Below are 57671 nucleotides of genomic sequence, written 5' to 3' on the forward strand. Positions count from 1 at the left end.
AACTTCCAGGCGACAGACGACTGTTCGGTCGTGCTGAAGTACCTGCCGGACGTTCCGATCTACGTCGTCGCGGGCGACGAGTACAACATGAAGGTCACGCAGCCGGTCGACGTCTTCATCGCCGACAAGCTGTTCCAGCTGGCCTCCACCGCCGCTCCCGCACAGGCCGACGAGGCCGCCTACCGCGAGCTGCTGGCGGGCAAGACCCTGGTCGTCTTCGGCGGCTCCTACGGCATCGGCGCGGACATCGCCAAGCTGGCGGAGTCCTACGGCGCCAAGGTCTACGCGCTCGGCCGCTCGACCACCGGCACCCACGTCGAGAACCCGGAGCACGTCGACGACGCGCTGTCCACGGCCTACGCCGAGACCGGTCGCATCGACTACGTCATCAACACCGCGGGCGTGCTGCGCATCGGCAAGCTGGCCGAGACGGACAACACGACCATCCAGGAAGCGCTGAACGTCAACTACCTGGCCCCGGTGCAGATCGCGCGCGCCTCGCACAAGTACCTCGCCGAGACCAAGGGTCAACTGCTGCTGTACACCTCCAGCAGCTACACCCGCGGCCGCGCCGAGTACAGCCTCTACTCCTCCACCAAGGCCGCCATGGTGAATCTCACCCAGGCCCTGGCCGACGAGTGGGCCGCCGACGGCATCCGCGTCAACTGCGTGAACCCGGAGCGCACCGCCACCCCGATGCGCACCAAGGCGTTCGGCACCGAGCCGGCCGGTTCGCTGCTGTCGTCCGAGGCCGTGGCCCGAACCTCGCTCGACGTGCTGCTGTCCGCGCTGACCGGTCATGTCATCGACGTGCGGCAGCAGGATCCGACCCGCGGCGCCTCCGAGGCATCCGGGTTCGAGCAGGCCCTGGCGTCCGTCCTGGACCGTCAGGAAGATGTGTAATACTTCTGGACATTCGAACATTCGGGCCTCTGTAGTCGCCGTACAGCGCACTGCGGGGGCCCGAGTCTGTGGAGCCGGTCCTTCACACCTCCTCCGCAGAGCGGTTTCGCAAGGAAAACAGTCGGCACCCCCTGGAGCAGGTTCTTCGTGATTTCGAAAGCCATTCGCATGGCTCGCGTGGGCAGCGGATCGGAGCTGGCCGCCGCAATTCTCCTGATGCTCGGATTCCCGTGCGTCATGCTCGCGGCGATAATCCCCAGTCTCTGGTTCTTCACGGCTGCCGTCGCCGTGACCTACCTCGCCGACCAGTACCTGCACCAGCGGTCCAGCTATCTGGTCAACCGGCTGGCCAAGGTCCGTGCGGGCCTGTCGATCCGCTTCCTCGTGCGCCAGCTGCTGCTCGTGCTGCTGCTGGCCCGCATGGGGTACGCGGAGGAGGCCCTCTTCTACGTGACGGTCGCCTGCCTTCTCGGCTTCTACGGTCTCCAGGCGCCGCACGGCGCGATGGTCACGCTGATCCGGCTGCGCCGGAAGCTGCCGGTGGTCACCCGCAACATCGACCTCTCGCACGTGCGCATTCCCGACGCCCCGAGGCCCGGCCTGATCAACCGTTCGGCCGAGAAGATGCTGCATCTCGACGTCTTCTCCTTCGTCGGCGTGATCGTCGCGATCGAGACCGGCGCCAATGCGTTCGCATACGCGGGTCTGGGCCTGACGGTGCTGCTCGCCGTCGGTTATCTCGCTGTACTGCTGCCCGGTCTCCGTCCCGCCCGGCTGCCGGCCTCGCCGGAGAAGGTGCTCGAGGGCATCGACGCCTGGCTGCGCGAGTACAAGCCGACCGTGATGCTGTACTTCTCCGGCTCCAAGGACTCGGCGTACCAGGTCAACATGTGGCTGGAGACGATGGCGCAGCTCGGCGGCCGGCCGCTGATCTTCCTGCGCGAGCGCAATATCGTGCCGCAGCTCGGCAACACCTCGGTCCCGGTGCTCTGCGTGCCGGGAGGTGTGCACCTGATGAACCTGGACCTGTCGTCCGTGCGCGTCGCGCTGTACGCGGCCAATGTCGGCAAGAACATCCACATGCTCCGCGTGCCGACCATGAAGCACGTCTTCATCGGTCACGGCGACAGCGACAAGCTCGCCAGCGTCAACCCGTTCAGCAAGGCGTACGACGAGGTGTGGACCGCGGGCCGCGCGGGCCGCGACCGTTACGCGCTGGCCGACGTCGGTGTGCTCAGCGAGGACATCGTCGAGGTCGGCCGTCCGCAGCTCGCCCCCATCGAGCACTGGACGGGCAAGCCGCGGGGCCCGATCCCCACCGTGCTCTACGCCCCCACCTGGGAGGGCTGGGACGACAACCCCGGCAACACCTCCCTGCTGCTGGCCGGCGAGAACATCGTCAAGCGGCTGCTGAACTCCGAGAAGCCGGTGCGCCTGATCTACAAGCCGCACCCGTTCACCGGCACCCGCGACCCCAAGGCCAGGGCCGTGCACCTGCGGATCACCGCCATGGTCGAGCAGGCCGCCGCGGCGCGCGCGAGCGAGCCGAGGTGGGTCGAGGAGGCCGCGGCGCACGCCGAGGAGCACGCCGCCGCCCGCGCCGAGCTCCAGCGCATCGAGGCACGGCTCGCCGAGCTGTCGGGCCAGACCCGGGTCGGCCGGGACGAGGCCGAGGAGTCGCGCGACTCCGTGGCGGACCCGGCGCGCGAGGCGGAGACCGCGAAGCTGGCCGAGGAGTGGAACGCCGCGTACTGGCGCTCCTTCGGCTGGTGGGAGCACAAGGTCATCACCGGTCCGCAGCCGCGTCTGTACGACTGCTTCAACCAGTCGGACGGCATGGTCTCGGACATCTCCAGCGTGGTATCGGACTTCATCGCGAGCGGCAAGCCGTACGCGGTCACGGACTCCGCCGGGCTGGGCGAGGCCGAGTTCAAGCGGCAGAACACCGCGGTGCGCGCCGCGGTGATCCTCTCCAACAGCGCGGTCGAGCTCGACGAGCTGCTCACCGCCGTCGCCGACCGGGACGCCGACCCGCGTGCCGCGGCGCGGCAGGAGCTCAAGGAGTACCTGCTCGGCCCGGACGAGCCGACCTCCATCGAGCAGTTCGACGCGGCGGTGCAGGCCCTGGCGGCCAAGGCCGAGGCCCGCAACGCCGGTGTGCTGCAGCGTCTGTCGGAGGCGGAGCAGTCGCCCGGCCTGGACGACACGCCGGTCGGCTGACCCGCCCGCGCGAGCGGCCCGGTGGCATCCCCGGAAGGGGGCGCCACCGGGCCGTTCCCGTTCCCGGCGCCCATGCGGGCGAGGTGCACCTTTTTGCCCGGTGGGTCATGAAGGGCAACCAATAGGTGTTTCCGGTTGTCTTGTGTGCGTGAATGACAATCTCGTACCCGACGTCACGGTTGTCGTCGGCGCCTACGAAGCCATGCCCTACCTTGTCCGCTGCCTGGAGTCGGTGGAGTCCCAGACGCTGGGTGCCGACCGCATCGAGCTCGTCGCGGTCGACGACGGGTCGACCGACGGCACGGGGGAGTACCTGGAGGAGTTCGCCGCCCGGTCCAAGGTCCGCACCACGCTGATCAGGCAGCCCAACTCCGGTGGCCCGAGCGGCCCGCGGAACGTCGGTCTCTCCCACGCCCGGGGCCGCTACGTCTTCTTCCTCGACGCCGACGACTTCTTCGGGGACGAGGCGCTGGAGCGGATGGTCGCCATGGCCGACCGGGCGGGGACGGACGTCGTGCTCGGACGGATGGCGGGATGCGGGCGGGGCGTGCCGCGGTCGATGTTCGTGAAGACGCTGGAGCACGCGGACGTCTACACCTCCCGCGTCATCTACGCGCTCAGCGCGCAGAAGCTGTTCCGCCGTGAACTGCTGTGCCGGCTGGGCCTTCGGTTCGACGAGACCCTCCTGACCGGGGAGGACTCGCTGTTCACCATGGAGGCGTATCTCAGCGGCAACGGGGTGTCGGTCGTCGCCGATTACGACTGCTACTACCTGGTCGGGCGGGAGGACGGCAAACACGCGACGAGGCGCGGCGGTTACCAGCCCCGCTTCGAGGCGCTGACCGCCCTGGCCCGGCTGATCGCCCGGCTCGAACCGCCCGGTCACGGGCGGGACCTGCTGATGGTCCGGCCCTTCACGGTCGGGCTGCTGCAGCAGTTCGGGCCGGCCCTGCTGCGCGCGCCGGAGTCCGAGCAGCGCGACCGGCTGCGGCTGGCGGCGGCGATGACGGATCCGTACTGGACCAGGGGCGTCGCCCGGCACGTGAAGGTGGGGGAGCGGCTGGTGCTGGAGTGCGTGGCCCGGGGGCGGCTCGATCTGCTGAAGGACGTACTGGAGTTCACCGCCGCCAAGAAAGCGCCGGAGGTCGTCCGCCGGGGCCGCGCGGGCCGGACCTACCTCGCGTACCCGCACTTCGGCGACCGCCGCAGCGGCCTGCCCCGGTCCGTCTACGAGGTGACCGTGCCCGACTGGTCGGGCAGCCGGCGCGTCCTTCCGCCGAAGGTCCGGAGCCTCCCGCGCAGGGTTCTCGGCAGGATTCGCAGGAGTGCTGCGCGCGCCCGCCGGGCACGCGTTTTGCGAGGCGGGAAAGCAAAGGGTGAGACATAGGTAACATCGAAGTGCCGGAGCGGTATCCCCTCGGGGAACGCTCTTCCGACTTCTTAGGGCAGGGATAGTGAAGGCACTCGTACTCGCCGGAGGAGCCGGGACGCGACTCCGGCCCATTACGCACACATCCGCCAAGCAATTGGTGCCGGTCGCCAACAAGCCGGTGCTCTTCTACGGTCTGGAGGCGATTGCGGAAGCCGGGATCACCGAGGTCGGCGTCATCGTCGGGGAAACGGCTCCGGAGATCGAGGAAGCGGTCGGCGACGGATCCCGGTTCGGCGTCAAGGTCACCTACATTCCGCAGGAGCGGCCGCTCGGACTCGCGCACGCGGTGGTCATTTCCCGGGAGTTTCTGGGAGAAGACGATTTTGTTATGTATCTCGGTGACAACTTCATCGTCGGCGGCATCAGCGGACTCGTCGACGAATTCCGCGCCGAGCGCCCGGACGCGCAGATCCTGCTCACCAGGGTCCAGGACCCGACCTCCTTCGGCGTCGCCGAACTCGACGGCCAGGGCCGCGTCGTGGGCCTGGAGGAGAAGCCGCAGCAGCCCAAGAGCGATCTCGCGCTCGTCGGCGTCTACCTCTTCACCCCCGTCGTGCACGAGGCCGTGCGCGCCATCGAGCCGTCCTGGCGCGGCGAGTTGGAGATCACGCACGCCATCCAGTGGCTGATCGACCAGCAGCGGGACGTGCGGTCGACGACGATCGCCGGCTACTGGAAGGACACCGGCAACGTCACCGACATGCTGGAGGTCAACCGCTCGGTGCTGGAGACCGTGGAGCCCCTGGTGGACGGCGTGGTCGACGGCGACAGCGAGATCATCGGCCGGGTCCGCGTCGAGGAGGGCGCCCGGATCACCGACAGTCGCATCGTCGGCCCCGCGGTGATCGGCGGCGGCACGGTGATCAGCGGCTCGTACGTCGGCCCGTTCACGTCCGTCGCCGAAGGGTGCCGGATCGAGGACAGCGAGATCGAGTACTCCATCGTCCTGCGCGGCGCCTCCATCACCGGTGTGCGGCGCGTGGAGGCGTCACTGATCGGCCGGGACGTCGAGGTCACCCCCGCGCCCCGTACCCCCTCCTCCCACCGACTCGTGCTCGGCGACCACAGCAAGGTGCAGATCTCCTCATGACCACAAAGATCCTGGTGACGGGCGGCGCCGGATTCATCGGCTCCCACTACGTGCGCACGCTGCTCGGCCCCGGCGGGCCCGGCGGCGTCGCCGTCACCGTCCTCGACAAGCTCACCTACGCGGGCAACCCCGCGAACCTCGACGAGGTGCGCGACCGCCCCGGCTTCGACTTCGTGCACGGCGACATCTGCGACGCCGGACTCGTCGCCAAGCTGATGGCCGAGCACGACCAGGTCGTGCACTTCGCCGCCGAGTCGCATGTGGACCGCTCCATCGACGGGGGTGCCGAGTTCGTCCGTACGAACGTCGTCGGCACGCACACGCTCGTGGACGCCGCGCACCGGGCCGGTGTCGGGACGTTCGTGCACATCTCCACCGACGAGGTCTACGGTTCCATCGACGAGGGCTCCTGGCCCGAGACGCACCCGCTGCAGCCCAACTCGCCCTACTCGTCGGCCAAGGCGTCCAGCGACCTGATCGCCCTGTCGTACCACCGCACCCACGGCCTGGACGTGCGGGTGACCCGCTGCTCCAACAACTACGGGCACCACCACTTCCCCGAGAAGGTCATCCCGCTGTTCATCACGAACCTGCTGGACGGCCGGAAGGTCCCGCTCTACGGCGACGGCGGCAACGTCCGCGACTGGCTCCACATCGACGACCACGTCCAGGGCGTCGAACTGGTCCGCACGAAGGGCCGTCCCGGCGAGGTCTACAACATCGGCGGCGGCACCGAGCTGTCCAACAAGGAGCTCACCCGCCTGCTGCTCGACGCCTGCGGCGCCGACTGGGACACCAGCGTCGAGTACGTCACCGACCGCAAGGGCCACGACCGCCGCTACTCGGTCGACTGCACCAAGATCCGCGAGGAGCTCGGCTACGAGCCGCGCAAGGACTTCGCCACCGGCCTCGCCGAGACCGTGCGGTGGTACCGCGACAACCGCGCCTGGTGGGAGCCGCTGAAGGAGCGTGCGGCACTGTGAGCACATGGCTCGTCACCGGTGCCGGCGGCATGCTGGGCCGCGACGTCCTCGGCCGGCTGGCGGCGGCCGGCGTCGCCGCCGCGGGGCTTGCCCGCCGCGACCTGGACATCACCGGCCCCGACGCGGTGCGCGCCGCCCTGGAGGCGCACCGGCCGGACGTGGTGGTCAACTGCGCCGCCTGGACGGACGTCGACGGCGCCGAGGAGCACGAGGAGGCCGCGCTCGCCGTCAACGGCACCGGCCCCCGGGTGCTCGCCGAGGCGTGCAAGGAGAGCGGCGCCGTCCTGCTGCACGTCTCCACCGACTACGTCTTCGCCGGTGACGCCCGCGAGCCGTACGCCGAGGACGCCCCCACCGGCCCGCGCAGCGCCTACGGGCGCACCAAGCTGGCCGGGGAGCGCGCCGTGCTGGACCTGCTCCCGGACACCGGCCACGTCGTGCGCACGGCCTGGCTCTACGGCGCGGGCGGTCCGAACTTCGTGCGCACCATGATCCGGCTGGAGGCCGCCCGGGACACCGTGGACGTCGTCGACGACCAGCGCGGCCAGCCCACCTGGAGCGCCGACCTCGCGGACCTGCTGGTGCGGCTCGGACGCGGCGCACTGGCCGGCACCGTGCCCGCCGGGATCCACCACGGCACCAGCGCGGGGGAGACGAGCTGGTACGGATTCACCCGCGAGATCTTCCGGCTGCTGGGCGCCGACCCGGATCGCGTACGCCCGACGACCAGCGCCGCCTTCGTGCGGCCCGCGCCCCGCCCCGCGTACAGCGTGCTGGGACATCAGGGGCTGCGGAGCAGCGGTGTCGAACCGATTCGCGACTGGCGGGAAGCGCTCGCAGAAGCGTTCCCGGATGTCGTCGCCGCAGAGCGCGGAATGGGTGCTACCGGCCGGTAGACGTTTACGTCCAGGCCGCGTACACGCTAACTTCGCTGGGAATCAATCCATTTGATTCCCAGCGAAGGGCTCCATCAGTGGACCGCCATGGCTTCCTGCGCCAGCTGCACCGCATCTACAAACCTCGCAACTATCTCGAAATCGGGGTCAACGACGGGCGCAGCCTGGCGCTTTCCCGGGTTCCCTCGGTAGCGGTCGACCCGGCATTCCGGGTCGTGACGAGCATCAGTTGTGATGTGCACCTGGTCAGAGCCACGAGTGACGATTTCTTCGCCCGCAAGGACCCCTTGGTCCATCTGCGCACCGGTCGCAATCCGTTTCGCGCGCTCGCCCGCAAGGACCCGATGAACGTCCTCGGCGGCGAACCCCGGCTCGAGCTGTCGTTCATCGACGGAATGCACCTGTTCGAGTACGCGCTGCGCGATTTCATGAACGTCGAACGGCATTCGCGCTGGTCCAGCGTGATCGTTCTCGACGACATGCTCCCGAGGAGCGTGGACGAGGCCGCCCGCGACCGGCACACCAAGTTCTGGGCGGGCGACGTCTACAAGGTCGTCCAGGTGCTGCGGAAGTACCGCCCGGACCTGGTCGTCGTCGAGGTGGACACCGCGCCCACCGGTGTCGTCGCCGTCTTCGGCGCCGACCCGGAGAGCACCGTCCTCAAGAACGCGTACGACAAGATCATCGAGGAGTACGTCGTCCCCGACCCCCAGGACGTCCCGGAGGAGGTGCTGGTACGGAAGAACGCCGTGCAGCCAGAGACGCTGCTCGGCGCAGACTTCTGGCCGGGGCTGATCCGGGCCCGCACGCTGCGCAGGTCGCGCGCCTCGTTCGCGCCGGTGCGCCGCAGCATCGAGAAGATCACCGGCTGACCCTGCCCAGGTGGCGCGGAAAGGCCCCCGGGTCCTGACCCGGGGGCCTTTCCGCGCGTGTGCTCAGCCGACGGGCGCGTCCGCGGCCCTCAGCTTCAGGTAGTACGCCTCGCACTCCTCGTACGACGGCAGCAGCCCCTGCCGCTCCGCCTCGGCCAGCGTCGGCGCGGCGGCGTCCTTCTCGGACAGCAGCGGAGTGACACCTTCGGGCCACTCGATGCCGAGGTCCGGGTCGAGCGGGTGGATGCCGTGCTCGCGCTCGGGGGCGTACCCCTCCGAGCACAGATAGATCACGGTCGCGTCGTCGGTGAGGGCCATGAAGGCGTGGCCGAGGCCCTCGGCGAGGTAGACGGCGTGGTGGTCGGCGTCGTCGAGGCGCACGGCCTCCCAGCGGCGGTACGTCGGCGAGCCGACGCGGATGTCCACGATCACGTCGAGGACCGCGCCGCGCACGCACTTCACGTACTTGGCCTGGCCCGGCGGCACATCGGCGAAATGGACGCCGCGCAGCGTGCCCCGGGCCGAGACCGAGCAGTTGGCCTGCTCCAGGCGGAGCCGGTGCCCTGCCGCCTCGGCGAGGTCCGGTGCCCTGAACCACTCGTGGAAGCTCCCGCGGCTGTCGGGGAAGACCTTCGGCTCGTTCACCCAGGCTCCGCCGATCGAGAGCTCACGCATCTGTTCCACTCCTCGCTGTCGTGATCGTTCCGTGAAGCCGTGTGCCCGCCGGCCGTCCGTCAGCCCAGCACCCGGGCCGCCAGCCGGCGCACCTTCTTGCGGCCCGCCGACGGCAGCCGGCGCACCACCGGACCGGCCACGGCCCGGGCCGCCCGACGCAGCGCCGACCGTCTGCGGTGGGCGGCCAGCTTCCGCAGCAGCATGGGGTCGGCCACGGGGAGGCCGTCGTCGGGCCGGAGCCGTCCGGCGCCGTCCACCCCCACCCCGCACAGCGGCAGCAGCGGTCCCTTCGCCCCGTCCAGCCGTACCCAGAGCTGCCAGTCCCCCTCCGGCGCACCGGGGACACGCCGGGGAACATCCAGGTGGGCCCGCCCCAGCTCGGGCCGCAGCGCCCCGGAGAAGGTGTGCACGGGCTCGGGCGTCTCCTCGGACTCCGTGGGCTTGGCGAGCACGAGCTCCGGCGCACCTGTGCCCACGCCCGTTCCCGGGCCGGTGCCGTCCGTCGTGAACAGGTCCAGCCGCAGCTGGATCCCGGCCCCCGGCATGCGCAGCACCGTGCGGCCCGCGAGGTAGGGGGCCACCTTCTTGCCGCGCCGGGCCACGTCGAGCGTGAGATTGCTGTGCGGGTCGGTGAAGTACGGGATCACCGAGCGGGGCGGGGACGACAGCAGCGCCGGCAGACAGCGGCCGTCGACCTTCGGGTCACGGTCGGCGCCCAGGCGCGCCTTGCGCACCAGCCCCAGGCCACGCACGGTCACCCAGGCGTCCCAGAAGCCGCGCGGGAGGCTGCCCCGGCCCTTCTTGCCGCCCTCGGACGCCAGCCGGCCCGTGCCGCGCAGCACGACCTCGCAGCTCCCGTCCTCGCGGTCCTCGACCTGCGCCGTGAACGTGGCGGGGCACAGCCATTCGACGGCCGTCTCGCGGTCGCGCAGCGAGAGCTCGGCGGTGAAGCCGCCCAGGTCGTCGGTGACGTCGACGAGCTCGTCGGCGGGCAGGAAGCGGCCGGTGATGTCCGGGTGCAGATACAGCCGGCCGTCACGGCGCAGCAGCGTCAGCGGCTCGCGGTCGTCGCCGTGCACCAGACGCGCGGCGATGCCGATCGCGATGCGGCCGTCGTCCTGCCAGGCGAGGTCCTCCAGCCGCACCGTGCCCTTGACGGTGGATGCGAACCTGGCCAGTCGTACGAGCCCCTCCGCGTCGTCGTTGCGCAGCAGGGTCGAGCGCAGCCGCAGCAGCGGGCCGAGGCCGTCGTGCACGGAGTCGGTCATGAAGTCGAGCGCGAGGGGGCGCACCGCCTCGGTCATCTCGCGCAGGTACGTCTCGTCGTACTTCAGGACGGCGGGCTCGCTGAGCCTGCTGAGCATCTCGACCCGGTAGAAGCGGCGCAGCACCCGGTCCCGCAGCGGCCCCGGCTCGGTGCCCGCCACGACCACGTCGAGGACCTCGCGGAGATTGCCGTAGTAGCCGGACGGCACGAGCTTCGCCGACCCGGCGTTCTTGCCGTCGTCGCGCTTCGAGTAGTAGTAGCAGGTGTACGTGCCGAGGATCGAGACGACCTTGGCGGGGATGTACGCCTTCATCATGTACAGCTGGTCCTCGAGGCGGCGCTTGCCCTCCGGGTAGGCGATGCCGTGCTCGCGCAGGAACTGCGTACGGAACATCTTGTGCGGCGTGAGGCTGTCGTACAGCGGGGCGTTGCGCAAGGTGCACTTCTCGCGGTTGTTGCGGAACACGCCCTGCGGGACGCCCCGGAAGTTGCTGGCGACCTTGCCGATGACGATGTCCGAGCCGTTGCGGCGGCCCATGTCGTAGAGCCGGCGCAGGGCGTCGGTGCCGAGGTGGTCGTCCTGGTCGAGGAACTGGACGTACTCGCCTTTCGCCTCCGCGACGCCGATGTTGCGCGGCTTGCCTGGCCAGCCGGAGTTCGGGATGTGGATCACCCGGAAGTGGGAGTGCTCGGCCGCCAGCTCGTCCAGGCGCGCGGGGGTGTCGTCGGTCGACCCGTCGTCGACGAACAGGACCTCGAACTCCTCGGCGGGCAGGGTCTGCCCGAGCAGCGATTCGATGCACGGATCGATGTACTTTCCGGGGTTGTACACCGGGATGACGACACTCACTTTGACCGACACTATGTGCCCCGTCTCTTGTGGGAACCCGAGTCGAAGGTGGGGGCCGGAGGCAGGGCGATGCGGGCGCGCGCCACCGCCCACCAGCACCCTAGCGGTTGTCCGGATTCTGTATCAGCAACCCGCTCAGGCTCGTGTTATGGGAAAGCGTTTACGGCGTGGCGCGCGGGACGGGGCGTCCGGCCCGGACGGCCGGAACCGGTCGGTGCGAGTCGGCCGGACGCGGCTGTCCAGCGGACGGAATGCGCGCGCACCCGGCAGGCGCCCTGGCATAGATTCGGCGTGTGACAGTGGCAAGACAGCAGGTGACCCAGGCCAGCAGGATCGTCGTCAAGGTCGGTTCGTCGTCGTTGACGACCGCCGCGGGCGGCCTCGACGCCGACCGGGTGGACGCCCTCGTCGACGTCCTCGCCAAGAGCCGCAGCGGCGGCGAGAAGGAGATAGTCCTCGTCTCCTCCGGAGCCATCGCCGCGGGACTCGCCCCGCTCGGCCTGACCCGGCGCCCCAAGGACCTGGCCCGCCAGCAGGCCGCCGCCAGCGTCGGCCAGGGACTGCTCGTCGCCCGCTACACCGCCTCCTTCGCCCGGTACGGCGTCCGCGTCGGCCAAGTGCTCCTGACCAGCGACGACACGAGCCGCCGCGCCCACTACCGCAACGCCTACCGCACCCTCGACCAGCTGCTCGCCATGGGCGCCGTCCCGGTCGTCAACGAGAACGACACGGTCGCCACCGACGAGATCCGCTTCGGCGACAACGACCGGCTCGCCGCCATCGTCGCCCACCTCGTCCGTGCCGACCTGCTGGTCCTGCTCTCCGACGTCGACGGTCTCTACGACGGCGACCCCGCGCGGCCGGGCGCCTCGCGCATCGACGAGGTGCGTGGTCCCGAGGACATCGCCCACGTGCAGATCGGCAGTGCCGGCAAGGCGGGGGTCGGCACCGGCGGCATGGTCACCAAGGTCGAGGCCGCCCGGATCGCGGCCGCCGCCGGCGTGCCCGTCGTCCTCACCTCCGCGACCCGCGCGGCCGACGCCCTCGCGGGCCGCGCCACCGGCACCTTCTTCCACGCCACCGGACGCCGCTCGGCCGACCGCCTGCTGTGGCTCGCGCACGCCTCCACCCCGCAGGGCTCGCTCACCCTCGACGAGGGCGCGGTGCGAGCCGTGGTCAAGGGCCGCAAGTCGCTGCTGCCGGCGGGGATCGCCGCGGTGGACGGCGAGTTCAGCGCCGGTGACCCCGTCGAACTGCGCGACACCGGCGGCCGCGCCGTCGCCCGCGGTCTCGTCAACTTCGACGCCAAGGAGATCCCGCAGCTGCTCGGCCGCTCCACACGCGAGCTGGCGCGGGAGCTGGGCCCGGCGTACGAACGGGAAGTCGTACACAGGGACGATCTCGTCGTTCTGGAGCCCTGACCGGGCCCTGAAAGGGCGGAAAGTCCCGGCATCTGGCAGAGACCTTTACCAAAACGGCCCCACACCCCGCCGCGGGCTGGTCCACTTTGTTGCGGGGGTTGGCGGGGAACGGCAACGACGCAGCAACAGGAGGCCGCCGGTGAATCGACCGCGCCCTGGGGACATGCCCCGAGGCAAGGGGAGGACCACCTCTCCTGCCCGCCGGTCAGTGGGCGAGGAGCGAAACCTGACCAGTGTCGGCGGGGCCGCGGATCTCGACGACGGGTTCGACGACGCATTCGGTGCCGGGCTCGGTGGGGCCGACGGTCCCGCGGGAGCCGGAGCTCCGGCGCATCCGGCGGCCGGTACGGCTTTCCCGTCCGGGGTGCGGGGCGTCGCCGAGGCGCCGGGCCGGCCGGACGAGCAGACGCTGTCCAAGCTGTGGCACATCACCCTCAGCGTCTCCGGGCGGGAGGCCCCGCTGAAGGAGGTCCGCCGCGGCCTGGAGCAGCTCGCCCACGACCACCCCTTCCTGCTGACCAGCCGCTACGCCAACGACCATGCGGAGATCCGCTACTGGGAAGAGGCCCGCGACCTGCACGACGCGGCGGCCGTGGCCCTGCGGCTGTGGGGCGAGCACCGCTCGACCGCCCAACTGCCGCCGTGGGAGATCGTCGGCCTGGAGGTCATCGACCGCCAGACGTACCACCAGCGGATCGCCGAGGGCTACGGCCCGCCGCCCGCCTCCCCGGTGGGCGTCCACCCCTTCTGAGGCATCTGTCTCGCAGGGCGGGATACCTTCCGGACTGCCATGGCGAGCGCACTACCCTGCAGGTATGACGTCGCTCTCTTCGGTCTCGCCGTACGACAACATGTCCCCGGTCGCCCAGGTCGCCTACCGGGCCCGGGCCGCCGCCGCCGACCTCGCGCCGCTGCCGCGGTCGGCCAAGGACGACGCGCTGCTGGCGATCGCCGACGCGCTGGAGGTCCGCACCAGTGAGATCGTCGAGGCCAATGCCGAGGACATCGCGCGGGCACGCGAGGCGGGCACCAGCGAGGCGATCATCGACCGGCTCACGCTCAACCCCGAGCGGGTCCGCGCCATCGCCGCGGACGTGCGGGACGTGGCGGCGCTGCCCGACCCGGTGGGCGAGGTGGTGCGCGGCTCGACCCTGCCCAACGGCATCGACCTGCGCCAGGTGCGCGTCCCGCTCGGCGTCGTCGGCATCATCTACGAGGCCCGGCCCAATGTGACCGTGGACGCCGCCGCGCTCTGCCTGAAGTCCGGCAACGCGGTGCTGCTGCGCGGTTCCTCCTCCGCGTACTCCTCCAACACCGCCCTGGTGAGAGTCATCCGCGACGCGGTCGGCGGCTCCGGACTGCCGGCCGACGCGGTGCAGCTGGTGCCCGGCGAGAGCCGCGACTCCGTGCGGGAGCTGATGCGCGCCCGGGGCATGGTCGACGTCCTCATCCCGCGCGGTGGCGCCTCCCTGATCCGCACGGTCGTCGAGGAGTCCACCGTCCCCGTCATCGAGACCGGCACGGGCAACTGCCACGTCTACGTCGACGTCGAGACCGACATCGACATGGCGGTCGAGATCCTGATCAACTCCAAGGCGCAGCGCCCCAGCGTCTGCAACGCCGCCGAGACCCTCCTCGTCCACAAGGACGTCGCCGCCGCCTTCCTGCCCCGCGCCCTCGACGCGCTCGCCGAGGCGGGCGTGACGGTGCACGGCGACGAGCGCGTCGTGGAGTACGCGGACGCCGCCAAGGCCACGATCGTGCCGGCGACCGCCGAGGACTGGGAGACCGAGTACCTCTCCTACGACATCGCCGCGGCCGTCGTGGAGTCGCTGGAGGCGGCCGTCGCCCACATCCGGCTCTGGTCCTCCGGCCACACCGAGGCGATCGTCACCACCTCGCAGGCCGCGGCCCGCAAGTTCACCCAGTTGGTGGATTCGACGACGGTCGCCGTGAACGCGTCCACCCGTTTCACCGACGGTGGTCAGTTCGGTTTCGGCGCGGAGATCGGCATCTCCACGCAGAAGCTGCACGCGCGCGGGCCGATGGGCCTGCCCGAACTGACCTCCACGAAGTACATCGTCACCGGCGACGGTCACATCCGGTGACCGTCAGCGGCGTCCTCCGGGGCGTCACCCGGGCGGGGAGAGTTCGCCCTCTCCCTGCCCAAACCTCCCGGCCCGGTCTACTCTGAGATCGTGCCGGACGACGTGGGGGGCAAGCCGTTCCCGGACGGCGGGGACCCTGAGGACTCTGTCGACCGCGGGGGCGCGGACGAGGACTTCGCCTCCGTGGTGTTCGACGAGGACTTCGTCCGGGCCGCCGAGATCCATGAACCGAGCGCGGTCGAGCGCCTGCTCGCCGCCGCCGAGGCGCGCGCGGAGGCCGAAGCCGCCCGCTCCGGCCCGCGCGGCGTGCCCACCGACGACGACCGCTACGACGAGCTCCACGGCCCCGACGACTACGGCCCCGGGCGCGAGTACGGGGACGAGGACGATCTCGACGCCGGGAGCCCGTACGGCCCCCACGGCGGCGCTCTGCGGCCCTACCGCGGCACGGCGCGCTGGCACCGGCCGGTGGCCTGGATCCTGGCCCTGGTGATGGGCATCGGCATGATCGCCCTGGCCTTCACCGCCGTCTACCGGGGAGCCTCCGGCAACCGTGACGACCAGGTGCCGCAGCCCGCCCGGACGGGGGTGGACGCCCCGCCGACGGGCGCGACGGTCAGCGGCCGCGGAGGCGGCCCCACGGCCGCCGCCGACCGCCCGGCGCCGCGGGTCCCCGCGGAGCCACGGACGCCTTAGGCACCGGTCCGCGCCGTTTCCGTTCGAACGCCGGCCCGCCCCACGACTCCCGGGAACGGCCTCGTACCGCCTGGACGCCGGACTGCGCCTGCCCCGGCCCCGCGCCGCCTGAACTCCCGTCGCCGCAGCGTCTGAACACCTGGCCCCGCCTGCCCCGGACGACGCCCCCGCACCTCCCGAACCCTTCCCCCGCAACCGCTGGACAGCGGCATGCAGCCATGTGGCCGAGCGCGTGAGAACTCGTCAGAACTTGTCGTGTACCAGCGCGTTTATCGTGCCCGCGTCAGACCTACCCTGAAAGTATGGCTCGGCGCGGAGACCCGCCGGAGGGGACACCAGAGGGGCTCCCAGGCGGTGAGGACGAGTACCGATCCGTCGTGTTCGACGAATCGTTCGTGCGGGCTGCCCGGGTCCAGGAGTTCTCCGCCGAGGAGCGCATGGGCGAGCACGCTCCCGCCGTGCGCAGTGTGCCCGGCGACGGGCGCAGCCCGTCGAAGCAGATCCTGCTGCTCGTCCTCGTCGTCGCCGTGGCCTTCGGCACCGCCGTCTATCTCGGTATCCGCCAGCCCCACCAGCCTCCCGCGGCCAGGCCGGCGGAACAGCTCCGCATCACGCTCGTCCCCCTCGCGCCGCAGGGCCCGGTGCCCGGCGGCACGCCCACCGAGCTCTTCGCGCACAGTCCCGCCGCCCAGTACCGCAGCGGGGCCGCGGGAATCACCCTGCCCGCGGTCCGCCGCACCGCCCATTTCACCGAAGGCCAGGTGCTGATCGCGCTGGCCACGGCCAAGGACTACCTGGTGGAGTCCTCGCTCGACCCCGACGTGCTCACCGGAGGCGTGGTGCGCCCGGTGCGCGCGCTGCTCCATCCCGACCAACTGGCCCAGTTCGACCGCAGCATGGCCGCGCCGGCGGCCGACGGCCGGCACATCGCCGCGGGCTGGCTGGTGCGCTTCGACCCGGCGAAGGTGGCGCTGGCGGATCCCACTGTGCGGGTGGAGGGCACGCTGCTCGTCACGGAGGCGGGGGCCGACGCGCTGGAGGTCACGTCCGACCACACCTTCGTCTACGCGCTGCGGTCCGCCGCCACGGCGGGGCCGGTGAGCGACGAGGCGTCGCTGTTCACCGTGCGGCGCGAGATGCGCTTCCGCGTCGACCGCGACGATCTGCGCCACCACCGGCTGGAGGTGCAGGCCAGCGCGGTCCAGGCCGGGCCGCAGGACTGCGCGTCCGACGCGACGGGCACGCTGCAACCCCTGCTCGCCGGCCGGCGGGCCGGCACGGACGGTCCGGCGGTCACCGACCCGTACGCACCGGGCCCCGCGGTCGCCGCCCTGTGCGGGGCTCTTTCCCCCGAGGCTCAGCCGTCCCCGTGACGCCGCCGGTCCAGTGACACCGTCGTCCCCGTGACGCCGCGGGGAATCGCCGTCGGACCGGTGCGGGTCAGGCGCCCGGCGACCCCTCGCCACCCGTCCCGCTGCCGCCGCCCGTGAACTTGTCGCGCAGCTTGCTGCCCAGGTCGCCCGCGCCGCCGGCCAGGTCGCCGACCAGCTTCATGAGCGGGTCCTTGCTCGTCCGCACCGACTCCGCGTAGTGCGACGCCGACTCGCGGAACGAGTCGCTCACCGAGGTGTCCTTGTCCTCCGTGCGGCGCGGGTAGTGGCCGTCCATGATCCGCTGGTAGTCGCGGCTCTCCGCCCACTTCTTCAGCTCGGCCGCCCGGACGGTGGTGAACGGGTGCGAGCGCGGCAGCACATTGAGGATCTTCAGCACCGAGTCGCGGAGGTCGCCCCCGGCCTCGTACTCCTCGGCCTGCGCCAGGAACGCGTCCACGTTCATCTCGTGCAGGTGGTTGCCACCGGCGATCTTCATCAGGCCGCGCATCGACGCCTGAAGGTCCTGGCCGACCAGCAGGCCCGCGCGGTCCGCCGAGAGCTCCGACTTGCGGAACCACTCCCGCAGCGCCGTGACGATCGCCATGATCGCCATGTTGCCCAGGGGGATCCAGGCGACCTTCAGGGCCAGGCTGGTGAGGAAGAGCAGGACCGTGCGGTACACCGAATGACCGGAGAGGGCGTGGCCCACCTCGTGGCCGACGACCGCGCGCATCTCCTCCTCGTCGAGCAGCTCCACCAGCCCGGTGGTGACGACGATGATCGGCTCGTCCAGGCCGATGCACATCGCATTGGGACGCGGGTCCTGCGTCACGTACATCGCGGGGACCTTCTCCAGGTCCAGGATGTAGCAGGCGTCCCTGAGCATGCTGTGCAGATGCGCGAACTGGGCGTCGCTCACCCGCACCGAGTCGGAGAGGAAGAGCAGCCGCAGGCTGCGCTCGGGCAGCAGGCCGCTGAGCGCCTTGAACACGGTGTCGAACCCGGAGAGCTTGCGCAGCGCCACCAGCGCCGAGCGGTCCGCGGGATGTTCGTAGGCCCGTGAGGAGATCTCCGGGAACCGCTCGCGCCGCCTGCTCGGCGCGTTCCCCTGGCTTTCGGTCATGGTGCCCCCTGGTCTTGTTGCGTGCCGTGCTCGTCCCCCTTCAGGACCCCCAGACTAGGTGCTGGGGTTGCGAAGCGGCGGGGGCTGTGGACAACCACAGTTGCCGAGCTGTGGACAGCACAACGACCGAGTCGGCGTGAGCGTGCCCGAACGGCCCGCATACGATGTGCGCGAAGTCCCTCCGCTCCGACTCCGATCGATAGGTCCTGCTGAAGATGAGCCTCACCAGCGCTGCCGCCGCCAACCTGGTCACTCTCGCCGAGGGCGCCGAGCACGGTGGCAACCACGCAAGCCTCAACCCGTACATCACCGGCGGCGGCGCCCTGCTCGTGCTGCTCCTGCTGCTGTGGGTCACCACCCGCTTCAACCGCGACCGCTGAGTCCGGTCCGGCCGCCCGTGCCAGTAGGCTCTGCACGCATGGGAGAGCAGAACGTGGCCACGGGTTCCGGTACCGGCAAACGCCGGCTCGGTGTGATGGGCGGGACATTCGACCCGATCCACCACGGACACCTGGTGGCCGCCAGCGAGGTGGCCGCCCTGTTCCACCTCGACGAGGTGGTGTTCGTGCCGACGGGGCAGCCGTGGCAGAAGACCCACAAGAACGTGTCACCGGCAGAGGACCGCTATCTGATGACGGTCATCGCCACGGCGTCCAACCCCCAGTTCTCGGTGAGTCGCATCGACATCGACCGGTCCGGGCCGACGTACACGATAGACACCCTGCGTGAACTGCGTTCCCTCAACGGCGACGCGGATCTCTTCTTCATCACGGGCGCCGACGCGCTCTCCCAGATCCTCAGCTGGCGCAACGCCGAAGAACTGTTCTCGCTCGCCCATTTCATCGGTGTGACCCGGCCGGGCCACGACCTGACCGACGACGGGCTGCCCGAGGGAGGCGTCTCCCTGGTGGAGGTCCCCGCGCTCGCGATCTCGTCCACCGACTGCCGTGAGAGGGTCGCCCAGGGCGACCCGGTCTGGTACCTGGTGCCGGACGGTGTGGTCCGCTACATCGACAAGCGCCAGCTGTACCGCGGCGAGTGAGCCACGGAGAGGGGCACCGGTGAACGACCAGCAGAATCCTTACGACCCGTACTACCAGCAGCCGCAGATCGTCGGCTACGACGAGTACGGACAGCCGGTCTACCAGCAGCCCCAGCCGTACGACCCTTACAGACAGCAGCAGTCCCAGCACCCTCAGTCCGAGGATCAGCAGACCGGCGGGCAGGGCTACGGCTACGACCCGTACGCCCAGCAGCGCCAGGACGCGGCGGGCCGCCCGGACCAGTACGGGCAGTACGACCCGTACGGCGCCCAGCAGTACGCCGCGCCCCCCGGACAGCAGGGCTACGGCTACGAGGGATACGGCTACGACACAGGCACGCAGCCTGCGGCCGTCGACACCACCCAGCAGTGGAACATCCCGCACCAGCAGCCCGCCCCCGCGGAGCAGCAGGGCCGCCACGACGGCCGGCAGGCCCAGGCCGCGCCCGACCCGGCGGCAGTGCCGGAACAGCGGCGCGGCGGGGACGGCGACGACCGCGACTACCGCACCGAGCAGTTCTCCTTCATCGAGGAGCCGGACGAGGACTCCGAGGACGTCATCGACTGGCTCAAGTTCACCGAGAGCCGTTCCGAGCGCCGCGAGGAGGCCAAGCGCCGCGGCCGCAACCGCGTCGTCGCGCTCGTCGTCACGCTCGCGCTCGTCCTCGTCGGCGGGGTCGGCTACCTCTGGTACGCGGGCAAGCTGCCGGGCCTGTCCGGCACCGAGAGCACCGGCGGCACCGCGGCCGGCCCGCAGAAGCGCGACGTCATCGTCGTGCACCTGCACAACACGAAGAGCGAGCGGACCTCGACGGCGCTCCTCGTCGACAACGTCACCACGGGGCAGGGCACGACCGTCCTGCTCCCGAACACCCTCTCCGTCGCCAATGACGACGGCACCGCCACCACGCTCGGCAAGTCGGTCGAGGACGACGGGTCCACCGGGACCCGCGAGGCGATCGGGACCCTGCTCGGTGCGAAGATCTCCGGCACCTGGCGGCTGGACACCCCGTACCTGGAGAACCTGGTCGAACTGGTCGGCACGATCGACCTGACCACCGACACGGAGGTGCCCGGTGCGAAGAAGGGCGACGAGCCGCTGGTGAAGAAGGGCGAGAACCAGACGCTCGACGGACGCGCCGCCGTCGCCTACGCGACGTACTCCGCTCCCGGCGAGGCCGAGGAGAAGCAGCTGCAGCGCTTCGGTCAGGTCATGCAGGGCGTACTGAAGAAGCTCCCGGACGACGCCGAGTCGGCGACCGTCGTCGTCGAGACCCTCGCCCAGATCCTCGATCCCTCCCTGAACGAGAGGGACCTCGGCAGCTCGCTCGCCCAGCTCGCCGAGCACGCCAAGGGCGGCGACTACAAGACCGCTCTGCTGCCCGTGCAGCAGGACGGCACCCTCACCGAGCAGGCGGCGGACAGCGTGGTCAAGGACGTGCTCGGCGGTTCGGTCAGCGCACCGGAGCAGGGCGCGGCCGTGCGGGTCGGCGTCAAGAACGCCACCGGCGACGACAAGGCCGCGGAGACGGCCCGGATCTCGCTCGTCAACGGCGGCTACACCGTCATCGACGGCGGCAAGGCCGACCCGGCCTCGGCCTCGCAGGTCACCTACGGTGACGAGGCGCAGAAGGCGAAGGCCCAGGAGGTCGCGAAGACGCTCGGTCTGCCCGCGGACGCGGTGAAGAAGGGCAAGACCGCCGCGAACGCCGATGTGTCCGTGGTCCTGGGCTCCGACTTCGAGGGCGACACGGGGGACTGAGCAGGGCCCGGCGCCCCGCGCCGGGCCCCTGTGCTGACGCGTCCCCAACAATCACGGCGAGGTCTGTCGGCGGTCCGTGAGACCCTATGAAGAGTTCCTGACCGCCGACGAAAGCCTGCTTGTGACCGCTACGGACCGTTCCATCGAGCTCGTCAACACCGCCGCCCAGGCGGCCGCCGACCGGCTCGCGCACGACATCATCGCGTACGACGTCAGCGATGTGCTGTCCATCACGGACGCCTTCCTGCTCGCCTCAGCTCCCAGCGACCGCCAGGTCAAGTCGATCGTCGACGAGATCGAGGAGCGGCTGAACAAGCAGCTCGGCGCCAAGCCGGTGCGCCGCGAGGGCGACCGCGACGCCCGCTGGATCCTGCTCGACTACGTCGACATCGTCGTCCACGTCCAGCACAGCGAGGAGCGCGTCTTCTACGCCCTGGAGCGCCTGTGGAAGGACTGCCCGGAGCTCCCGCTGCCCGAGGACGCCGTGAAGACCCGCGGCAAGGCCGAGGAGCACGCCCGCCTCGCCGGGAAGGAAGCGGAAGGGGAGCTGAGCTGAACGGCATCAACGGCGGGGGTGCGGCCGGTGACGGCCGCACCAGCAGGAAGCGGGGCCGTCGTGTGGTCCTGTGGCGCCACGGACAGACCGCCTGGAACCTGGAGCGCCGATTCCAGGGCTCCACGGACATCGAGCTGACCGAGGACGGTGTCGCCCAGGCGCGCCGCGCGGCCAGGCTGCTCGCGTCGCTGAAGCCCGACGCGATCGTGGCCTCCGACCTCAAGCGGGCCGCGGTGACCGCGGGCGAGCTGGCCGCCGTCACCGGCGTCGACATCTCCTACGACGCCGCGCTGCGCGAGACGTACGCGGGCGTCTGGCAGGGTCTGACCCACGACGAGATCGTCGCGCAGCACGGCGACCAGTACGCCGCCTGGAAGCGCGGCGAGCCCGTGCGCCGGGGCGGCGGCGAGCTGGAGACCGAGGTCGCGGACCGGGCAGCGCCCGTGGTCCTGCACCACGCGGACAAGCTGCCCGACGACGGCACGCTCGTCGTCGTCAGCCACGGCGGCACCATCCGCACGACCATCGGCCGGCTCCTGGGCCTGGAGGCCCGCCACTGGGAGAGCCTCGGCGGTCTGTCGAACTGCTGCTGGTCGGTGCTGGGCGAGGGTGTACGCGGCTGGCGGCTGCTGGAGCACAATGCCGGGACGCTGCCCGAGCCGGTGCTCGGCGACGACACCTGAGACCGCACCGCCGTCCCGGCAGGTCCCGTCCTGCCGCGCGAAGGCTGCCGGTCCGGGCACCGGCCACGCCCCGGCGACCACCGCCGGGGCGGCCCCGGACCCGGATTTCACTTTCCGGCAGGTCGCAGGCTAAAGTTCTTCTTGTTCGCAGCGCGGAGCGCGAAGAACGCGCGGGGCTATAGCTCAGTTGGTAGAGCGCCTGCATGGCATGCAGGAGGTCAGGAGTTCAATTCTCCTTAGCTCCACAATCAGGATCCCGTCCCCAGCAGGGGGCGGGATCTTCGCGTCGGTACCGGTGGTCCCCCGCAGAGTGCCGGAACCGGCGGGCGCAGCCCCGTGGCCGCGCCGTCAGTCGCGCCTCGCGCGCAGCGTCCGTATGCGCGCGCCGCTCTCCTCGTCGGCCGGTGTGTACGCCACGATCCGGCACTCCGGCATCCCGTTGATCGACAGCGACACCGACGTCATCCGCACCTCGCCGACCGCCCGGTGACGGAACGTCTTGACCCGCGGCCCCGGCGGAACGACGTCGCCGCTCTCCCAGAGCCGCGCGAAGAACGGGCTGGCCGCCGACAGGCGCTCGACGAACGACTCCCAGGCCGGCTCGCCCACATGGCGCCCGTAGGCGCCGCGCAGCTGTGCCACCATCAACGGCAGCTCCGACTCCCGGAAGACGACCGGGCAGGACGCCTCGGACACCGTGAACAGCGCCCACAGCACATTGCCCATGCCGAGCGCCTCCGGGCGGTCCAGCTCGAAGAGGTCGCGGTAGGCCGGGTTGGTGGCCAGGACGTCGTAGCGGGTGTTGTAGACGACCGCGGGGTGAGGGTCCAGCGCGTCGATCAAACCCTGGATCTCCGGTCCGACGCTCTGCTCCTCGTCCGCGGGGTCCGGGGCGTACGGGACCTCCGCGAGGTGGTAGAGGTGCTCGCGCTCGGGCTGGTCGAGCCGCAGGGTGCGGGCCACGGCGTCCAGCACCTGCGCCGAGGCGTTGATGGGGCGGCCCTGCTCCAGCCACGTGTACCAGGTGACGCCGACGCCCGAGAGCTGCGCGACCTCCTCACGGCGCAGACCGGGCGTGCGCCGCCGCAGGCCCGGTGGCATGCCGACGTCGGCCGGTGTCACCCGGGCCCGGCGGCTGCGCAGGAACGCGGCGAGCTCCGAGCGGCGCCGCGGGTGCGCCCCGTCCCTGATCCCCGTCGTCACCGTGGTCACACCTCCATCCTCGAAGTGGCGGTCCGCCGTTGCCAGGTGCTGTCAGTACCAGCATCGACGGGCTCTCGTCACCCGTATCCGGGGCGCGGCAATCTCACCGCCATGACGACGACCGTTCCCCGTGCCCCACGATCAAGTAAAGCCCCCGCCACTGACAGCGGCGGTCCCCGGCTGCTGCTGACCGCCGTGCTCGCCGCCCAGTTCATGGCGCTGCTCGACACCTTCATCGTCAACGCGGCGGCGCCCACGATCCGTGCCGAACTCCGCACGTCCGGCGCCGACCTGCAGCTCGTCGTCGCCGGATACACCATCGCCTACGCCGTCCTGCTGATCACCGGCGCACGCCTCGGCGCGATGCTCGGCCACCGCCGCGTGTTCCTCGGCGGCCTGGCGGCCTTCACCGCCTTCTCGCTCGCCTGCGGACTCGCCGCCGGCACCGGGCAGTTGATCGCGTTCCGCCTCCTCCAGGGAGCCGGAGCGGCCCTGATGATCCCTCAGGTGCTCAGCCTCGTCCAGCTCAACTTCACCGCGGAGGGCCGAGTACGGGCGCTCGGGGCCTACTCCGCCGTCCTCGCGAGCGGCGCAGCCGCCGGCCAGGTGGTCGGCGGGGTCCTCGTCAGCGCCGATCTGTTCGGCACGAGCTGGCGGCCGGTCTTCCTCGTCAACGTGCCCATCGGCCTCGCCCTCCTGCTCCTGGGCGCGAAGGTGCTGCCCCGGGACCGTCGCGAGGCCGGGGTGCGCGCCGGCGGTCTCGACCTGCCCGGTCTGGTGCTGCTCGCGGCGGCGGTGTCGCTGTTCACCGTCCCGCTGGTCCTGGGGCAGGAGCGGGACTGGCCCCTGTGGTCCTGGCTGTCGCCGGCCGCGGCGGCGGTGGTCCTGGGCGGCCTTCTGACGCACGAGGCGCGGCTCGCGCGCCGGGGCGGTGCGCCCCTGATCTCGCCGAGGGTGCTGCGCAGCCCCGGAATCGGCCTCGCGGCGCTGAGGATCGCGGTCGTCATGGCGGTGAACGCCGCCTTCCTGTTCACCGTCACGCTCCACGTCCAGGGCGGCCTGGGGTACAGCGCGCTGCGTGCCGGGGTGATGTTCGCGCCGTCCGCCGTCGTGTTCGGCGCCGTGGCGATGACCTGGCTGCGCTGGCCGGCCGGATGGCAACGGGCCCTGGCCCCGGCCGGGTTCGTGGTGACCGGGCTCGGGATCGCCGCCGTGGGCGCGCTGCTGCGGGACGGCGGGGGCGGCGGCCCGCTGCTGTACGCGGCCTTCGTGGCCAGCGGGGTGGGCATGGCGGCCGCCTACAGCCCCACGCTGACCGGCGCGCTGGCGAAGGTCCGGCAGGAGGACGCCGCGGACGCGAGCGGGCTGCTGGTGACCGTCACCCAGCTGGGGCAGATCATCGGCGTCGCCGTGTTCGGCACGCTCTTCCTCGGCCGGCTGACCGAACCGGGCCCCCAGGCATCCGCGGACGCCCTGTGGGTGACCGCGCTCGCGCTGTCGGCCGCCTGTGGGCTGGGCGCCGTGGCCGGTCTCGTTCGCAAACGCCGCTGACCTCCTTGCGTGGCCATGGCAGAATCGGACGGCCGGAGGGCCACCGGCGGTACGGGAGGGAGCGCACGATGTCCGCCAGCGGCGAGGAAGCCGGGGAGGCTGCCGATGACCTGCTTGCCACGGCGGAGGCACGTGCTCGCCTCAGCTGTCCTTCCTGCGGTTCCGCCCATGTCGCCCAGGTCCTCGGGGACAACGGAGGGGTTTCCTACGTGTGCACGGCCTGCGGCCACAGCTGGAGCTGAATGATGGGTGCCCACAGGCGGAAATGCGACTGGTGCGGCAGCGGTACGCCGATCGTCAGGGACATGGATCCGGTCAATCCGGAGTACCAGTACTGGTGCGAGGAGTGCGCGCGGGCGCTGATCATAAAAGGCGACCCCATCGAGACCTACCGGGAGCTCGAGGGGGAGCCGATCTACGGCCGGCTGCTGGACGAGCACTGCACCCTCAAGCGTTTCTACTCGTTCGCGACCGCCTGACCCCTCCCTGCGCCACCCGCCCCTGAAGCGGACAATCCGGGATGTGTCGGGCTCGAAGGAAAACGATTTGGAGATGCGCCGACGAGGGCGTTAATGTTCTCTACGTCGCCGCGGGGGAACCCGGAAGTGACACAGAGCAAGGGGCTATAGCTCAGTTGGTAGAGCGCCTGCATGGCATGCAGGAGGTCAGGAGTTCAATTCTCCTTAGCTCCACAGAAGAAGAAGCGGGCCACCCGGATCGGGTGGCCCGCTTCTCCGTGTCGGCGCGTTCGGTCAACTCCGGCCGCTGCCAAGGGCCTTGCGGTTGCTGCTGGGCAGCGCGGGGCGCGACGGCTCCGGCGCGGGGGCGGCGACCTGCTCGATCCGCATCGCGAGCGCCGGGCAGCGGCGCACGGCACGCTGCGCGCGCCCGCGCATGTGCATCGGGACCACCGCGTCGGCCACCGACGGGTAGCCGTCCGGGTTGAGCCGGATCAGCTCCGGGATGATGTCGGCGCACAGGCCGTGCCCCTGGCAGAGCGTCCAGTCGATGAAGACCTTCTCGCCGCTGGGAATGGACTCCTCCGCCTCCTCGTAACCGGGCAGCGGAAGCGGCAGCACACCGGTCACCGGCCGACCGCAGCCGCCGTCCAGCACATGGGCCGCGAGGTCGTCGGTGAACGCGGACAGGGTGGACGCGAAGAAGCGGGCCGATCCGTCCGGGTGCTTGCACGCACCGCGGCCCTTCACCGCTCCCGTCACCTCCCGCAGCGCCTCCAGTGCCGCCGGGCCGCCGCCGTTGATCACGTCGGCCAGACCGCCCGCCGCGGCCGGCAGGCCGAGCTTGCAGGGGCCGCACTGGCCGGCGGTCTCCGCGGCGAGCCAGTTGGCCACCCGCAGCGACTCGCCCAGGGGGCAGGTCTCCGGGCCGATGGGCAGGATCGCCCCCGCGCCCAGAGCACCCCCCACGGACGCCAGGGACGCCTTGGAGACGACCGCCTCGTGCACGGCGACCGAGTCGATCCAGTTGCCGTGGTAGCCGCCCGTGAGCACGCCCTGCGGCAGCGGCGGTGCTCCGGCCAGCTGGAGCACGTACCGCAGCGGGACGCCCGTGGGCACCTCGACGACCATGGGGCGCGAGACCGCGCCGGAGATCGTCAGCATGACCGTGCCCGGCTCGGAGTCCAGGCCCGTGTGGGCGTAGCGGCGTGAGCCGATGCGCGCGGCGACGGCGAGCTGCGCGAACGTCTCGGCGTTCGACAGCAGTGTCGGCGCGCCGCCGACGCCGGAGTCCGCGGCGCGCACCCGGCGGCCGGGCGGCAGCGCGGGGCCGCCGTTGACCGCGCGGATGACGGAGGACGCCTCTCCGGAGACCATCCGCTCCGGCGTGCGGACGACTCTGGCGCGCAGCTGCTGACCGCGCCGGTCGTTCAGGCCGCGTTCGGCGAGCGCGGCGCGCATCGAGACCTCCGTGGAGTTGCGGGTGACCGCGACGACCAGGGTGCGTGCTCCGAGCGCCTCGGCGGCCAGCAGCGCACCGTCGAGGATGAGGTGCGGCGCGCGGTTGAGCAGCACCGTGTCCTTGCGGCAGGCCGGTTCGCCCTCGCTGCCGTTGACGACGACGACGGGCCGAACGCCGCGCCGGATCGCCGACTTGGCGACGGCGCGCAGCTTCTTGCCGAACGGGAACCCCGCGCCGCCGCGGCCGGTCAGTGATATCTCCTCGGCCAGCTGGGCCAGCCGCTCGCCGCTGACCGGCTCCAGCGGCCCGTGGACCTTCAGATGCATCTGCAGGTCGAGGCGTTCGACCAGGTCGAAGCCCTGTGTCAGCTGGGGGAGCCCGACGACGCGGACCTCGGGGACGTCGGGGAGCGGGGCGTTCACGGTCGTTCTCCTGCAGGTGCGTTCCAGGGCTCTCCGGCCGGCGGCTGAAAGAGGGGCCCTGGCATCGGCGCTGTCTCGTCGTACGCGGCGGGGCCGCCGGTTCCGTACGCGGAGCGGTCCTCGTACGGGGGCGGTGACGCGGCCTCGTCCGCACCGGCGGCGCCGTAGGAGGCGGCGGTGGTGTCGTAGGCCCCGGTGGTGTCGTAGGCCGCCGTGGAGCCGTAGGACGGCGTGGTGGCGCCGTACGCGGGCGGGGTGTCGTAGGAGGTGGCCGGGTCGAACAGTGGCGTGGGCGGGGTGTCGTAGGAGGGTGCGGGGTCGAACGGCGGCGGGGGCGGGGTGTTGTAGGAGGGTGCGGGGTCGAACGGCGGCGGGGGCGGGGTGTCGTACAGCGGGGGTGCCGGCTCCGGGCGTACGGCCTGGGCCGGCGGAGGCGGCGAGGGGGTGGGCCAGGTGCCCGGACGGGGTCCCGTCTCGGACACCACGGGTATCTCCTCGGTCATCGGCACGCGCTCGGCGAGCGGGGCGGCGGTGTCGGCCGCCAGGGACACGGCGCGGTAGGCCGCGGCCATGCCGGGGCCGCGGCCGGTGCCGGAACCGCTGGGGACCACCGTCGGCTCGGCGTCCGGCGGCGGAGGGGCCTCGTAGAGCTGCGGCGAGGGTGCGGCCAGCCGGGGCGGCTGTGCGCGCGCCTGTCCGAGCGGCTGCTGGAAATCCTGCTCGTAGGGGCGTTGCGACGGGATGCCGTTCGCCCTGTCCATGCGGTCCATGCGGTCCATGCCGGCGGATACGGGCGAGCGGCCCGCCCCGTTCAGTCCGCCCGCGCCGGGCAGCGGCGACATGATCGGATCGCGCTGTGCCTGCTCGTCGGCGGCGGGCGGTCCGCCGTCGCCGACGCCGGTCAGGGACATGATCCGGGCGGCGACGCGTCGCTGCACCGGCCGCGGCAGCAGCCGGACCGACACCGCGGCCGCCACTCCGAGCAGGGCCAGGCAGTACATGGTGACGACCCAGGTCGCCGCCGGGCGACCCGCGTAGAGTCCGTGGACGAGGGCGAAGCACCAGGCCGGATAGGCCAGCATGTGCAGTGGCCGCCAGCGGCCGGCGACACGGATGTTGCCAGCCAGCGCGCTGCGCAGCGCTCCGGTCGTGGCGGCCACCACCATGAGGAAGCCCGCCAGCGAGCCGAAGCCGATGAGGGCGGAGGTGCCCGTGACTCCGAGCCCGAACGGGATCAGCGCGCCGATCACCGCCACGTGCCCGAGCGAGACCTTCACGGTGGCGTGCAGCAGCAGGAAGCCGAGCGAGGCGAACGCGGTCGTCCGGTGGATGCCCTGGGCGAGCAGACGGTGGCGCGGGGAGAGAAGGACCCGGTCGGTGGCGATCAGACCCCACGCGACGGATGCGGTCAGCGACACCAGGGACAGAACCCCGGTGGTGAAGTCGAGCGCGGCGCGAAAGCTGTCGCTGCCCCCGATGGCGAGCACGGGGATGAGGATCAACGCGGCTGCGTAGAGGCCGCCTTGCACCGGGCGGCCGAGTCCGGGCCCTGGGCCCGGCGACAAACGCTGTTTGATACGAGGGTTCATGGGGCGACTCCGAATGGTGCGGGAAAGCTGTCCCGTTGACGCACTCTAGGTCGACCCATACCGCCCGGTACGAGGTTTCAGGGTTATTCGCAGGGAAGCAGCGGCAACTGACCCGGGGGTTGCCCTGTATAGGGTCGATACGCGGAGTAAGGCGGATCCAAGATCGCTCGCGAGCCGCCGACCGGCCCGGTCACGGGTGCCGTGGACGGCGAATGCGGCCACTTCCCCCGCTGCGGTACCCTGACGCCATGCGTGCCGTACGCCTTCTGCTTAGTGAGCCGCGCTGATCAGTCCCGACGGATGAAAGACCCGTCGGAATCGGCGCGGCGTCCCCTCCTGTGCGAGGGGATTTTTCATTTCGTCACCGGATGAATCAGCGGCAGCTGGCAGAGACGATCGATGGAGCTTTTAAGGATCATGAGCGAGATGACTTCTGCTGCCGAGGCAGCAGCCCCGCATCGTTATACGGCTGCCATGGCGGCCGACATCGAGGCACGCTGGCAGGACTTCTGGGACGCCGAGGGGATCTACGAGGCGCCGAACCCGAGCGGTGACCTGGCCGGCGACCCGGCCGTGGCCGCTCGCCCCAAGAAGTTCATCATGGACATGTTCCCGTACCCCTCGGGTGCGGGCCTGCACGTCGGTCACCCCCTGGGCTACATCGCCACGGATGTCTTCGCCCGCCACCAGCGCATGACCGGGCACAACGTCCTGCACACCCTGGGCTTCGACGCCTTCGGCCTGCCGGCCGAGCAGTACGCCGTGCAGACCGGCACGCACCCGCGCGTGTCGACCGAGGCGAACATCGTCAACATGAAGGCGCAGCTGCGCCGGCTGGGTCTGGGCCACGACAAGCGCCGTTCGTTCGCCACGATCGACCCGGACTACTACAAGTGGACCCAGTGGATCTTCCTGCAGATCTTCAACTCCTGGTACGACGAGGAGGCGAAGAAGGCCCGCCCGATCGACGAACTGGTCGCCCTGTTCGAGAGCGGTGAGCGGTCCGTGCCCGGCACGCGCGCGTGGAGCGAGCTGAGCGCCAAGGAGCGCGCCGACGTCCTGGGCGAGTACCGCCTGGCGTACGCCTCGGAAGCGCCCGTCAACTGGTGTCCCGGCCTGGGCACGGTGCTGGCCAACGAGGAGGTGACGGCCGACGGCCGTTCCGAGCGGGGCAACTTCCCCGTCTTCAAGGCCAAGCTGCGCCAGTGGAACATGCGCATCACCGCCTACGCCGACCGGCTGCTGGACGACCTGGACGCGCTGGACTGGCCCGAAGCCATCAAGCTGCAGCAGCGCAACTGGATCGGACGCTCCGAGGGCGCCCGCGTCGGCTTCTCCGTGGACGGCCACTCGGACGCGAAGATCACCGTCTTCACCACCCGTCCGGACACGCTGTTCGGCGCCACCTACATGGTGCTGGCCCCCGAGCACGGCCTGATCGACTCGATCCTGCCCGCCGAGTGGCCCGAGGGCGTCAAGGAGTCGTGGACCGGCGGCGCGGCCACGCCGGCCGACGCCGTCGCCGCGTACCGCAAGCAGGCCCAGACGAAGAGCGACGTCGAGCGGCAGACCGAGCACAAGGACAAGACCGGTGTCTTCACCGGCGCCTACGCGCTGAACCCCGTCACCGGCACCCGCATCCCCGTGTTCGTCGCCGACTACGTGCTGATGGGCTACGGCACCGGCGCCATCATGGCCGTGCCCGGCCAGGACGAGCGCGACTGGGAGTTCGCCGAGGCCTTCGAGCTGCCGATCATCCGCACCGTGCAGCCGCCCGAGGGCTGGGAGGGCGAGGCGTTCACCGGCCAGGGGCCGGCGATCAACTCCGCCAACGACGAGATCTCGCTGAACGGTCTGGCGGTCGCCGAGGCCAAGAGCCGGATCATCGAGTGGCTGGTCGCCAAGGGCATCGGCGAGGGCACCGTCAACTTCCGCCTGCGCGACTGGCTGTTCAGCCGCCAGCGCTACTGGGGCGAGCCGTTCCCGATCGTGTACGACGAGGACGGCGTCGCGCACGCCCTGCCGGAGTCCATGCTGCCGCTGGAGCTGCCGGAGGTCGACGACTACTCGCCGCGCACCTTCGACCCGGACGACGCCGACACCCAGCCCGAGACGCCGCTGTCCCGCAACGGCGACTGGGTCACTGTGACGCTGGACCTGGGCGACGGTCCGAAGAAGTACCGCCGCGAGACCAACACCATGCCCAACTGGGCGGGTTCGTGCTGGTACGAGCTGCGCTACCTGGACCCGCACAACAGCGAGAAGCTGGTCGACCCGGCCATCGAGCAGTACTGGATGGGCCCGCGCGAGGGGCAGCCGCACGGCGGTGTCGACCTGTACGTGGGCGGTGCCGAGCACGCCGTGCTGCACCTGCTGTACGCCCGGTTCTGGTCCAAGGTGCTGTTCGACCTGGGGCACGTCTCGTCCGCCGAGCCGTTCCACAAGCTGTACAACCAGGGCATGATCCAGGCGTACGTCTACCGGGACAGCCGCGGCTTCCCCGTGACGGCCACCGAGGTCGAGGAGCGCGACGGCACGTTCTTCTTCGAGGGCGAGCCCGTCAAGCGCGAGCTGGGCAAGATGGGCAAGTCCCTGAAGAACGCGGTCACTCCGGACGAGATCTGCGCGGAGTACGGCGCCGACACCCTGCGGCTGTACGAGATGGCGATGGGCCCGCTGGACGTGTCGCGGCCGTGGGACACGCGTGCGGTCGTCGGCCAGTACCGGCTGCTGCAGCGGCTGTGGCGCAACATCGTCGACGAGTCGACCGGCGAGGTCACCGTCGTCGACGCCGAGCCCGATGAAAACACCCTGCGTGCCCTGCACAAGGCCATCGACGGCGCGGGCCAGGACCTGGCGGCCATGCGGTTCAACACGGCGATCGCCAAGATCACCGAGCTGAACAACCACCTGACCAAGACCGCCGGCCCGCTGTCGCGCTCGGTCGCCGAGCCGCTGGTGCTGCTGATCGCCCCGCTGGCCCCGCACATCGCCGAGGAGCTGTGGCGGAAGCTGGGCCACACCGACTCGGTCGTGCACGCCGACTTCCCGGTCGCCGACCCGGCGTACGTCGTGGACGAGACCGTGACCTGCGTCGTGCAGATCAAGGGCAAGGTCAAGGCGCGCCTGGAGGTCTCCCCCTCGATCACGGACGCGGACCTGGAGGCGCTGGCGCTGCGCGACGAGGCGGTCGTCGCGGCGCTGGGCGGTGCGGGCATCCGCAAGGTCATCGTGCGGGCGCCGAAGCTGGTCAACATCGTTCCCGCGTAGCGGGACCGGGGTTCTCCCCTAGGGGCAGGTCGAGGGTTGTGGTGGAACCCTCGGCCTGCCCTTTCCGTTTACCGTGGGAAGAACCAGAACCGATGCCGGAGGGCGTTCATGGATGCCGGAGCCGTAATCACGATCCTGGCGCTGCTTTTCTTCGCCTTCGTGGCATTGGGGGTGTATGTCGCCGCCAAGGCGGTGGGCGCGGCCAAGCGCGGCGTCGAGCGCACGGTCACCCAGGCGCGGCGCACCGTCGAGGACACCACACTGCGGGCGAAGAGCTACGGACAGGGCGGCGTGAGCGGCGAGCTTGCGCAGCTCCGGCTGGCGCTGCGCACATCGATGCGGGCGACGCAGGAAGCGCTGCAGGCGGGCGTGGCGGAGGACGCGTCGCTCTCCGAGTCGCTGGCGCTGTTCCGGCGGCTGAGCGCCCACGGACAGGAGCTCGACGCCGAGCTCAAGCGGCTGGAGCGCGAGCCCGACCGGGCGACGGTCGCCTCGCTCCTGCCGGGCCTGCGCGACCGCACGGAGCGGATCACGCATTCCGCGGAATCGCTGCGCTGGGCGGCGCGGGACCGTGCGAGCAAGTTCGCCGAGGACGAGCTGGACATCCTCAGCGCGCAGATCGACATGGAGGCCGGTGCGCTGCGGCACTGGTCGGCCGATGCCCCGGGCTCCGGTCCGGACCACGACGCGGGCCGCGTCGCGGACGCCGGCGGCGCCGCATCGCGCGCCCCCGGTGCACCGGCCGAGCAACACTGGGCGGAGCCGGACCAGGCACCGGAGCAGTCGGCTCCGGGGCAGCCGCAGGCCATCACGGCACGGGACCCTCGGCAGCAGACCGCCTATCCGTGGCAGAAGTCCGCCCGCCCCGAGACCTCCAACTGATCAGGGACGGCCGGCCGAGCCGCCCTTCGGGCCGGTCTCCTGCGCGCCTCGGAGGAATGCCGGGCAGGTGCCGGGCTGCCGCCCGGCACCTGCTGCGGGTAACCTCCCGCTCATGTCCCGCCATGTCGCTATCGTCACCGATTCAACGGCCTACCTGCCGCCACAGATGATGGAGCGGCACAGCATCACCGCGGTCCCCCTGACCGTCGTGCTCGGAGATCGGGCGCTGGAGGAGGGCACGGAGATCTCGGCGCGCTCGCTGGCTCTCGCGCTGCAGAAGCGCCGGCCGGTGACCACGTCCCGGCCCAGCCCAGAAACGTTCGTGCGGACGTACCGGGCCATCGCCGAGACCGGTGCGACCGGGATCGTGTCGCTGCACCTGTCGTCCGAGTTCTCCGGGACCTACGACGCCGCGGTGCTCGCCGCGAAGGACTCACCCGTGCCGGTGCGGGTCGTCGACACGGGCATGGTGGCCATGGCGCTCGGCTTCTGCGCGCTCGCCGCAGGAGAGGCGGCGGAGGCGGGCGGTTCCCTGGACGAGGCCGTCGCGGCGGCCGAGAAGCGCGCCGAGGGCACGTCCGCCTACTTCTACGTCGACACCCTCGACTATCTGCGCCGCGGCGGCCGGATCGGCGCCGCGCAGGCCCTCCTGGGTTCCGCGCTCGCCGTGAAGCCGCTCCTGCAGCTCGAAGGGGGCCGGATCGAACCGCTGGAGCGGGTACGGACCGCCTCACGCGCCATCGCCCGGCTGGAGGAGATCGTCGCCGAGCGGGCCGGTTCGGCTCCGGTGGACATCGCGGTCCATCATCTCGCGGCACCCGAGCGGGCCGCGGCGCTCGCGGACCGGCTGCGCGACCGAGTGCTCGGACTGGCCGACCTGCACGTGAGCGAGGTGGGCGCGGTGATCGGTGCCCATACCGGGCCGGGTCTGCTGGGAGTTGTGGTCTCGGCTCGTTGAGGGACCGGCGCCGTATGCGCCGAGGCGGCGGTGCCGTGGGCGAGTTGCCGCTGGTGGTGACCGCGTTGGCGCAGCGGTGGTCACTCGGGGGAGTGGCCGAGATGTCCACAACCGGTGGTCTGTCCACAGGAATTGGGCCTGTTCAGCGGATTCGGGCACATGTGCCTACCGTCCTGTGGCATGACTCTTCGATCACGTTCCGCGACGAGTGGACCCGGCCGTGCCCCGGCCTCCGACGGGCGTGTACGCCACGGGCACCACGGCCGCCTGCGCCTCGCCCCGAGGGGCCGTCACCGCGCCACGGGAAGCAGCCCTGACGCACGAACCTCCGGAGCCGACCCGGCCGGCAGGGCCGGGCCGCTGACGGACCGGTTTCCGGAGGCGGGTGCGGGGCCGCCGGGCGGGGCGCGTCCGGTGATGGGGCGTCCGACGGTGGGAGCGCGAGCGGATCGCGGTGGCACGCCGACCAGGGTGGTGCGTGCCGGTTCCGGCCTGGACCCCGGGGCCACTGGGGGATGGGGCACCGTGGGCGAGGCCGCATCGACGGCCGGTGAGCCGACCGCTGCCGCGGACCGCCGTCTTCTGCGGCCCGGGCGGCTCAGGGGCGGCCGGGCGTCGACCGCCGGCGCCGACGCCGTCCGCCGGAGGGCCGACGCGCTGTTCGCGGGAGTCCAGCCCGCCGCGGGGCCGGACCCCGCGACGCGCCCCATCCCGTCGGCTCCCGACCCCCCGGCCCGTCCAGGCGTCCCGGCGAGGCGTGCCCCGTCCCCCGGCCCCGGCGCTTCGGCGTACCGGCCCGTCCCCGCCGCGGCGGAGCTGCGCGCACCGTCCCATGGCGGCGGACGGCGCGGCCCCGGCGCGGACGGCCAGGCGACGGGGGCGGGGGAACGGACCGACGCCGGCCGCGCAGCCACAGGACCGCGCAGCGCAGCACAGTGGCTCGCGCTGCGCGAGCGTCTGCCCGTGTGGGTGCAGCTCAGGTGCGGACTCGAACCGCGGACGCTCGCCGCCCTGGCCGTCGTTCTCGTGGTCGGCGCCGTCTTCGCGGCCCAGCACTTCTGGGCGGGGCGGCCGCAGGCCGTACGGGCCCCGGAGGTGGTCCAGCAGGGCGCGGAGCAGCCGCCGCCGGACCCCGTGGCGGCATCCGCGCCGGCGCCCGGTGTCCCCGCGCCCGCCGAGGCCCGGCCGTCCGCACGGATCGTGGTGGACGTGAGCGGCAAGGTCCGCAGGCCGGGCGTGCTGCGCCTGCCCGCCGGATCCCGGGTGGCCGACGCACTGGAGGCGGCCGGGGGAGTGACGACAGGGACGGACGTGACGGGCCTCAACCGGGCACGTGTGCTGATGGACGGGGAGCAGGTGGTCGTCGGTGCGCCGCCGTCCGTCGCCGGGGCGGGGCCGTCCGGCCCGACGGGGACCGGCCCCGTCGGGGCGGCGACCGGACCGATCAGCCTCAATACGGCAACCGTCGAGCAGTTGGAGACGCTGCCGGGTGTGGGCCCTGTTCTGGCCCAGCACATCATCGACCACCGCACCAGAAACGGAGGCTTCCGCTCGGTCGACGAGCTGCGCGAGGTCAACGGGATCGGCGACCGGCGGTTCGCGGATCTGCAGAACCGGGTGCGGCCATGACACGGGCGGCCGTTCACGCCGTGTCGCGGAACCGGCTGGGCGCGGCGGCACCGCGTCAGGAGGGACCCGCCGATCTGCGTCTCGTCCCTCCCGCCCTGGCGGCCTGGGCAGCGGCGGCGCTCGCCGTCGCCGCTCCGGGCCGGTGGACGGCGACGGGTGTCGCCGTATGCATCGTGACGGCGGGCACGATTCCGCTCGTGCTGGTCGCACGCCGGCGGTGGAGGGCCCGAGCACCGTCGTCGCATGGCTCCGGGGGAGACGGCACGCCTCGGCTGCTCAGCGCGGAGGGCTCGCGCGGGTGGCTCCACGAGGAGGGTTTCCTGCGGCGGTTGGCCGCGGACGGCTCACGCCTGCGGCTCGACGGGGACGGGGCGCGCCTGCGGCTCAACGCCACTGCCGTCGTCGGCGTGCTGCTGTGCGCCGCCGCCGCGGCGGCCTCCGCGGGGCTGCACAGTGCCGACGTGCGCCGTGGGCCGCTGCCCGAGCTCGCTCGTCAGCAGGCTCACGTGACACTGGAGTTGACCGTCACCTCGGACCCGAGACCCGTGCGGCCCAAGGTCGTCGGCAACCGGATGGCGCCGGGAGCGACCGTGCTGAACGCCGAGGCGACGCGGGTGACGGGACCGGGCGGCGTCATCGCCGGCACACGGACGCCGGTCCTCGTGATGGTGCCCGCGGGCGGAGCGGTCGCGGACTGGCGGCGGCTCCTGCCCTCGACCCGGCTGCGGCTCGCCGGCCGGCTCGTACCGCCGCTCCGGCCGGACGACCCCATCGCCGCCGTGCTGCGCGCCCGAGGCTCGGGGCCACCGCGGATCACCGGACCACCCACCGCCCTCCAGCGCATGGCGGGCGACCTGCGCGCCGGGCTGCGCGCGGCCACCGACGATCTGGCGCCGGATGCCCGGGCCTTGGTGCCCGGCCTGGTCGTCGGCGACACCTCCCGCGTGCCGGAGGACCTGCACGAGGCGTTCGAGGCGACGGACCTGACGCATCTGCTGGCCGTGTCCGGCAGCAACCTCACCATCGTCCTCATCCTGCTGATCGGCCCACCCGGCAGGGCACTGCTCGCGGAGCGAGGCGGCCTCGCACCCCGGTTGGGCATCACCCTGCGCGGCACGGCCCTGCTCGGAGGCGCGCTCACGCTCGCGTTCGTCGTCGTGTGCCGGCCGGAGCCGAGCGTGCTGCGGGCAGCGGCCTGCGGGCTCGTCACCCTGCTCGCCATCGGGACCGGCCGCCGCAGATCGCTCGTCCCCGCGCTGGCCGCCGCCGTGCTGCTGCTCGTGCTGTACGACCCGTGGCTGGCGCGGAGTTATGGCTTTGTGCTGTCCGTGCTCGCCACGGGGGCGCTGCTCACCGTCGCACCCGGGTGGAGCGCCGCTCTCCAGCGGCGGCGCGTGCCGCCACGGCTCGCCGAGGCCCTGGCCGCGGCCGCCGCGGCACAGGCCGTCTGCGGACCTGTGGTGGCGGTCTTCGCCGCCCGCGTCAGCCTGGTCGCGATCCCCTGCAACCTCGTCGCCGAAGTCGCCGTCGCGCCGGCCACGGTCCTCGGCTTCGCCGCGCTGGCGGCGGCGCCGGTGGCGATACCGGTCGCGGAGGTGCTGGCTCGCTGCGCGGGGTGGCCGGCCGGCTGGATCGCCTCCGTGGCGCGGACCGGCGCGGCGCTGCCCGGTGCGGACGCCGGCTGGCCGCGCGGCTGGACCGGCGGGCTGCTGCTGGCGGCGGTCACGGCCGTGGTGCTGCTCCTGGTCCGGCGGCTGCCACGCCATCCGCTGGCAGGCGCGCTGTGCGCACTGCTGCTGCTCCTGGTGGTGCTGCGCCCGCCGCCGATCACCGGGGTCATCAGCGGCTGGCCGCCGCGGGAGTGGGACTACGTGATGTGCGACGTCGGACAGGGAGACGCCACCGTCCTCGCGGCCGGGAGCGGTACGGCCGTGGTCGTGGACGCGGGTCCCGACCCGGAGCTGGCGGACCGCTGCCTGCGGGAGCTCGGCGTGACAAGGATCCCGTTGCTCCTGATCACGCATTTCCACGCCGACCATGTCGCCGGGCTGCCCGGCGCGCTCAGAGGAAGGAGCGTCGGGATCATCCAGACGACAACCCTTCAGGAGCCTGCCGGACAGGCCGAGTTCGTCCGGCGCATCGCCGCAACGGCCGGGGTGCCCGTCGCGCGCGCCGCACCGGGCGAGCGCCGCCGCACAGGCGGCATCGACTGGCAGGTGCTGTGGCCGGACGCCGGGGCGGGCCTGAGGCCGCAGGGCCCGAACGACGCCAGCGTCGCCCTGCTGGTCCGCGCGACGGGCGGTCTGTCACTGCTGCTCCTCGGCGACCTCGAACCGCCCGCCCAGCAGGCGCTGCTGCGGGCGCATCCGTTGATACCGCGGGTGGACGTGCTCAAGGTGGCCCATCACGGCTCGGCGTACCAGCACCCCGCGCTGCTTGCCGGGGTCCGGCCGAGGCTGGCGCTCATCAGTTGTGGGCGCGACAACCCGTACGGGCACCCGGCGCCGGGGACCGTCGGGCTGCTGCGGTCCCAGGGAGCGATGGTGCTGCGTACGGACCGGGACGGGGCGATCGCGGTGGCCGGAGCCGGCCCGCGCCTGCGAGTCACGACCCGCGCGGGGCCTGGTGGGTCCTAGGCCGGGGTCCGATCCGGACGGGCGTGGCGGCGGATCCGGGCCGGGGGCGGATCCTGGGCCGCGGGCCGCCAGAGGTGCCCCGCAGGCAGCGAAGCCCACGCACCGGCCGCGGGTCCGGGGAGCCCTGGTTCCGGAGACCGACGCGTTCCGCCGGGAGGCCCGGGACCGTACGCCGCCGGGGCTCCGACCTGCGGCGCATGGCGTGGCGGCGCGCGACCGACGAGACTGCCGACATGGGAACACCAGGACAGGAGCGGCAGCCGCCGCCCGCGCTCTCGCCGCAGACCGTGGACGCGTACCTGCGCCGGATCGGCGCCGGCCGGCCGGCGCGGGCCGACGCGGCGGCCCTGCGCGATCTCCAGCTGCGGCATCTGCGCACGGTGCCGTTCGAGAATCTGTCGATCCACCGGGGCGAGGACATCGTCCTCGCCGACGAACTGCTCGTCGCCAAGGTGGTGGAGGCCCGGCGGGGCGGCTTCTGCTACGAACTCAACGGCGCGTTCGCGGCGTTGCTGCGCGCTCTCGGCTTCACCGTGACGCTCTACCAGGCGCGTGTCTTCGGGGACGGCGGGCGGCTCGGCATTCCGTACGACCACCTCACCCTGCGCGTGGAGACGGTCGACGGCACCGGGCCGTGGCTGGCGGACGTCGGGTTCGGGGACCACAGCCATCATCCGCTCGCGCTGGACGACAGGGAGGACCAGCAGGACCCGGCCGGTGTGTTCCGCATCGTGGCCCGGGCGCAGTACGGGGACCTCGACCTGCTGCGGGACGGCAAGCGGCAGTTCCGGATCGACACCCGGCCGCGTGACCTCACCGACTTCGAGGCCGGGGCCTGGTACCACCGCACGTCGCCGGCCTCGCAGTTCACCCGCTCCCTCGTCTGCTCGCGGCTGACTCCCGAAGGCCGCGTCACCCTGAGCGGACGCAAGCTGGTGGTCACCGCCCACGGTGAGCGGCACGAGCGGCAGCTGTCCGGCGACGCGGCGGTACTGGCCGCGTACGAGGAGCATTTCGGGCTGGTGCTCGACCGGCTTCCGCCCGATCCGGCAGCCGGCTGAGGCGACGCCGCAGGTCCGATCCGGACCTGCGGCGCACCGTCCCGCTCGCCCTTCCTGGGCGGCAGGCGCGGAGGAAGATCAGGCGGACCGCCGCCCGGCCTCCGCGCCCTCGGTCACGGCGCCTCGAGCCAGCCCTCGTACCCGGCGGCGAACTCGTCGAGCGCGCTCGCGTCCAGGCGTCCCTCGGGGTCCTCCACCACGACGAGCCACTGGGCGTCCTCGGCGTCGTCCTCGCCGGCCAGCGCGTCCCGCACCAGCTGCGGTTCGTCCGTGACGCCGAAGCGTTCCGCCAGCTCCTCGGCCGCTTCCTCGGCGGCGTCGCGGTCGGGCAGCACCAGTACATGTCGTTCGTTCACCGGCCCATTCTCCGGTATGCCGCGGGACGCGGCGGAGGGTGTCAGTGGCCCGTGGGATGCTTGACCGCGATGGCCAGGAAGAATTCGACCGACGACCCGCTCGCCCCCGTCACTCTCGCCGTGGGCCAGGAGGACCTGCTCCTCGACCGCGCCGTGCAGCAGGTGGTGGCCGCCGCGCGGGCCGCCGACGCCGACACCGACGTACGCGACCTCACCGCCGACCAGGTGCAGCCCGGCACCCTCGCCGAGCTGACGAGCCCCTCGCTCTTCGCCGAGCGCAAGGTCGTGATCGTGCGCAACGCGCAGGATCTGTCGGCCGACACGATCAAGGACGTCAAGGCGTACCTCGACGCCCCCGCGGAGGAGATCACGCTCGTGCTCCTGCACCCCGGCGGTGCGAAGGGCAAGGGGCTGCTCGACGCGGCCCGGAAGTCGGGCGCGCGCGAGGTCGCCTGCCCCAAGACGACGAAGCCGGCCGAGCGGCTCACCTTCGTCCGCTCGGAGTTCCGGGCGCTGGGGCGGTCCGCGGCGCCCGAGGCGTGTCAGGCCCTGGTCGATGCCATCGGCAGCGACCTGCGGGAGCTGGCGAGCGCGGTGTCCCAGCTGACCGCCGACGTCGAGGGCACGATCGACGAGGCGATCGTGGGGCGCTACTACACCGGCCGCGCCGAGGCGTCGAGCTTCAACGTCGCCGACCGGGCCGTCGAGGGCCGGGCGGCGGAGGCGCTGGAAGCGCTGCGCTGGTCGCTGTCGACCGGCGTCGCCCCCGTGCTGATCACCAGCGCGCTGGCGCAGGGTGTGCGCGCGATCGGAAAGCTGTCCTCCGCGCGGGGCGGCAGGCCGGCCGACCTCGCGCGCGAGCTGGGCATGCCGCCGTGGAAGATCGACCGGGTCCGCCAGCAGATGCGCGGCTGGACCCCGGACGGTGTCGCGATGGCGCTGCGGGCGATCGCGGAAGCGGACGCGGGGGTGAAGGGCGGCGGCGACGACGCGGAGTACGCCCTGGAGAAGGCGGTCGTCACGATCGCCCGAGCGGCCCGCCTCCGCCGCGCCTGACCTCAAGGGGCATGTCACGCCGGGCCCCCTCGGGGAACCGCCCGGACGACGAGGCGTCGCGCCCGGCGCGCGGTTCAGCCGGGGACGAAGCCTCGTCACCGCAGCCCGTCATGGGCCCGCCCGTCGGCGCGGTCGTCACCGGCCGAGTACCCAGGGCGCGGCCCGGGAGGCCGCCGCCCCGCCCGGGCGCCGACGGCCCCACCGGGTCCGCCCCGCCCCCAACAGCGCCGCCCGCCGTGCGCACCGGCGTCCGATGCCCTGCCCCGCTCCTCGCGCAGCCGGCCCACCCGCCCCCGGGCATGGCAAAGGCCCCGTCCGGTCCTGGGGAAGGGCCGGGGCGGGGCCTTGGCTTTGGGATGGGTGCGCCGCACCCGCGTGGCGAACGCAGGCCGCGTGCGGCGCGAGGGGTGCCGGTCGGGAGCGGATGAGAGGGCCCGCTTGATCCCTAACGGCGATCAGTCACGTGCTCAGCCCTGGAGGGAGGACACCTTGGAGGCCAGCGCCGACTTCTTGTTGGCGGCGGCGTTCTTGTGGATGACACCCTTCGAGACGGCCTTGTCGAGCTGACGCGAGGCGGCACGGGCAGCCACGGTCGCCTTCTCGACGTCGCCGGCGGCGACGGCCTCACGGGCCTTGCGGATCGCGGTCTTGAGCGACGACTTGACGGCCTTGTTGCGCAGGCGCGCCTTCTCGTTCGTCTTGTTCCGCTTGATCTGGGACTTGATGTTCGCCACGAAAAGCCCTTTTCTGGGGTTCACCCACGCCCATGGGGCGCAGGAGGAGTTCGATGATCTTCAACTTCGTGTCCCTCCCCCCTCGCCCTTCGGACACGGGAGGTGCCCCCGGAGAGGGCACGAGACACAGCTGCTCAGGCTACCAGTCGCCCCACGGGTGGCCCAAACCGGGCACAGCTCCTCACGCGTGGGACCATGGAGCCTACGTATCGATCCGACACGGACCCGAGCTCACCGACCCGGCGTCTGCCAAAGAATCAGGACCCTGCGTGCCCGCGACTCCTACCCACGTGCCCGAGCCGAGCCGTACCGACCCGGCGCTGATCCGCAATTTCTGCATCATCGCGCACATCGACCACGGCAAGTCGACGCTTGCCGACCGGATGCTCCAGCTGACCGGCGTGGTCGAGCAGCGGCAGATGCGTGCCCAGTACCTCGACCGTATGGACATCGAGCGCGAGCGCGGCATCACGATCAAGTCCCAGGCGGTCCGTCTGCCGTGGGCGCCCACCGAGGGTGAGGACCAGGGCAGGACCCACATCCTCAACATGATCGACACCCCCGGGCATGTCGACTTCACCTACGAGGTGTCGCGGTCGCTCGCCGCCTGCGAGGGCACGGTCCTGCTCGTGGACGCCGCTCAGGGCATCGAGGCGCAGACCCTGGCCAATCTGTACCTGGCCATGGAGAACGACCTCACGATCGTTCCGGTGCTGAACAAGATCGACCTGCCGGCCGCGCAGCCGGAGAAGTTCGCCGAGGAGCTGGCGAACCTCGTCGGCTGCGACCCGGACGACGTCCTGCGCGTCTCCGCGAAGACCGGTCTCGGCGTCGAGGCGCTGCTCGACCGGGTGGTCAAGGACGTCCCGGCCCCGGTCGGCGTCGCCGACGCCCCCGCCCGCGCGATGATCTTCGACTCGGTCTACGACTCGTACCGCGGTGTGGTGACGTATGTACGAGTGGTCGACGGCCAGCTCAACAAGCGCGAGCGCATCCGGATGATGTCCACGGGCGCCACCCACGAGCTGCTGGAGATCGGCACCAACTCGCCCGAGATGCTGCCGGCCGACGGCCTCGGAGTCGGCGAGGTGGGTTATCTGATCACCGGTGTGAAGGACGTCCGCCAGTCCAAGGTCGGTGACACGATCACCAGCCTGCACAAGGGCGCCACGGAGGCTCTCGGCGGCTACAAGGACCCGAAGCCCATGGTGTTCTCGGGGCTGTATCCGCTGGACGGCTCGGACTACCCCGAGCTGCGCGACGCGCTCGACAAGCTCCAGCTCAACGACGCGGCCCTGGTCTACGAGCCCGAGACCTCCGCGGCCCTCGGCTTCGGGTTCCGCGTCGGCTTCCTCGGCCTGCTGCACCTCGACGTCATCCGTGAGCGGCTCGAGCGCGAGTTCGGCCTCGACCTGATCGCCACCGCCCCGAACGTGGTCTACCGCGTGACCATGGAGGACGGAACCGAGCACACGGTCACGAACCCGAGCGAGTTCCCCGAGGGCAAGATCGACGAGGTGCACGAGCCGGTCGTGCGGGCCACGATCCTCGCGCCGAGCGAGTTCATCGGCTCGATCATGGAGCTCTGCCAGACCCGCCGCGGCACCCTGCTCGGTATGGACTACCTCTCCGAGGACCGGGTCGAGATCCGCTACACCCTGCCCCTCGCGGAGATCGTCTTCGACTTCTTCGACCAGCTGAAGTCCAAGACGCGCGGTTACGCCTCTCTCGACTACGAGCCCACCGGCGAGCAGGCCTCCAGCCTCGTCAAGGTCGACATCCTGCTGCACGGCGACAAGGTCGACGCCTTCTCCGCCATCACCCACAAGGACCAGGCGTACGCGTACGGCGTCCGGCTCGTCGCCAAGCTCAAGGAGCTCATCCCGCGGCAGGCGTTCGAGGTCCCGGTCCAGGCGGCCATCGGCTCGCGCGTCATCGCCCGCGAGACCATCCGCGCCATCCGCAAGGACGTTCTCGCCAAGTGCTACGGCGGTGACATCTCCCGTAAGCGGAAGCTGCTGGAGAAGCAGAAGGAAGGCAAGAAGCGCATGAAGATGGTCGGCTCCGTGGAGGTGCCGCAGGAGGCCTTCATCGCGGTGCTGTCCAGCGACGAGGGCGGTAAGAGCAAGAAGTAGGCAGGAGACCGGGCGGGCGGGGGCGGGAACGGGAAGCAGCCGTTCCTCCCTCGGTCGCCCGGTCCGTCCCCTTCCGCTTCCCCCGCGTACGACCCCTCGCTTCCCTCGCGTACCGAAAAGCGCCCGTCCGGCCCAGGACGGGCGCTTTTCGGCCACCGGACGGGCACGAATCGTTACATGTACACAGCACCGACCGGTTGCTCCAGAGAGCGGACCTGCGCTCCGTTCGTTATGAAGCGGCAGCCCGCAGGCTCTTACGCGCCGCCCATGTGCGCTCTACCCTGATCACGGCTCGATGGTTACTCGCCAGTTAAACAACCAGCCAGTCGTGCATGTTGCCGCAGGCCCGGAGGACGTCGTGAGCGAAACCCAGACCCAGATCGAGAACCGACCGCCATCGGTGGCGACTCTCTTCGCCGAGCGCGTGGCCGCCACGCCGAACGGCGAGGCCTACCGCTACCCGGTGCCCCCCGCCTCGGGGACGGGCCCCGACGACTGGAAGTCCCTGAGCTGGGGGCAGGCCGCCGAGAGGGTCTACGCCATCGCGGCCGGCCTGATCGACCTCGGCGTCAACCCCGAGGAGCGGGTCGCGCTCGCCTCCTCCACCCGGGTGGAGTGGATCCTCGCCGACCTCGGCGTCATGTGCGCGGGCGGCGCGACCACCACCGTCTACCCGTCGACCAACGCCGAGGAGTCGGCGTACATCCTCGCCGACTCCGAGAGCCGGGTGCTGATCGCGGAGGACGCCTCCCAGCTGGCCAAGGCGCGCGAGAGGCGCGCCGAACTGCCCGAGCTGAAGCACGTCGTCGTCATCGACCCCGCCGGTGTCGAGCCGGACGCCGCCGAGCCGGAGGGCTGGGTCCTCACCCTCGCCGACCTGGAGGCGCGCGGCGCGGAGTACCTCGAGAAGCACCCCGAGGCCGTCAAGGAGCGGGTCGCGGCCATCACCGCCGACCAGCTCGCGACTCTCATCTACACCTCCGGCACCACGGGCCGCCCCAAGGGCGTGCGGCTGCCGCACGACAACTGGTCGTACATGGCGAAGGCCACCGCCGCGACCGGGCTCGTCACGCAGGACGACGTCCAGTACCTGTGGCTGCCGCTCGCGCACGTCTTCGGCAAGGTGCTGACCTCCGGCCAGATCGAGGTCGGACACGTCACCGCCGTCGACGGCCGGGTCGACAAGATCATCGAGAACCTGCCGGTGGTCCAGCCGACCTACATGGCCGCCGTGCCCCGCATCTTCGAGAAGGTCTACAACGGGGTCGCCGCCAAGGCGCGGGCCGGCGGCGGCGCCAAGTACAAGATCTTCCAGTGGGCCGCCGGCGTCGCCCGCGAGTACGCCAAGGTCTCCCAGGACAACTTCCGCCGCACCGGCAAGGCATCGGTGCCCTTCGGTCTCGGCGCCAAGCACAAGGTCGCCGACGCCCTGGTCTACGCGAAGCTCCGCGACGCCTTCGGCGGCCGGCTGCGTGCCGCCGTCTCCGGCTCCGCGGCGCTCGCCCCCGACATCGGCTACTTCTTCTCCGGCGCGGGCATCCACATCCTGGAGGGCTACGGCCTCACCGAGTCGAGCGCCGCCTCCTTCATCAACCCCGGCGAGGCGTACCGCACCGGCACGGTCGGCAAGCCGGTGCCCGGCTGCGAGGTGCGCATCGCCGACGACGGCGAGATCCTGCTGCGCGGCCCCGGCATCATGGAGGGCTATCACAAGCTGCCCGAGAAGACGGCCGAGGTCCTGGAGCCCGACGGCTGGTTCCACACCGGCGACATCGGTGAGCTGTCCGCGGACGGCTACCTGCGGATCACCGACCGCAAGAAGGACCTGATCAAGACCTCCGGCGGCAAGTACATCGCACCGGCCGAGGTCGAGGGCCAGTTCAAGGCCGTGTGTCCGTTCGTCTCGAACATCCTCGTCCACGGCGCGGACCGGAACTTCTGCACCGCGCTCATCGCCCTCGACGAGCCCACGATCCTCGGCTGGGCCGAGGAGAACGGACTGGGCGGCAGGTCCTACGCGGAGGTGGTCGCCTCGCCGCAGGTCGAGCAGCTCATCGACGGTTACGTGAAGCGGCTCAACGAGGGCCTGCAGCGCTGGCAGACCATCAAGAAGTTCCGGCTGCTGCCCCGCGACCTGGACATCGAGCACGGCGAACTGACGCCCAGCCTCAAGCTGAAGCGCCCGGTCGTCGAGCGGGAGTACAAGGACCTCATCGACGAGATGTACGCGGGGTCCCGCGAGGACTGATCCGTCACGACACGGGGATACGCCGCACGGCCGCGACACGGGCGTGCGGCGTGATCCTCGCAACACACCCTTGCGACCAGCGGAAACATGAAACGGCTGCACCCAGTTCGGTGACTCCGTGCTTATGAACGGGCTCTGTCTGTCACCCTGTCGGTGTCATAGCGGCGCACAGCACCGACCAGGAGCCGCACGTGGGGTCCATTCCGTTGCAGCGGGACACCGGCAACCGGCCCGCACCCATGTCCGCCGGGTGGCCGGACGCCGACGGCGCCGGGGTACGCGTGAGCCTGCCCGGTAGCCTTCTGGCGCCCGGCACCGCGCGGCGCCTCGTCCGCACGGCCGTCGCCGAGTGGACCGCCCTCGGGCTGTTCGGCGCGTGCTCCTGCTGCGACGGCCCGGTCGGCGGCTGCCCGCCCGGCGCCTCCTGCCCCGAGCGGCTCGCGGACGACGCCGCGCTCGTCGCCGGGGAGCTCGTCACCAACGCCGTCGTCCACGCGGGCACGGCCGCCGAGCTCGTGTGCCGGTACGAGCGACCCGTCGAGGACACTGCAGACGCCGGCGCCGAGCCCGCCGCCCTGATCATCGAGGTCTCCGACCACCATCCCGACCGGCCCGTCCACAGCCATCCGCACGGCTTCGACCAGTCCGGCACCCCCGACTACGGACGCGGCCTCCATCTCGTCGCGGCCCTCGCCGAACGCTGGGGCATCACCTACCGCGCCGCGCTCAAGACCGTATGGGCGCGGCTGCCGCTCGACGGCCGCGGCAGCCGGCCGCGGACCGGCGGCGAGCCCGCGGACCTGCACGGGCCCGCGCCCCTCGGCAGCACCGCCCCCGAGGCGCCCGCCCAGGGGCGGGACGACCACGAATGGCTCGCCCGCGGCGGGGCCGCCTCCTTCCTGGCCGAGGCGTCCGATCTGCTCGCCGGCCAGCTCGACGAGAACATGGTCGCCGCCCTCGCCGGACAGCTCCTCGTGCCGCGCCTCGCCGACTGGTGCGCCGTCTGGCTCGACGACGAGACCGGCCGGCACGGGCTGCGCGAGCCCGGCCGCACCGCCCCCGCGCCGCGTCTCGCCGGTGTCTGGCACCGCGACGAGTCCGCCGTGGAGCACCTGCGGGCAGCTCTCGGCACGGAGGCGCCCAAGCCGCCCGACCCCGGCTTCCAGGGCTCCGTACCCGTCCCGTGGCCGGCCGCGTCCCGGGACGGCGTCCCGGCTGCGGACGGGAGCGGCCACGGGAGCGGCGGGGCGGCCCTCGCGTACCGGCTGGCCGCCGGCGGGCGCGTGCTCGGCGTGCTCGTCGTCGCCCAGCAGGACACCGCCCGTCTGCCGGACGAAGTGACCGCGCTCGTCGAGGACTTCGCCCGCCGGGTCGCGCTCGCGATCAGTGCCGCCCGCGAGTACACCCGGCAGGCGACCATCAGCCGCGTCCTCCAGCGCGGGCTGCTGCCCAGCAGGGTCGGGCAGATCCCCGGCGTCGACACCTGCCTGGTGTACGAGCCGAGCGGGGACGGCGTGGCAGGTGGCGACTTCTACGACGTCTTCCCCGCCGGGTCGAGCGGCCGCTGGTGCTTCGTGCTCGGCGACGTCCAGGGCAGCGGCCCCGAGGCCGCCGTCGTGACCGGTCTCGCCCGCCCCTGGCTGCGGCTCCTCGCCCGCGAGGGCTACCAGGTCGGCCAGGTGCTCGACCGGCTCAACGGCCTGCTCCTCGACGACGCCATGGAGGCCGCCGAGGCCGCCGCCCTGCTCGTCACCGGCGGCCACGGTCCCGGCCTGCCGGACGGACACCACTCCCGCTTCCTGTCCCTGCTCTACGGCGAGGTCGTGCCCTCCCCGGACGGCCGCGGCGGCGCCCGGTGCACCCTCGCGAGCGCCGGTCACCCCCTTCCGCTGCTGCTGCGCCCCGACGGCACGGTCACCGTCATCGCCGAGCCGCAGGTGCTCCTCGGGGTGGTCGACGACGTCGCGTACCGGAGCAGCACGTTCGACCTGGCACCGGGCGAGACGCTGCTGTGCGTCACGGACGGGGTGACCGAGCGGCGCTCCGGGCCCCGGATGTTCGACGACGAGGACGGTCTCGCGACGGTACTCGCCGGATGCGCGGGGCTGTCGGCGAAGGGCGTGGCGGAACGGATCAGGGCCGCCGTGCACGCGTTCGCGCAGACGCCGCCCGGGGACGATCTGGCGCTGCTGGTGCTCCAGGCGGGATGACGCCGCGGGTGACGGACAATGGGGGGCATGCCTTCCGTACTGCCCGACGGTGAGCCCATGCCCGAGGACGGCTCGCTGCCCGCGTCCGCCCTCGACGGCGCGGGTGACCGGCCGCTCGCCTTCTACCTGCACGTGCCGTACTGCGCGACGCGCTGCGGCTACTGCGACTTCAACACCTACACGGCGACCGAGCTGCGCGGCTCGGGCGGCGTGCTCGCGTCCCGCGACAACTACGCCGAGACGCTCGCCGACGAGATCCGGCTGGCCCGCAAGGTCCTCGGCGACGACCCCCGCCCGGTGCGGACCGTGTTCGTCGGCGGCGGCACACCGACGCTGCTCGCGGCCGGCGACCTCGTACGGATGCTGGACGCGGTACGGGAGGAGTTCGGTCTCGCCGACGACGCCGAGATCACCACGGAGGCGAACCCGGAGTCGGTCGGCCCGGAGTACCTCGCGGCCCTGCGGGCCGGGGGCTTCAACCGGATCTCCTTCGGCATGCAGAGCGCACGTCAGCACGTGCTGAAGGTGCTCGACCGCACGCACACGCCGGGCCGGCCGGAGGCGTGCGTCGCGGAGGCGCGGGCGGCGGGCTTCGAGCACGTCAACCTCGACCTGATCTACGGCACGCCGGGCGAGAGCGACGACGACTGGCGGGCGTCCCTGGAGGCGGCGGTCGGCGCGGGACCGGACCATGTGTCGGCGTACGCGCTGATCGTCGAGGAGGGCACGCAGCTGGCGCGGCGCATCCGGCGCGGCGAGGTTCCCATGACCGACGACGACGTCCACGCCGACCGCTACCTGATCGCGGACGAGGTGCTGTCGGGCGCCGGATACGAGTGGTACGAGGTCTCCAACTGGGCCACCTCGGAGGCCGGCCGCTGCCTGCACAACGAGTTGTACTGGCGCGGCGCGGACTGGTGGGGAGCGGGCCCGGGAGCGCACAGCCACGTGGGCGGGGTGCGCTGGTGGAACGTGAAGCACCCCGGCGCGTACGCGGCGGCGCTCGGGCAGGGGCGGTCGCCGGGTGCGGGCCGTGAGGTGCTGACGCCGGAGGACCGCCGGGTGGAGCGGATCCTTCTGGAGCTGCGGCTGCGGGACGGCTGCCCCCTCGATCTCCTGCGGCCCGCGGGCCTGGCCGCGGCGCGCCGCGCCCTCGCCGACGGGCTCCTGGATCCCGGCCCCCATGCGCGGGGCCGTGCGGCGCTGACCCTGCGGGGGCGGCTGCTTGCGGACGCGGTGGTGCGGGGCCTGGTGGACTGAGGGGGCGGGGCCGCTGCGCGGGGCACCTTTCCCCACGCCGCCCCTTCCCGTAACCGGGGCAAGCCCCGGCCCCCGTACCGCGCTTCGCGCGGTGTCCTCAAGCGCCGGACGGGCTGCCAGGCAGCCTCGCTGGGGGCACCTCCCACGGCCGCCAGGCCGTAGGGGGAGGGCGGGGCGGGAGGAACTCCCGGTCACACCCCCGGTTCCGTCACGAAGTCGATCAGTTCCTCCACCCGTCCCAGCAGCGCCGGCTCCAGGTCCTTGTAGGAGTGCACGTGGGACAGGATGTGCTGCCACGCGGCCCCCGTGCCGGACGGCCAGCCCAGGGCCCGGCACACCCCCGTCTTCCAGTCCTGGCCGTGCGGGATCCTCGGCCACGCCGCGATGCCCAGCGACGACGGCTTCACCGCCTCCCACACGTCGATGTACGGATGGCCCACGACCAGCACGTGCGGGTCCGTCACCGAAGCCGCGATGCGGGACTCCTTGGAGCCGGCGACCAGGTGGTCGACCAGCACGCCCAGGCGGGCGTCCGGGCCCGGGGCGAATTCGGCGACGATCGACGGGAGATCGTCGATGCCCTCCAGGTATTCCACGACCACGCCCTCGATGCGCAGGTCGTCGCCCCACACCCGTTCCACGAGCTCGGCGTCGTGGCGGCCCTCGACGTAGATCCGGCCGGCGCGGGCGACCCGGGCGCGGGCGCCGGGGACCGCGACCGAGCCCGAGGCCGTACGCCCGGGGCGGGCCGGCGCCGGCGCGGACGGGCGGACCAGCGTGACGACCTTGCCCTCCAGCAGGAAGCCCCGCGGCTCCAGCGGGAAGACCCGGTGCTTGCCGAAGCGGTCCTCCAGCGTCACGGTGCCCGCCTCGCAGCGGATCACCGCTCCGCAGAAGCCGGTCGCGACCTCCTCCACCACCAGGTCGGGCTCTGCGGGGACCTCCGGGACCGGTGCCGACCGCTTCCACGGAGGTGTCAGGTCAGGGCTGTAGCTGCGCATGTCGGATGACGATACGACCGGTCGCCCTACGACACGCCGAAGCGCGCTGCGAGCTCGTCACGCTGCGTCCGCACGAACGCCGCGGTCACCGCCGCCCCGTGCCCCGGCACGTACAGCGCGTCCTCGCCGCCGAGCGCGAGCAGGCGGTCGAGCGCCGCCGGCCAGCGCGAGGTGATCGCGTCCGGGCCCGCCTGCGGCTCGCCCGACTCCTCCACCAGGTCGCCGCAGAAGACGACCTCCGGCTCGCCGGGCACGAACAGCGCGAGGTCGTGGCCGGAGTGGCCCGGGCCGACGTTGGCCAGCAGCACCCGGCGGCCGCCAAGGTCGAGCGTGCACTCCCCGCTCACCAGGTGGTGCGACAGCGCCAGCAGATCGGCCGCCTCCGCCGCCGCGGCCGCCGGGACCCCGTGCCGCACCGCGTCGGCGCGGATCGCGTCGCGTTCGCGGCGCAGCAGCGCGTCCATGCCGACCGCCCCGTAGATCTCCGCTCCGGCGAACGCCGCCGTGCCCAGCACGTGATCGAAGTGCGGGTGGCTCAGTGCGATGTACGTCACGCGGCGCCCGCCCGCCAGCGCCTGCGCCTGTACGCGGAGCTCGGCGCCCTCGCGGATCGTCGAGCCCGTGTCGTACAGCAGGACGTGTTCCTCGCCCAGCACCAGGCCGACGGTCGCGTCCCAGGCCGGCATCCTGCGCCGGCCGACTCCGTCGGCCAGCCGTTCCCACCCGAAGTCTTCCCAAGCGGCGTCCATACGGCGACGCTATCCGCATCGACCAGCACAGGTCTCGCGGTAGCGTGGTCGGCCGCCCTTGCTAGGGGCGTACCCCGCCGCCGTACACTGGCCGGGGGAAAGCTGGCACTCGGCCGTATCGAGTGCCAGGACACACACCGAGACCGGCAGCTGGAGGTGCGCGAGATGCTCAGCGAACGCAGACTCGAAGTCCTGCGCGCCATCGTCCAGGACTACGTCGGCACCGAGGAGCCCGTCGGTTCCAAGGCGCTGACGGAGCGGCACAAGCTCGGTGTCTCCCCGGCCACCGTCCGCAACGACATGGCCGTGCTGGAGGAGGAGGGCTACATCGCCCAGCCCCACACCAGCGCCGGCCGCATCCCCACGGACAAGGGCTACCGGCTGTTCGTCGACAAGCTGGCCGGCGTCAAGCCGCTGTCGTCCCCCGAGCGCCGGGCCATCCAGAACTTCCTGGACGGAGCCGTCGACCTCGACGACGTCGTGGGCCGCACGGTCCGCCTGCTCGCGCAGCTGACCCGGCAGGTCGCCGTCGTCCAGTACCCGTCGCTGACCCGCTCGACGGTCCGGCACGTGGAGCTGCTGTCGCTGGCTCCCGCCCGGCTGATGCTCGTGCTGATCACGGACACCGGCCGGGTCGAGCAGCGGATGGTCGACTGCCCCGCGCCGTTCGGCGAGACCTCGCTGGCCGACCTGCGGGCCCGGCTCAACAGCCGCGTCGTCGGCCGCCGCTTCGCGGACGTGCCGCAGCTCGTGCAGGACCTGCCCGAGTCGTTCGAGACGGAGGACCGCGGCACGGTCTCCACCGTGCTCGCGACCCTGCTGGAGACGCTGGTCGAGGAGACCGAGGAGCGGCTGATGATCGGCGGCACCGCCAATCTCACCCGCTTCGGACACGACTTCCCCCTGATGATCAGGCCGGTGCTGGAGGCGCTGGAGGAGCACGTCGTGCTGCTCAAGCTGCTCGGCGAGGCCAAGGAATCGGGCGTGACCGTGAGGATCGGGCATGAGAATGCCCACGAGGGACTGAACTCCACGTCCGTCGTCTCGGTCGGCTACGGTTCGGGCGGCGAGGCAGTCGCCAAACTCGGCGTGGTCGGACCGACCCGCATGGACTACCCCGGAACGATGGGAGCGGTACGCGCAGTGGCACGTTACGTCGGACAGATCCTGGCGGAGTCGTAAGTGGCCACGGACTACTACGCCGTACTCGGCGTGCGCCGCGACGCATCGCAGGACGAGATCAAGAAGGCCTTCCGCCGCCTCGCGCGCGAACTCCACCCGGACGTGAATCCGGATCCGAAGACGCAGGAGCGCTTCAAGGAGATCAACGCGGCGTACGAGGTGCTCTCGGACCCGCAGAAGAAGCAGGTCTACGACCTCGGCGGCGACCCTCTGTCCCAGGCCGGCGGCGGTGGCGCGGGCGGCTTCGGCGCGGGCGGCTTCGGGAACTTCTCCGACATCATGGACGCCTTCTTCGGCACGGCGTCGCAGCGCGGACCCCGTTCGCGTACGCGGCGCGGCCAGGACGCCATGATCCGCCTGGAGGTCGAGCTCAACGAGGCGGCCTTCGGCACGACGAAGGACATCCAGGTCGACACGGCCGTGGTGTGCACGACGTGCTCCGGCGAGGGCGCGGCCCCCGGCACCTCCGCGCAGACCTGTGACATGTGCCGCGGCCGCGGTGAGGTCTCGCAGGTGACGCGGTCCTTCCTGGGCCAGGTCATGACGTCCCGTCCGTGTCCGCAGTGCCAGGGCTTCGGCACCGTCGTGCCGACCCCGTGCCCGGAGTGCGCGGGAGACGGCCGGATCCGGTCGCGTCGCACGCTCACCGTGAAGATCCCCGCGGGTGTCGACAACGGCACGCGCATCCAGCTGGCGGGCGAGGGCGAGGTCGGCCCGGGCGGCGGCCCCGCCGGTGACCTGTACGTCGAGATCCACGAGATCGCGCACCCGGTCTTCCAGCGGCGCGGCGACGACCTGCACTGCACGGTGACGATCCCCATGACGGCGGCGGCGCTGGGCACGAAGTGCCCGCTGGAGACGCTCGACGGCATGGAGGAGGTCGACATCCGGCCCGGCACGCAGTCCGGCCAGTCGATCCCGCTGCACGGACGCGGCATCACGCACCTGCGCGGCGGCGGCCGGGGCGACCTGATCGTCCATGTCGAGGTGACGACGCCGACGAAGCTGGACCCGGAGCAGGAGCGGTTGCTGCGGGACCTGGCGAAGCTGCGGGGCGAGGAGCGGCCTACGGGTCAGTTCCAGCCGGGGCAGCAGGGGCTGTTCTCGCGCCTGAAGGACGCGTTCAACGGGCGTTAGCCCGTAGGTTCTCTCCCCACCCCGGGGGTCCGGCCCCGGTAGCGCGCTGCGCGAGCCGCCGGGCGCGGGTTCGGGCTCTGCCCGGTCTCGTACCGCGCTGCGCGCCAGGTGGGCGCGAGGCCCCGCTGCGGGCCTGTGGGGGCTCCGGCATCGGTCCACACCGCGCAGCGGGCGCTTTCGGGGCCCCACGGCCGCCGGAAGGGGGCAGCCCGCCGCAGGCGCCCCCGTGCGCGCTCCGGCGGAGCGGAATCCTGGATTCGGTCGGGGCGCCGGGGCATGCGACGATGCCTGCATGTCGTCCGCGCTGACCGGTCTTTGCCGTTATCCGATCGTGCAGGCCCCCATGGCCGGCGGTGCATCCTGTCCGGAGCTCGCCGCCGCCGTGTCCGACGCCGGCGGGCTCGGGTTCCTCGCCGCCGGGTACAAGACGGCGGACGGCATGTACCAGGAGATCAAACAGATCCGCAGCCGCACGGCGAGCCCCTTCGGCGTCAATCTGTTCATGCCGCAGCCCGGCAGCGCCGATCCGGCGGCCGTCGAGGTCTACCGGCATCAGCTCGCCGGTGAGTCCTCCTGGTACGACACCCCGCTGGGCGACCCCGACGCGGGGCGGGACGACGGCTACGAGGCCAAGCTCGCGATCCTGATCGACGACCCCGTCCCGGTCGTCTCCTTCACCTTCGGCTGTCCTTCGCGCGACGCGCTCGCCGCGCTGTCCGCCGCAGGCACGATCACGGTGGTCACCGTCACCACGCCGGAGGAGGCGCAGGCCGCGCAGTGGGCCGGTGCCGACGCCGTGTGCGTGCAGGGCATCGAGGCGGGCGGCCACCAGGGCACGCACCGCGACGACCCGGCCGCGGACGGCTCCGGCATCGGGCTGCTCTCCCTGATCACTCTCGTGCGCGAGGCGGTGCACCTTCCGGTCGTCGCGGCCGGCGGCCTGATGCGGGGCGCGCAGATCGCCGCTGTGCTGGCGGCGGGAGCGAGCGCCGCACAGCTCGGCACGGCGTTCCTCGTCTGTCCGGAGTCCGGGGCGAACGCCCTCCACAAGCAGGCCATGACCAACCCCCTGTTCGCCCGCACCGCGTTGACCCGCGCCTTCTCCGGGCGGCCGGCGCGCGGGCTGGTGAACCGCTTCATGCACGAGCACGGCCCGTACGCCCCCGCCGCCTACCCCGAGGTCCACCACCTGACGAGCGGGCTGCGCAAGGCGGCGGCGAAGGCCGGGGACCCGCAGGGCATGGCGCTGTGGGCCGGGCAGGGCCACCGGTTGGCCCGCGAACTGCCCGCGGGGCGGCTGGTGGAGCTCCTCGCCGCGGAACTGGACTCCGCGCGGGCCGCGCTGGCGCTGGGCGGTGCGCGATGACCGCCCCCGTGTTCGTCGTCGAGTCGCTCGAAGGCGTCGCGCCGGGCGGTGTCGTCACCCTGGACGGCCCCGAGGGACGGCATGCCGTGTCCGTACGGCGGCTGCAGGCGGGCGAGGAGATCGTTCTGACGGACGGTCAGGGGCGTGGCGCGGCGGGCTCGGTGCTGGCCACCGAGGGCAAGGACCGGCTGACGATCGAGGTGCGGGAGTGCCCGGCCGAGCCGGAACCTGCGCCGAGGATCACCGTCGTCCAGGCGCTGCCCAAGGGGGACCGCGGCGAACTCGCCGTGGAGACGATGACGGAGACGGGCGTGGACGCCGTCGTGCCGTGGGCGGCCGCGCGCTGCATCACGCAGTGGAAGGGCGAGCGCGGGGCCAAGTCGCTGGCCAAATGGCGTTCCACCGCGCGGGAGGCGGGCAAGCAGTCCCGCAGGCTGCGCTTCCCCGAGGTCGCGGAGGCGGCGACGACCAAGCAGGTGGCGGCGCTGCTGGCGGCCGCGGACTTCGCGGCCGTGCTGCACGAGGAGGGCGCGGAGCCGCTGGCCACCGCCGAACTCCCCGCACAGGGCTCGATCGTGCTGGTCGTCGGCCCGGAGGGCGGCGTGTCCCCGCAGGAGCTGGAGGCGTTCGCGGAGGCGGGCGCGAAGCCGTTCCGCCTGGGCCGCAGCGTGCTGCGCACGTCGACCGCCGGAACCGCGGCGACGGCCCTGCTGCTGGGCCGCACGGGCCGCTGGTCCTGAGGGGGAGGGGCCGCGCGTCGGCACGGGTGGCCTTCCCGGTCATGGACCGGCCGTACGCGCACCACGCTGGCCACAACCGTCCTTTTCCCGGGCACTCGTGGATGGCACCCTGCCACCCATGAGTGTGCTCAGAACCGTGGTCGCCGCCGGCGCCTGCGGAATCGCCGTCGCGAGCCTGGCCGCCTGCGAGCCGGCGGCCGGCGGGCTGGACTCCGCCGCCGTGGCCGTCACCACCGACCGGACGGCGACCGCCACGCTGGAACGGCTGACCTTCGACGTGGCGTGGCTCAGCTGCACCGCCATCGTGAACAGGGGCGCGAGCCCCTCGGGCGCCACCACGGCCCCGGGCAGCGCGACGGTCGACTGCCGGGGAGAGACCGAATCCGGTCAGACCATCACCATCAAGGGCAAGGTGACCGACGAGCGCGCCGGACAGTGCGTACGCGGGGATCTGACCGCCCGGATCGACAGGAAGGTCGTCTTCCAGGCGACCATGCTCGGCGACTGCTCCGCCGTGCCGAGCAGCACCCCGCCCGGCACGAGGGGGCCCCGGACCACCGCCCCGCCCCAGCCGGGCCCCACCGTCACCGTCACCGTCACCGTGACCGCCGTTCCGGCCAAGTGATCCAAAGCCCCCCGCACAGGGCCTCCACCTGCCTAGGGTGACGGTGTGACGCACCCTGCCTACCTCCGGTTTCCCCATCTGCACGGCGAGTCGATCGCCTTCACCGCCGAGGACGACGTCTGGGTGGCGCCGCTCGACGGCGGCCGCGCGTGGCGCGTCAGCGCCGACGACGTGCCCGTGAACCATCCGAGAATCTCGCCCGACGGCACGCGCATCGCCTGGACCTCGTACCGCGACGGCGCGCCCGAGGTGCACGTCGCGCCTCTCGACGGCGGGCCGTCGGACCGCCTGTCCCACTGGGGCAGTTACAAGACCTCCGTACGCGGCTGGACCCCGGAGGGCCACGTCCTCGCGCTCACCACCCACGGGCAGGCGTCGTTGCGCCGCACCTGGGCGCACGCCGTGCCCCTCGACGGCGGCCCCGCCACCACCCTTCCGTACGGGCTCGTCGGCGACGTCGCCTTCGGCCCGCAGACGCTGCTGCTGTCGGCGACGATGGGACGCGAGGCCGCGGCCTGGAAGCGCTACCGGGGCGGCACCGCGGGCAAGTTGTGGATCGACGCGGCGGGCGACGGAGAGTTCGTGCGCCTCCACGAGGACGTCGACGGCAACATCGAGTACCCCCTGTGGGTCGGCGACAGGATCGCGTTCCTGTCCGACCACGAGGGAGTCGGCGCGCTGTACTCCTCGCTGCCCGACGGCTCCGACCTGCGCCGGCACACGGGCGTCGAGGGCTTCTACGCCCGCCACGCCGCCACCGACGGCACCCGCGTCGTCTACGCCTGCGCCGGCGAACTGTGGATCCTCGACGATCTGGCCGGCGCCGAGCCGCGCCGGCTCGACATCAGTCTCGGCGGTCAGCGCACCGACCTGCGGTCCCGGCCCGTCGACGCCGACCACCACCTCGGTGACGCCGCCCCCGACCACACCGGCCGCGGCAGCGCCGTCGAGGTCCGCGGCGGCATCCACTGGGTCACCCACCGCGGAGGGCCCGCGCGTTCGCTCGCCGTGGAGCCCGGAGTGCGCTCCCGGCTGCCGCGCACCTTCCGCGTGGACGGCGAGGAGCACGTCGTCTGGGTGACCGACGCCGAGGGGGACGACGCGCTCGAGTTCGCGCCAGCGACCGGCCCCGCCGCGGGCGCCACGCCCCGCAGGCTCGCCGCGGGCCGGATCGGCCGCGTTCTCAGCCTCGCCGTCGCGCCCGACGGCAGCCGCGCGGCCGTCGCCTCGCACGACGGCCGGGTGCTGCTCGTCGAGCGCGAGTCCGGCGAGGTCCGCGAGGTCGACCGCAGCGAGCACGGCGACGCCACAGGGCTCGTCTTCTCACCCGACTCGGGCTGGCTCGCCTGGTCGCACCCCGGCCCCAGCCCGCTGCGTCAGATCAAACTCGCCAACACCGGCGATCTGACGGTCTCCGAGGCGACACCGCTGCGGTTCAAGGACTTCCAGCCCGCTTTCACGCTCGACGGCAAGCACCTCGCCTTCCTCTCCGAGCGGTCCTTCGACCCGGTCTACGACACGCACGTCTTCGACCTCGCCTTCATCGGCGGCTGCCGGCCGCACCTGATCACGCTCGCCGCGACGACGCCCTCGCCGTTCGGGCCGCAGCGGCACGGGCGGGCCTTCGACCCGGACAAGGACGGTGCGTCCGACTCCGCGGCGGACGAGGGCGCCGCGCCCGTCACCCGTATCGACCTCGACGGACTCGCGGACCGCATAGTGCCGTTCCCCGTCGAGGCCGCCCGCTATTCGACGCTGCGCGCCGCGAAGGACGGGCTGCTGTGGCTGCGGCACCCGCT

General features: G+C 72.1%; 46 protein-coding genes and 2 tRNA genes (2 of these 48 cut by a window edge). 38 read left to right on the plus strand and 10 right to left on the minus strand.

Translation table 11 applies throughout. The features are described from left to right. The 7 genes from ACWD0A_RS08445 to ACWD0A_RS08475 form a co-directional block, all read left to right on the plus strand. Positions 1 to 903, plus strand: the 3' portion of a protein-coding gene (locus ACWD0A_RS08445) for a D-ribitol-5-phosphate cytidylyltransferase (RefSeq protein ID WP_451295873.1). 597 nt of this gene lie to the left of the window's left edge; only the last 903 of its 1500 coding nucleotides appear in the window; its start codon lies beyond the left edge, outside the window; its stop codon occupies positions 901 to 903. A gap of 168 nt (positions 904 to 1071) precedes the next feature. After that, the gene (locus tag ACWD0A_RS08450; protein ID WP_451295875.1) at positions 1072 to 3123 is read left to right on the plus strand and encodes a hypothetical protein; all 2052 of its coding nucleotides are present in this window, start codon (positions 1072 to 1074) and stop codon (positions 3121 to 3123) included. Between the two features lie 148 nt (positions 3124 to 3271). Further along, entirely contained in the window at positions 3272 to 4510 is a 1239-nt protein-coding gene (locus ACWD0A_RS08455) for a glycosyltransferase family 2 protein (protein WP_451295877.1), read from the plus strand. 67 nt (positions 4511 to 4577) lie between these two features. Continuing rightward, a complete protein-coding gene (locus ACWD0A_RS08460) occupies positions 4578 to 5645 on the plus strand; it encodes a glucose-1-phosphate thymidylyltransferase (RefSeq protein ID WP_451295879.1) in 1068 nt (355 codons plus the stop codon). After that, the gene (rfbB, locus tag ACWD0A_RS08465) at positions 5642 to 6628 is read left to right on the plus strand and encodes a dTDP-glucose 4,6-dehydratase (RefSeq protein WP_451295881.1); all 987 of its coding nucleotides are present in this window, start codon (positions 5642 to 5644) and stop codon (positions 6626 to 6628) included. The genes ACWD0A_RS08460 and rfbB overlap by 4 nt, the downstream gene beginning before the upstream one ends. Positions 6629 to 6657: 29 nt before the next feature. Then, positions 6658 to 7524 (plus strand): dTDP-4-dehydrorhamnose reductase, encoded by an 867-nt coding sequence (gene rfbD / locus ACWD0A_RS08470; RefSeq protein ID WP_451295961.1) that lies wholly within the window; start codon positions 6658 to 6660, stop codon positions 7522 to 7524. 77 nt (positions 7525 to 7601) lie between these two features. After that, entirely contained in the window at positions 7602 to 8396 is a 795-nt protein-coding gene (locus ACWD0A_RS08475) for a class I SAM-dependent methyltransferase (protein ID WP_451295883.1), read from the plus strand. A gap of 63 nt (positions 8397 to 8459) precedes the next feature. Here ACWD0A_RS08475 and rfbC read toward each other — a convergent pair whose 3' ends face one another. Next, positions 8460 to 9071 (minus strand): dTDP-4-dehydrorhamnose 3,5-epimerase, encoded by a 612-nt coding sequence (gene rfbC / locus ACWD0A_RS08480; RefSeq protein WP_451295885.1) that lies wholly within the window; start codon positions 9069 to 9071, stop codon positions 8460 to 8462. Positions 9072 to 9130: 59 nt separating this feature from the next. Further along, positions 9131 to 11188, minus strand: coding sequence for a glycosyltransferase family 2 protein (locus tag ACWD0A_RS08485; protein WP_451295887.1), 2058 nt, complete (start codon positions 11186 to 11188; stop codon positions 9131 to 9133). Positions 11189 to 11481: 293 nt separating this feature from the next. Here ACWD0A_RS08485 and proB point away from each other — a divergent pair, with 293 nt between their 5' ends. The 5 genes from proB to ACWD0A_RS08510 all read left to right on the plus strand — a co-directional run bounded on the left by proB (position 11482) and on the right by ACWD0A_RS08510 (position 16786). Beyond that, the gene (gene proB / locus ACWD0A_RS08490) at positions 11482 to 12609 is read left to right on the plus strand and encodes a glutamate 5-kinase (RefSeq protein ID WP_451295889.1); all 1128 of its coding nucleotides are present in this window, start codon (positions 11482 to 11484) and stop codon (positions 12607 to 12609) included. 139 nt (positions 12610 to 12748) lie between these two features. Continuing rightward, a complete protein-coding gene (locus ACWD0A_RS08495; RefSeq protein ID WP_451295891.1) occupies positions 12749 to 13360 on the plus strand; it encodes a hypothetical protein in 612 nt (203 codons plus the stop codon). 64 nt (positions 13361 to 13424) lie between these two features. Then, positions 13425 to 14717, plus strand: coding sequence for a glutamate-5-semialdehyde dehydrogenase (locus ACWD0A_RS08500; protein WP_451295893.1), 1293 nt, complete (start codon positions 13425 to 13427; stop codon positions 14715 to 14717). Between the two features lie 90 nt (positions 14718 to 14807). Beyond that, positions 14808 to 15413, plus strand: a complete 606-nt coding sequence (locus ACWD0A_RS08505; RefSeq protein ID WP_451295895.1) for an SCO2584 family spore wall biosynthesis protein — start codon at positions 14808 to 14810, stop codon at positions 15411 to 15413. A 302-nt stretch (positions 15414 to 15715) separates the two neighbouring features. Then, positions 15716 to 16786 carry an SCO2583 family membrane protein gene (locus ACWD0A_RS08510; RefSeq protein WP_451295897.1) on the plus strand — a complete coding sequence of 357 codons (1071 nt, stop codon included), beginning with the start codon at positions 15716 to 15718 and terminating at the stop codon, positions 16784 to 16786. 67 nt (positions 16787 to 16853) lie between these two features. Here ACWD0A_RS08510 and ACWD0A_RS08515 read toward each other — a convergent pair whose 3' ends face one another. After that, the gene (locus tag ACWD0A_RS08515; RefSeq protein WP_451295899.1) at positions 16854 to 17909 is read right to left on the minus strand and encodes a M48 family metallopeptidase; all 1056 of its coding nucleotides are present in this window, start codon (positions 17907 to 17909) and stop codon (positions 16854 to 16856) included. Between the two features lie 215 nt (positions 17910 to 18124). Between ACWD0A_RS08515 and ACWD0A_RS08520 the strand changes: the two genes are divergently transcribed. The 6 genes from ACWD0A_RS08520 to ACWD0A_RS08545 all read left to right on the plus strand — a co-directional run bounded on the left by ACWD0A_RS08520 (position 18125) and on the right by ACWD0A_RS08545 (position 22197). Further along, positions 18125 to 18289: a hypothetical protein gene (locus ACWD0A_RS08520; protein ID WP_177153505.1), complete on the plus strand. Its 165-nt coding sequence runs from the start codon at positions 18125 to 18127 to the stop codon at positions 18287 to 18289. 38 nt (positions 18290 to 18327) lie between these two features. After that, the gene (nadD, locus tag ACWD0A_RS08525; RefSeq protein ID WP_451295901.1) at positions 18328 to 18951 is read left to right on the plus strand and encodes a nicotinate-nucleotide adenylyltransferase; all 624 of its coding nucleotides are present in this window, start codon (positions 18328 to 18330) and stop codon (positions 18949 to 18951) included. Between the two features lie 19 nt (positions 18952 to 18970). Then, a complete protein-coding gene (locus ACWD0A_RS08530) occupies positions 18971 to 20713 on the plus strand; it encodes a LytR C-terminal domain-containing protein (protein WP_451295903.1) in 1743 nt (580 codons plus the stop codon). A 121-nt stretch (positions 20714 to 20834) separates the two neighbouring features. Beyond that, entirely contained in the window at positions 20835 to 21269 is a 435-nt protein-coding gene (rsfS, locus tag ACWD0A_RS08535) for a ribosome silencing factor (RefSeq protein WP_451295963.1), read from the plus strand. After that, the gene (locus ACWD0A_RS08540; protein ID WP_451295965.1) at positions 21266 to 21952 is read left to right on the plus strand and encodes a histidine phosphatase family protein; all 687 of its coding nucleotides are present in this window, start codon (positions 21266 to 21268) and stop codon (positions 21950 to 21952) included. Before rsfS ends, ACWD0A_RS08540 begins: the two co-directional genes overlap by 4 nt. 172 nt (positions 21953 to 22124) lie before the next feature. Beyond that, positions 22125 to 22197: transfer RNA gene (locus ACWD0A_RS08545), tRNA-Ala, on the plus strand. 103 nt (positions 22198 to 22300) lie between these two features. Here the strand turns inward: ACWD0A_RS08545 and ACWD0A_RS08550 are convergent. Further along, positions 22301 to 23164: a helix-turn-helix transcriptional regulator gene (locus tag ACWD0A_RS08550; protein ID WP_451295905.1), complete on the minus strand. Its 864-nt coding sequence runs from the start codon at positions 23162 to 23164 to the stop codon at positions 22301 to 22303. Positions 23165 to 23266: 102 nt separating this feature from the next. Here ACWD0A_RS08550 and ACWD0A_RS08555 point away from each other — a divergent pair, with 102 nt between their 5' ends. The 3 genes from ACWD0A_RS08555 (at position 23267) to ACWD0A_RS08565 (ending at position 25398) form a co-directional block, all read left to right on the plus strand. Further along, on the plus strand, positions 23267 to 24706 hold the full coding sequence (locus ACWD0A_RS08555) for an MFS transporter (protein ID WP_451295907.1): 1440 nt from the start codon (positions 23267 to 23269) through the stop codon (positions 24704 to 24706). Positions 24707 to 25011: 305 nt separating this feature from the next. Then, positions 25012 to 25185 carry a hypothetical protein gene (locus tag ACWD0A_RS08560; protein WP_018846673.1) on the plus strand — a complete coding sequence of 58 codons (174 nt, stop codon included), beginning with the start codon at positions 25012 to 25014 and terminating at the stop codon, positions 25183 to 25185. 140 nt (positions 25186 to 25325) lie between these two features. Further along, positions 25326 to 25398, plus strand: a tRNA-Ala gene (locus ACWD0A_RS08565). A gap of 60 nt (positions 25399 to 25458) precedes the next feature. Here the strand turns inward: ACWD0A_RS08565 and ACWD0A_RS08570 are convergent. Next, positions 25459 to 27048, minus strand: a complete 1590-nt coding sequence (locus ACWD0A_RS08570; protein WP_307715537.1) for an NADH-quinone oxidoreductase subunit NuoF family protein — start codon at positions 27046 to 27048, stop codon at positions 25459 to 25461. Further along, positions 27045 to 28535 carry a hypothetical protein gene (locus tag ACWD0A_RS08575; protein ID WP_451295910.1) on the minus strand — a complete coding sequence of 497 codons (1491 nt, stop codon included), beginning with the start codon at positions 28533 to 28535 and terminating at the stop codon, positions 27045 to 27047. The genes ACWD0A_RS08570 and ACWD0A_RS08575 overlap by 4 nt, the downstream gene beginning before the upstream one ends. A 519-nt stretch (positions 28536 to 29054) precedes the next feature. On the opposite strand from ACWD0A_RS08575, the gene leuS reads away from it, so the two are divergent. The 6 genes from leuS (at position 29055) to ACWD0A_RS08605 (ending at position 39073) form a co-directional block, all read left to right on the plus strand. After that, positions 29055 to 31907, plus strand: coding sequence for a leucine--tRNA ligase (gene leuS, locus ACWD0A_RS08580; protein ID WP_451295912.1), 2853 nt, complete (start codon positions 29055 to 29057; stop codon positions 31905 to 31907). A 108-nt stretch (positions 31908 to 32015) separates the two neighbouring features. Further along, on the plus strand, positions 32016 to 32789 hold the full coding sequence (locus ACWD0A_RS08585) for a hypothetical protein (protein ID WP_451295914.1): 774 nt from the start codon (positions 32016 to 32018) through the stop codon (positions 32787 to 32789). A gap of 112 nt (positions 32790 to 32901) precedes the next feature. Then, on the plus strand, positions 32902 to 33747 hold the full coding sequence (locus ACWD0A_RS08590) for a DegV family protein (RefSeq protein ID WP_451295916.1): 846 nt from the start codon (positions 32902 to 32904) through the stop codon (positions 33745 to 33747). Between the two features lie 525 nt (positions 33748 to 34272). Then, positions 34273 to 35376: a helix-hairpin-helix domain-containing protein gene (locus ACWD0A_RS08595; RefSeq protein ID WP_451295918.1), complete on the plus strand. Its 1104-nt coding sequence runs from the start codon at positions 34273 to 34275 to the stop codon at positions 35374 to 35376. Beyond that, positions 35373 to 38012, plus strand: coding sequence for a ComEC/Rec2 family competence protein (locus ACWD0A_RS08600; protein ID WP_451295920.1), 2640 nt, complete (start codon positions 35373 to 35375; stop codon positions 38010 to 38012). Before ACWD0A_RS08595 ends, ACWD0A_RS08600 begins: the two co-directional genes overlap by 4 nt. Positions 38013 to 38245: 233 nt before the next feature. After that, positions 38246 to 39073 carry an arylamine N-acetyltransferase family protein gene (locus ACWD0A_RS08605; protein WP_451295922.1) on the plus strand — a complete coding sequence of 276 codons (828 nt, stop codon included), beginning with the start codon at positions 38246 to 38248 and terminating at the stop codon, positions 39071 to 39073. 113 nt (positions 39074 to 39186) lie between these two features. On the opposite strand, the gene ACWD0A_RS08610 is transcribed toward ACWD0A_RS08605, so the two are convergent. Continuing rightward, on the minus strand, positions 39187 to 39429 hold the full coding sequence (locus ACWD0A_RS08610; RefSeq protein ID WP_177152413.1) for a hypothetical protein: 243 nt from the start codon (positions 39427 to 39429) through the stop codon (positions 39187 to 39189). Between the two features lie 69 nt (positions 39430 to 39498). On the opposite strand from ACWD0A_RS08610, the gene holA reads away from it, so the two are divergent. Further along, positions 39499 to 40485 (plus strand): DNA polymerase III subunit delta, encoded by a 987-nt coding sequence (gene holA / locus ACWD0A_RS08615; RefSeq protein ID WP_451295924.1) that lies wholly within the window; start codon positions 39499 to 39501, stop codon positions 40483 to 40485. 467 nt (positions 40486 to 40952) lie between these two features. Here the strand turns inward: holA and rpsT are convergent, their stop codons facing one another. Continuing rightward, on the minus strand, positions 40953 to 41219 hold the full coding sequence (rpsT, locus tag ACWD0A_RS08620) for a 30S ribosomal protein S20 (RefSeq protein ID WP_177152415.1): 267 nt from the start codon (positions 41217 to 41219) through the stop codon (positions 40953 to 40955). A gap of 269 nt (positions 41220 to 41488) precedes the next feature. Between rpsT and lepA the strand changes: the two genes are divergently transcribed. The 4 genes from lepA to hemW all read left to right on the plus strand — a co-directional run bounded on the left by lepA (position 41489) and on the right by hemW (position 49072). Further along, the gene (gene lepA / locus ACWD0A_RS08625; RefSeq protein WP_177152416.1) at positions 41489 to 43354 is read left to right on the plus strand and encodes a translation elongation factor 4; all 1866 of its coding nucleotides are present in this window, start codon (positions 41489 to 41491) and stop codon (positions 43352 to 43354) included. Positions 43355 to 43712: 358 nt separating this feature from the next. Continuing rightward, positions 43713 to 45602, plus strand: coding sequence for an AMP-dependent synthetase/ligase (locus ACWD0A_RS08630; protein WP_451295927.1), 1890 nt, complete (start codon positions 43713 to 43715; stop codon positions 45600 to 45602). 206 nt (positions 45603 to 45808) lie between these two features. After that, complete coding sequence (locus ACWD0A_RS08635) at positions 45809 to 47812, plus strand: SpoIIE family protein phosphatase (RefSeq protein WP_451295967.1); 2004 nt, start codon at positions 45809 to 45811, stop codon at positions 47810 to 47812. A gap of 27 nt (positions 47813 to 47839) precedes the next feature. Continuing rightward, complete coding sequence (gene hemW / locus ACWD0A_RS08640; protein WP_451295929.1) at positions 47840 to 49072, plus strand: radical SAM family heme chaperone HemW; 1233 nt, start codon at positions 47840 to 47842, stop codon at positions 49070 to 49072. A 191-nt stretch (positions 49073 to 49263) separates the two neighbouring features. Here hemW and ACWD0A_RS08645 read toward each other — a convergent pair whose 3' ends face one another. Together ACWD0A_RS08645 and ACWD0A_RS08650 are read right to left on the minus strand one after the other, a co-directional pair. Then, positions 49264 to 50073 carry a DUF3097 domain-containing protein gene (locus ACWD0A_RS08645; protein ID WP_451295931.1) on the minus strand — a complete coding sequence of 270 codons (810 nt, stop codon included), beginning with the start codon at positions 50071 to 50073 and terminating at the stop codon, positions 49264 to 49266. A 26-nt stretch (positions 50074 to 50099) separates the two neighbouring features. Then, the gene (locus tag ACWD0A_RS08650; protein ID WP_451295933.1) at positions 50100 to 50822 is read right to left on the minus strand and encodes an MBL fold metallo-hydrolase; all 723 of its coding nucleotides are present in this window, start codon (positions 50820 to 50822) and stop codon (positions 50100 to 50102) included. A 165-nt stretch (positions 50823 to 50987) separates the two neighbouring features. Between ACWD0A_RS08650 and hrcA the strand changes: the two genes are divergently transcribed. From hrcA to ACWD0A_RS08680, 6 genes are all read left to right on the plus strand, one after another. After that, a complete protein-coding gene (hrcA, locus tag ACWD0A_RS08655) occupies positions 50988 to 52004 on the plus strand; it encodes a heat-inducible transcriptional repressor HrcA (RefSeq protein ID WP_451295935.1) in 1017 nt (338 codons plus the stop codon). Next, on the plus strand, positions 52005 to 53141 hold the full coding sequence (gene dnaJ, locus ACWD0A_RS08660) for a molecular chaperone DnaJ (RefSeq protein WP_307715552.1): 1137 nt from the start codon (positions 52005 to 52007) through the stop codon (positions 53139 to 53141). It abuts the gene before it with no gap. A gap of 292 nt (positions 53142 to 53433) precedes the next feature. Continuing rightward, positions 53434 to 54507 (plus strand): nitronate monooxygenase, encoded by a 1074-nt coding sequence (locus tag ACWD0A_RS08665; RefSeq protein ID WP_451295937.1) that lies wholly within the window; start codon positions 53434 to 53436, stop codon positions 54505 to 54507. Beyond that, a complete protein-coding gene (locus ACWD0A_RS08670; protein ID WP_451295939.1) occupies positions 54504 to 55247 on the plus strand; it encodes a 16S rRNA (uracil(1498)-N(3))-methyltransferase in 744 nt (247 codons plus the stop codon). Before ACWD0A_RS08665 ends, ACWD0A_RS08670 begins: the two co-directional genes overlap by 4 nt. Positions 55248 to 55365: 118 nt before the next feature. After that, on the plus strand, positions 55366 to 55872 hold the full coding sequence (locus ACWD0A_RS08675; RefSeq protein ID WP_451295941.1) for a hypothetical protein: 507 nt from the start codon (positions 55366 to 55368) through the stop codon (positions 55870 to 55872). Between the two features lie 45 nt (positions 55873 to 55917). Continuing rightward, positions 55918 to 57671: the 5' portion of a S41 family peptidase gene (locus tag ACWD0A_RS08680; protein WP_451295943.1), read on the plus strand. The gene runs 1447 nt beyond the window's last position; 1754 of the gene's 3201 nt are visible here — the first part of the coding sequence; it begins with the start codon at positions 55918 to 55920; its stop codon lies off the right edge, out of view.

The organism is Streptomyces sp. NPDC002867 (assembly GCF_053591895.1).

Coding starts and splice junctions, on each gene's coding strand:
- ACWD0A_RS08450 (WP_451295875.1), top strand. CDS start 1,072: ATGGCTCGCGTGGGCAGCGGATCGGAGCTGGCCGCCGCAATTCTCCTG.
- rfbB (WP_451295881.1), top strand. CDS start 5,642: ATGACCACAAAGATCCTGGTGACGGGCGGCGCCGGATTCATCGGCTCC.
- rfbD (WP_451295961.1), top strand. CDS start 6,658: ATGCTGGGCCGCGACGTCCTCGGCCGGCTGGCGGCGGCCGGCGTCGCC.
- rfbC (WP_451295885.1), bottom strand. CDS start 9,071: ATGCGTGAGCTCTCGATCGGCGGAGCCTGGGTGAACGAGCCGAAGGTC.
- ACWD0A_RS08500 (WP_451295893.1), top strand. CDS start 13,425: ATGACGTCGCTCTCTTCGGTCTCGCCGTACGACAACATGTCCCCGGTC.
- ACWD0A_RS08510 (WP_451295897.1), top strand. CDS start 15,716: ATGGCTCGGCGCGGAGACCCGCCGGAGGGGACACCAGAGGGGCTCCCA.
- ACWD0A_RS08515 (WP_451295899.1), bottom strand. CDS start 17,909: ATGACCGAAAGCCAGGGGAACGCGCCGAGCAGGCGGCGCGAGCGGTTC.
- ACWD0A_RS08520 (WP_177153505.1), top strand. CDS start 18,125: ATGAGCCTCACCAGCGCTGCCGCCGCCAACCTGGTCACTCTCGCCGAG.
- nadD (WP_451295901.1), top strand. CDS start 18,328: ATGGGAGAGCAGAACGTGGCCACGGGTTCCGGTACCGGCAAACGCCGG.
- ACWD0A_RS08555 (WP_451295907.1), top strand. CDS start 23,267: ATGACGACGACCGTTCCCCGTGCCCCACGATCAAGTAAAGCCCCCGCC.
- ACWD0A_RS08560 (WP_018846673.1), top strand. CDS start 25,012: ATGGATCCGGTCAATCCGGAGTACCAGTACTGGTGCGAGGAGTGCGCG.
- leuS (WP_451295912.1), top strand. CDS start 29,055: ATGAGCGAGATGACTTCTGCTGCCGAGGCAGCAGCCCCGCATCGTTAT.
- ACWD0A_RS08585 (WP_451295914.1), top strand. CDS start 32,016: ATGGATGCCGGAGCCGTAATCACGATCCTGGCGCTGCTTTTCTTCGCC.
- ACWD0A_RS08590 (WP_451295916.1), top strand. CDS start 32,902: ATGTCCCGCCATGTCGCTATCGTCACCGATTCAACGGCCTACCTGCCG.
- ACWD0A_RS08600 (WP_451295920.1), top strand. CDS start 35,373: ATGACACGGGCGGCCGTTCACGCCGTGTCGCGGAACCGGCTGGGCGCG.
- ACWD0A_RS08605 (WP_451295922.1), top strand. CDS start 38,246: ATGGGAACACCAGGACAGGAGCGGCAGCCGCCGCCCGCGCTCTCGCCG.
- holA (WP_451295924.1), top strand. CDS start 39,499: ATGGCCAGGAAGAATTCGACCGACGACCCGCTCGCCCCCGTCACTCTC.
- hemW (WP_451295929.1), top strand. CDS start 47,840: ATGCCTTCCGTACTGCCCGACGGTGAGCCCATGCCCGAGGACGGCTCG.
- ACWD0A_RS08645 (WP_451295931.1), bottom strand. CDS start 50,073: ATGCGCAGCTACAGCCCTGACCTGACACCTCCGTGGAAGCGGTCGGCA.
- ACWD0A_RS08650 (WP_451295933.1), bottom strand. CDS start 50,822: ATGGACGCCGCTTGGGAAGACTTCGGGTGGGAACGGCTGGCCGACGGA.
- hrcA (WP_451295935.1), top strand. CDS start 50,988: ATGCTCAGCGAACGCAGACTCGAAGTCCTGCGCGCCATCGTCCAGGAC.
- ACWD0A_RS08665 (WP_451295937.1), top strand. CDS start 53,434: ATGTCGTCCGCGCTGACCGGTCTTTGCCGTTATCCGATCGTGCAGGCC.
- ACWD0A_RS08670 (WP_451295939.1), top strand. CDS start 54,504: ATGACCGCCCCCGTGTTCGTCGTCGAGTCGCTCGAAGGCGTCGCGCCG.
- ACWD0A_RS08675 (WP_451295941.1), top strand. CDS start 55,366: ATGAGTGTGCTCAGAACCGTGGTCGCCGCCGGCGCCTGCGGAATCGCC.